At 31.3% G+C, this 57671-nt stretch carries 56 protein-coding genes and 1 tRNA gene (2 of these 57 only partly in view); 23 read left to right on the top strand and 34 right to left on the bottom strand.

The features are described from left to right. Positions 1-924, bottom strand: the 5' portion of a protein-coding gene (gene topA / locus ACYU7A_RS02400; RefSeq protein WP_460574003.1) for a type I DNA topoisomerase. The gene continues 1578 nt to the left of window position 1, outside the view; the window shows 924 of its 2502 coding nt (coding positions 1-924); its start codon is at positions 922-924; the stop codon falls past the left edge of the window. A 366-nt stretch (positions 925-1290) separates the two neighbouring features. On the opposite strand from topA, the gene miaB reads away from it, so the two are divergent. The 8 genes from miaB (at position 1291) to groL (ending at position 8634) form a co-directional block, all read left to right on the top strand. After that, entirely contained in the window at positions 1291-2739 is a 1449-nt protein-coding gene (gene miaB / locus ACYU7A_RS02395) for a tRNA (N6-isopentenyl adenosine(37)-C2)-methylthiotransferase MiaB (protein ID WP_460574001.1), read from the top strand. 198 nt (positions 2740-2937) lie between these two features. Next, entirely contained in the window at positions 2938-3279 is a 342-nt protein-coding gene (locus ACYU7A_RS02390) for a YcxB family protein (protein WP_460573999.1), read from the top strand. 90 nt (positions 3280-3369) lie between these two features. Next, the gene (locus ACYU7A_RS02385) at positions 3370-4629 is read left to right on the top strand and encodes a sigma-54 interaction domain-containing protein (RefSeq protein ID WP_298302427.1); all 1260 of its coding nucleotides are present in this window, start codon (positions 3370-3372) and stop codon (positions 4627-4629) included. A 64-nt stretch (positions 4630-4693) separates the two neighbouring features. Then, on the top strand, positions 4694-5197 hold the full coding sequence (locus ACYU7A_RS02380; RefSeq protein WP_460573997.1) for an LptE family protein: 504 nt from the start codon (positions 4694-4696) through the stop codon (positions 5195-5197). Between the two features lie 21 nt (positions 5198-5218). Next, positions 5219-6034, top strand: coding sequence for a tetratricopeptide repeat protein (locus ACYU7A_RS02375; protein WP_460573995.1), 816 nt, complete (start codon positions 5219-5221; stop codon positions 6032-6034). Between the two features lie 3 nt (positions 6035-6037). Beyond that, positions 6038-6412, top strand: a complete 375-nt coding sequence (gene secG, locus ACYU7A_RS02370) for a preprotein translocase subunit SecG (RefSeq protein ID WP_298302419.1) — start codon at positions 6038-6040, stop codon at positions 6410-6412. 257 nt (positions 6413-6669) lie between these two features. Beyond that, a complete protein-coding gene (locus ACYU7A_RS02365; RefSeq protein WP_344815414.1) occupies positions 6670-6945 on the top strand; it encodes a co-chaperone GroES in 276 nt (91 codons plus the stop codon). 57 nt (positions 6946-7002) lie between these two features. After that, on the top strand, positions 7003-8634 hold the full coding sequence (groL, locus tag ACYU7A_RS02360) for a chaperonin GroEL (protein ID WP_460573992.1): 1632 nt from the start codon (positions 7003-7005) through the stop codon (positions 8632-8634). A gap of 103 nt (positions 8635-8737) precedes the next feature. Here the strand turns inward: groL and ACYU7A_RS02355 are convergent, their stop codons facing one another. The 9 genes from ACYU7A_RS02355 to xrtF all read right to left on the bottom strand — a co-directional run bounded on the left by ACYU7A_RS02355 (position 8738) and on the right by xrtF (position 16431). Continuing rightward, entirely contained in the window at positions 8738-9406 is a 669-nt protein-coding gene (locus ACYU7A_RS02355; RefSeq protein WP_460573990.1) for a DedA family protein, read from the bottom strand. A gap of 103 nt (positions 9407-9509) precedes the next feature. After that, positions 9510-10253: a DUF2490 domain-containing protein gene (locus ACYU7A_RS02350; RefSeq protein ID WP_460573988.1), complete on the bottom strand. Its 744-nt coding sequence runs from the start codon at positions 10251-10253 to the stop codon at positions 9510-9512. Between the two features lie 54 nt (positions 10254-10307). Further along, positions 10308-10649, bottom strand: coding sequence for a heavy-metal-associated domain-containing protein (locus tag ACYU7A_RS02345; RefSeq protein ID WP_460573986.1), 342 nt, complete (start codon positions 10647-10649; stop codon positions 10308-10310). A 19-nt stretch (positions 10650-10668) separates the two neighbouring features. Next, positions 10669-12651, bottom strand: a complete 1983-nt coding sequence (locus ACYU7A_RS02340; protein WP_460574035.1) for a TonB-dependent receptor plug domain-containing protein — start codon at positions 12649-12651, stop codon at positions 10669-10671. 103 nt (positions 12652-12754) lie between these two features. Continuing rightward, positions 12755-13174 carry an HYC_CC_PP family protein gene (locus ACYU7A_RS02335; protein ID WP_460573984.1) on the bottom strand — a complete coding sequence of 140 codons (420 nt, stop codon included), beginning with the start codon at positions 13172-13174 and terminating at the stop codon, positions 12755-12757. Positions 13175-13226: 52 nt separating this feature from the next. Next, on the bottom strand, positions 13227-14582 hold the full coding sequence (locus ACYU7A_RS02330) for an MBL fold metallo-hydrolase RNA specificity domain-containing protein (RefSeq protein WP_460573982.1): 1356 nt from the start codon (positions 14580-14582) through the stop codon (positions 13227-13229). A gap of 2 nt (positions 14583-14584) precedes the next feature. Continuing rightward, entirely contained in the window at positions 14585-15415 is an 831-nt protein-coding gene (locus ACYU7A_RS02325; RefSeq protein ID WP_460573980.1) for an ATP cone domain-containing protein, read from the bottom strand. A gap of 40 nt (positions 15416-15455) precedes the next feature. Beyond that, positions 15456-15899, bottom strand: coding sequence for an exosortase F system-associated membrane protein (locus tag ACYU7A_RS02320; protein WP_298302395.1), 444 nt, complete (start codon positions 15897-15899; stop codon positions 15456-15458). Further along, positions 15874-16431 (bottom strand): exosortase family protein XrtF, encoded by a 558-nt coding sequence (gene xrtF / locus ACYU7A_RS02315; protein WP_460573978.1) that lies wholly within the window; start codon positions 16429-16431, stop codon positions 15874-15876. Before xrtF ends, ACYU7A_RS02320 begins: the two co-directional genes overlap by 26 nt. 71 nt (positions 16432-16502) lie before the next feature. Between xrtF and ACYU7A_RS02310 the strand changes: the two genes are divergently transcribed. The 8 genes from ACYU7A_RS02310 (at position 16503) to ACYU7A_RS02275 (ending at position 26958) form a co-directional block, all read left to right on the top strand. Further along, entirely contained in the window at positions 16503-16958 is a 456-nt protein-coding gene (locus ACYU7A_RS02310) for a GAF domain-containing protein (RefSeq protein ID WP_460573976.1), read from the top strand. A gap of 102 nt (positions 16959-17060) precedes the next feature. After that, complete coding sequence (gene rpsO, locus ACYU7A_RS02305; RefSeq protein WP_133533524.1) at positions 17061-17330, top strand: 30S ribosomal protein S15; 270 nt, start codon at positions 17061-17063, stop codon at positions 17328-17330. A 154-nt stretch (positions 17331-17484) separates the two neighbouring features. After that, complete coding sequence (locus ACYU7A_RS02300) at positions 17485-19635, top strand: polyribonucleotide nucleotidyltransferase (protein WP_460573973.1); 2151 nt, start codon at positions 17485-17487, stop codon at positions 19633-19635. 83 nt (positions 19636-19718) lie between these two features. Next, positions 19719-20378 (top strand): hypothetical protein, encoded by a 660-nt coding sequence (locus ACYU7A_RS02295; RefSeq protein ID WP_460573971.1) that lies wholly within the window; start codon positions 19719-19721, stop codon positions 20376-20378. 154 nt (positions 20379-20532) lie between these two features. Further along, a complete protein-coding gene (locus tag ACYU7A_RS02290) occupies positions 20533-21267 on the top strand; it encodes a hypothetical protein (protein ID WP_460573969.1) in 735 nt (244 codons plus the stop codon). A gap of 8 nt (positions 21268-21275) precedes the next feature. Beyond that, positions 21276-24044, top strand: coding sequence for a TonB-dependent receptor (locus tag ACYU7A_RS02285; protein ID WP_460573967.1), 2769 nt, complete (start codon positions 21276-21278; stop codon positions 24042-24044). Positions 24045-24049: 5 nt separating this feature from the next. Further along, positions 24050-25267 (top strand): DUF4249 domain-containing protein, encoded by a 1218-nt coding sequence (locus ACYU7A_RS02280; protein WP_460573965.1) that lies wholly within the window; start codon positions 24050-24052, stop codon positions 25265-25267. Continuing rightward, positions 25255-26958: a hypothetical protein gene (locus ACYU7A_RS02275; RefSeq protein WP_460573963.1), complete on the top strand. Its 1704-nt coding sequence runs from the start codon at positions 25255-25257 to the stop codon at positions 26956-26958. Before ACYU7A_RS02280 ends, ACYU7A_RS02275 begins: the two co-directional genes overlap by 13 nt. Before the next feature lie 70 nt (positions 26959-27028). Here ACYU7A_RS02275 and ACYU7A_RS02270 read toward each other — a convergent pair whose 3' ends face one another. Together ACYU7A_RS02270 and ACYU7A_RS02265 are read right to left on the bottom strand one after the other, a co-directional pair. After that, complete coding sequence (locus ACYU7A_RS02270; protein ID WP_460573961.1) at positions 27029-27643, bottom strand: hypothetical protein; 615 nt, start codon at positions 27641-27643, stop codon at positions 27029-27031. After that, positions 27636-28241, bottom strand: coding sequence for a hypothetical protein (locus ACYU7A_RS02265; protein ID WP_460573959.1), 606 nt, complete (start codon positions 28239-28241; stop codon positions 27636-27638). Before ACYU7A_RS02265 ends, ACYU7A_RS02270 begins: the two co-directional genes overlap by 8 nt. Positions 28242-28343: 102 nt before the next feature. Here ACYU7A_RS02265 and ACYU7A_RS02260 point away from each other — a divergent pair, with 102 nt between their 5' ends. The 3 genes from ACYU7A_RS02260 to rpe all read left to right on the top strand — a co-directional run bounded on the left by ACYU7A_RS02260 (position 28344) and on the right by rpe (position 31206). Continuing rightward, positions 28344-29306, top strand: coding sequence for a hypothetical protein (locus ACYU7A_RS02260; protein ID WP_460573957.1), 963 nt, complete (start codon positions 28344-28346; stop codon positions 29304-29306). An 82-nt stretch (positions 29307-29388) separates the two neighbouring features. Continuing rightward, entirely contained in the window at positions 29389-30252 is an 864-nt protein-coding gene (locus ACYU7A_RS02255; protein ID WP_007804760.1) for a sigma-70 family RNA polymerase sigma factor, read from the top strand. Positions 30253-30543: 291 nt separating this feature from the next. After that, positions 30544-31206 carry a ribulose-phosphate 3-epimerase gene (rpe, locus tag ACYU7A_RS02250; RefSeq protein ID WP_460573955.1) on the top strand — a complete coding sequence of 221 codons (663 nt, stop codon included), beginning with the start codon at positions 30544-30546 and terminating at the stop codon, positions 31204-31206. A 55-nt stretch (positions 31207-31261) separates the two neighbouring features. Here rpe and ACYU7A_RS02245 read toward each other — a convergent pair whose 3' ends face one another. Continuing rightward, entirely contained in the window at positions 31262-32989 is a 1728-nt protein-coding gene (locus ACYU7A_RS02245; RefSeq protein WP_460573953.1) for a T9SS type A sorting domain-containing protein, read from the bottom strand. Positions 32990-33081: 92 nt separating this feature from the next. Further along, positions 33082-33501 carry a CBS domain-containing protein gene (locus ACYU7A_RS02240; protein ID WP_460573951.1) on the bottom strand — a complete coding sequence of 140 codons (420 nt, stop codon included), beginning with the start codon at positions 33499-33501 and terminating at the stop codon, positions 33082-33084. A 112-nt stretch (positions 33502-33613) separates the two neighbouring features. Here ACYU7A_RS02240 and ACYU7A_RS02235 point away from each other — a divergent pair, with 112 nt between their 5' ends. Next, positions 33614-34558 (top strand): tRNA dihydrouridine synthase, encoded by a 945-nt coding sequence (locus tag ACYU7A_RS02235; protein ID WP_460573949.1) that lies wholly within the window; start codon positions 33614-33616, stop codon positions 34556-34558. Between the two features lie 66 nt (positions 34559-34624). On the opposite strand, the gene ACYU7A_RS02230 is transcribed toward ACYU7A_RS02235, so the two are convergent. From ACYU7A_RS02230 to mraZ, 18 genes are all read right to left on the bottom strand, one after another. Further along, positions 34625-35500, bottom strand: a complete 876-nt coding sequence (locus tag ACYU7A_RS02230) for a hypothetical protein (protein ID WP_460573947.1) — start codon at positions 35498-35500, stop codon at positions 34625-34627. A gap of 119 nt (positions 35501-35619) precedes the next feature. After that, positions 35620-36417, bottom strand: a complete 798-nt coding sequence (locus ACYU7A_RS02225) for a zinc-dependent peptidase (protein WP_460573945.1) — start codon at positions 36415-36417, stop codon at positions 35620-35622. A gap of 16 nt (positions 36418-36433) precedes the next feature. Next, positions 36434-36507: transfer RNA gene (locus tag ACYU7A_RS02220), tRNA-Arg, on the bottom strand. 71 nt (positions 36508-36578) lie between these two features. Next, positions 36579-37028 (bottom strand): GatB/YqeY domain-containing protein, encoded by a 450-nt coding sequence (locus tag ACYU7A_RS02215; RefSeq protein WP_344815435.1) that lies wholly within the window; start codon positions 37026-37028, stop codon positions 36579-36581. Between the two features lie 261 nt (positions 37029-37289). Then, entirely contained in the window at positions 37290-39233 is a 1944-nt protein-coding gene (gene ftsZ, locus ACYU7A_RS02210) for a cell division protein FtsZ (protein ID WP_460573942.1), read from the bottom strand. A 90-nt stretch (positions 39234-39323) separates the two neighbouring features. Then, positions 39324-40709, bottom strand: coding sequence for a cell division protein FtsA (ftsA, locus tag ACYU7A_RS02205; protein ID WP_344815437.1), 1386 nt, complete (start codon positions 40707-40709; stop codon positions 39324-39326). A gap of 66 nt (positions 40710-40775) precedes the next feature. Next, complete coding sequence (locus ACYU7A_RS02200; RefSeq protein WP_460573940.1) at positions 40776-41498, bottom strand: cell division protein FtsQ/DivIB; 723 nt, start codon at positions 41496-41498, stop codon at positions 40776-40778. A gap of 79 nt (positions 41499-41577) precedes the next feature. Beyond that, on the bottom strand, positions 41578-42921 hold the full coding sequence (murC, locus tag ACYU7A_RS02195) for a UDP-N-acetylmuramate--L-alanine ligase (RefSeq protein WP_460573938.1): 1344 nt from the start codon (positions 42919-42921) through the stop codon (positions 41578-41580). A gap of 88 nt (positions 42922-43009) precedes the next feature. After that, on the bottom strand, positions 43010-44101 hold the full coding sequence (murG, locus tag ACYU7A_RS02190; RefSeq protein WP_460573936.1) for an undecaprenyldiphospho-muramoylpentapeptide beta-N-acetylglucosaminyltransferase: 1092 nt from the start codon (positions 44099-44101) through the stop codon (positions 43010-43012). A 2-nt stretch (positions 44102-44103) separates the two neighbouring features. Further along, positions 44104-45501, bottom strand: a complete 1398-nt coding sequence (locus tag ACYU7A_RS02185) for an FtsW/RodA/SpoVE family cell cycle protein (protein ID WP_460573934.1) — start codon at positions 45499-45501, stop codon at positions 44104-44106. A gap of 58 nt (positions 45502-45559) precedes the next feature. Next, positions 45560-45922: a four helix bundle protein gene (locus ACYU7A_RS02180; RefSeq protein ID WP_298392751.1), complete on the bottom strand. Its 363-nt coding sequence runs from the start codon at positions 45920-45922 to the stop codon at positions 45560-45562. A 29-nt stretch (positions 45923-45951) separates the two neighbouring features. Beyond that, complete coding sequence (murD, locus tag ACYU7A_RS02175) at positions 45952-47286, bottom strand: UDP-N-acetylmuramoyl-L-alanine--D-glutamate ligase (RefSeq protein WP_460573932.1); 1335 nt, start codon at positions 47284-47286, stop codon at positions 45952-45954. Further along, positions 47286-48512: a phospho-N-acetylmuramoyl-pentapeptide-transferase gene (gene mraY / locus ACYU7A_RS02170; protein ID WP_460573930.1), complete on the bottom strand. Its 1227-nt coding sequence runs from the start codon at positions 48510-48512 to the stop codon at positions 47286-47288. The genes murD and mraY overlap by 1 nt, the downstream gene beginning before the upstream one ends. A gap of 19 nt (positions 48513-48531) precedes the next feature. Then, complete coding sequence (locus ACYU7A_RS02165) at positions 48532-49995, bottom strand: UDP-N-acetylmuramoyl-L-alanyl-D-glutamate--2,6-diaminopimelate ligase (RefSeq protein ID WP_460573928.1); 1464 nt, start codon at positions 49993-49995, stop codon at positions 48532-48534. Next, positions 49992-51998, bottom strand: coding sequence for a penicillin-binding protein (locus ACYU7A_RS02160; protein WP_460573926.1), 2007 nt, complete (start codon positions 51996-51998; stop codon positions 49992-49994). The genes ACYU7A_RS02165 and ACYU7A_RS02160 overlap by 4 nt, the downstream gene beginning before the upstream one ends. Further along, positions 51989-52336: an FtsL-like putative cell division protein gene (locus tag ACYU7A_RS02155; RefSeq protein ID WP_298120636.1), complete on the bottom strand. Its 348-nt coding sequence runs from the start codon at positions 52334-52336 to the stop codon at positions 51989-51991. Before ACYU7A_RS02155 ends, ACYU7A_RS02160 begins: the two co-directional genes overlap by 10 nt. A gap of 69 nt (positions 52337-52405) precedes the next feature. After that, complete coding sequence (gene rsmH / locus ACYU7A_RS02150) at positions 52406-53314, bottom strand: 16S rRNA (cytosine(1402)-N(4))-methyltransferase RsmH (protein ID WP_460573924.1); 909 nt, start codon at positions 53312-53314, stop codon at positions 52406-52408. Beyond that, positions 53289-53762 (bottom strand): division/cell wall cluster transcriptional repressor MraZ, encoded by a 474-nt coding sequence (gene mraZ, locus ACYU7A_RS02145; protein ID WP_344815447.1) that lies wholly within the window; start codon positions 53760-53762, stop codon positions 53289-53291. The genes rsmH and mraZ overlap by 26 nt, the downstream gene beginning before the upstream one ends. A gap of 403 nt (positions 53763-54165) precedes the next feature. Here mraZ and ACYU7A_RS02140 point away from each other — a divergent pair, with 403 nt between their 5' ends. Then, positions 54166-54930, top strand: a complete 765-nt coding sequence (locus ACYU7A_RS02140) for an alpha/beta fold hydrolase (RefSeq protein WP_344815448.1) — start codon at positions 54166-54168, stop codon at positions 54928-54930. Between the two features lie 35 nt (positions 54931-54965). Then, positions 54966-55586, top strand: coding sequence for a ribosome biogenesis GTP-binding protein YihA/YsxC (gene yihA, locus ACYU7A_RS02135; RefSeq protein ID WP_344815449.1), 621 nt, complete (start codon positions 54966-54968; stop codon positions 55584-55586). Positions 55587-55624: 38 nt separating this feature from the next. Here the strand turns inward: yihA and gldC are convergent, their stop codons facing one another. Beyond that, on the bottom strand, positions 55625-55960 hold the full coding sequence (gene gldC / locus ACYU7A_RS02130; protein WP_298304690.1) for a gliding motility protein GldC: 336 nt from the start codon (positions 55958-55960) through the stop codon (positions 55625-55627). Beyond that, complete coding sequence (gene gldB / locus ACYU7A_RS02125; RefSeq protein WP_460573920.1) at positions 55953-56921, bottom strand: gliding motility lipoprotein GldB; 969 nt, start codon at positions 56919-56921, stop codon at positions 55953-55955. The genes gldC and gldB overlap by 8 nt, the downstream gene beginning before the upstream one ends. Before the next feature lie 58 nt (positions 56922-56979). Between gldB and nadE the strand changes: the two genes are divergently transcribed. Further along, on the top strand, positions 56980-57671 hold the 5' portion of the coding sequence (gene nadE, locus ACYU7A_RS02120; protein WP_460573918.1) for an NAD(+) synthase. The gene runs 115 nt beyond the window's last position; only the first 692 of its 807 coding nucleotides appear in the window; it begins with the start codon at positions 56980-56982; its stop codon lies beyond the right edge, outside the window.

Below are 57671 nucleotides of genomic sequence, written 5' to 3'. Positions count from 1 at the left end.
GTAAGATTTTATGATTTCGGCTTGAGCAGCATCCATAGCATCTTTAGAAAGATTGACACTATCTGTTCTCATATAAGTAATAAGTCCAGCTTCGTATAAACGCTGAGCTAATTGCATTGTGATTCCAACTGGAAGATATAATTTACGTGCTGCTTCCTGTTGTAAAGTTGAAGTAGTAAATGGTCCTGTTGGAGATTTTTTAGTAGGTTTTGTTTCCAAATCGCCTACTTTATAATTGGAACCGATGTTTTTGCTTAAAAAATCTTCGGCTTCTTTTTTAGTGTTAAAATTCTTTGGAAGTTTTGCTTTAAATGCTCTTCCGGCTTCGTTTACAAATTCTGCCACTACAGAATAACTTGCAACTGGTTTGAAATTTTGAATTTCTCTTTCGCGTTCTACAATTAATCTCACAGAAACTGATTGAACTCTTCCAGCAGATAATCCACCTTTAATTTTACGCCATAAAACTGGTGATAATTCGTAACCTACTAATCTATCTAAAACTCTACGAGCTTGTTGAGCGTTTACTAGATTGTAATCAATTTCTCTAGGATTATCAATGGCTTTTAGAATGGCATTTTTGGTAATCTCATGAAAAACAATTCTTTTTGTTTTGTTTTTATCTAATTTTAATTCTTCTGATAAATGCCAAGAAATTGCTTCTCCTTCTCGGTCCTCATCGGAAGCTAACCAAACCATATCGGCATTTTTAGCTAAACCTCTAAGCTTTGTAACAAGTGCTTTTTTATCAGCTGAAACTTCGTACTTTGGCTTGAATCCGTTTTCGACATCTACTCCTATTTCTTTGGAAGGCAAGTCGGCAATGTGACCATAACTTGATTCTACTTGGTAGTCTGCTCCAAGAAATTTCTCGATGGTTTTTGCCTTTGCTGGTGACTCTACTATAACTAAATTCTTTGCCATTATGTATTTTGTTTGTTCGGCAAAAGTATAGGTTTTTTTTAAATTTTTAGTTTTTGTAATCATTTTTAAAAATTACAAGCATTAAAATGGAATTAAATTTAGCCCTGATTACCTCACAAAATGTTTGATTTTTAACGAAGTTCAGTGAATGTTTCACATTTGGAATGGATATCCTTTTCATTTGTTGCCTGAGGCAAACTCGAAGGCAACAAATGAAAAGATTGCAATGAAATGCGGAATATGGATTGCTGAAAATTCCCAAACCAATCGCTCCTTAATAAAAGAATGTTAAACATTATCTGCCATCTTGTCAGATTTTGTAATTTAGTATTATCTTTGTAGTCCGATTCAATCGAAGATTATTTTATGGAAAAAGAAATTGATGAAAAAGCACAAGGACAAAGTTTAGTTCTTGAGAATAAACCCGAAAACACAAAGAAACTTTATATTGAAAGTTATGGTTGCGCTATGAATTTTTCTGACAGTGAAATTGTAGCTTCTATTCTTACTAATGAAGGTTATAATACTACTCAAATATTAGAAGAAGCCGATTTGGTTTTGGTTAATACTTGTTCTATTCGTGATAAAGCCGAACAAACGGTAAGAAAACGTTTAGAAAAATACAATGCAGTAAAACGTGACATTAATCCGAAAATGAAAGTCGGCGTTTTAGGTTGTATGGCTGAACGATTGAAAGAGCAATTTCTAGAACAAGAGAAAATTGTTGATATGGTTGTTGGTCCAGATGCTTACAAAGATTTACCAAATTTACTTGCCGAAATTGAAGATGGTCGTGACGCCATAAATGTAATTTTGTCTAAAGAAGAAACTTATGGTGACATTTCGCCTGTGAGATTGAATTCTAATGGCGTTTCTGCATTTGTATCTATTACTCGTGGTTGCGATAATATGTGTACGTTTTGCGTTGTGCCATTTACTCGCGGTCGTGAAAGAAGTCGTGAACCTCAAAGTATTATGACAGAAATTCAGCAACTTTGGGATACTGGTTATAAAGAAATTACGCTTTTGGGCCAGAATGTGGACAGTTACCTTTGGTATGGTGGCGGATTGAAAAAAGATTTTGATAAAGCAACCGAAATGCAACAAGCTACAGCAGTCAAATTTGAACAGTTGTTAGAAATGGTGGCTATTGGTTTTCCTAAAATGCGTATTCGTTTTTCGACTTCCAATCCTCAAGATATGCACGAAGAAGTGCTGCACATCATTGCAAAATATCCAAATATTTGTAAACATATTCATTTACCTGTACAATCTGGAAGTAATAGAATATTGAAAGAAATGAATCGACTTCACACTCGTGAAGAATACATGAAATTGATAGACAATATAAAATCAATTATTCCGAATGTTTGTATTACACAAGATATGATTGCTGGTTTTCCAACAGAAACTGAGGAAGATCATCAAGATACGTTATCATTAATGGAATATGTAAAATACAGTTTTGGATACATGTATTCGTATTCAGAACGTCCTGGAACTTTGGCTGGTAGAAAATTAGAAGATGATGTTGCTGAAGAAACTAAAGCTAGAAGATTACAAGAAATAGTTGATGCTCAAAGAATTCACAGCGCTTTTAGAACACAAGAGTTTTTAGGTCAAACCGTAGAAGTTTTGGTTGAAAAAACCTCTAAAAAATCGGAGAATGATTTATCTGGAAGAAATTCACAAAGCATTACAGTTGTTTTTCCGAAAGAGAATTATAAAGTAGGCGATTTTGTTAATGTAAAAATAACTAAATGCACAAGCGGAACATTGATTGGTGAAGCCGTTGGTTATAGTGAAATGAATTAAAATAAAAGTTTAGGAGTTTAAAGTTGTTGAACTATGGATAAAGAAATTGTTATAAAACCAAATTTTGTTTTTAAAGATTACTTCAAAGTTTATTTGTATTTATTTTTCTGTAAAAAAATATTTAAAGCTATTTTGGTTTTTTATGTTATTCTAGTTTTAATATTTATTTTCCAATTTGGAATAAGCAACTTTAATTTAATGGAATTATTTTCTGCATCCTATCTCTTTCTATTGCTTTTCCCTATTGCATTAATATTTGCAATATATAGATTTACAAAAAAAACGCTCTCTAACATAAAACTAAAAGAAAACATAAACATTAAATTCAACAGTGAAAGTTTTGAAGATATTGGAGAAACATTCAATATGAAATATTTTTGGAAAGACATTTTCAAAATTGTTGAAAAAAGAGATTGGTTTTTAATTTATATAACTAATGATGTGGCGAAAGTGATTAGAAAAGCCGACTTAAAAGACAATCAATACAACGAATTAAAGGAACTTTTTGGTTCATTAAATATAAAAAAGAGTTTGAAATAAAAAATTAGGAGATTTTTCCTTTGTCAAAATGACAAAATTGCAAAGTAACTTTTAAACCAATAAACATTTAAACTCTTAAACCTTTTTCAAATGGAAACAGTACAATCTATAAAACAACGATTTGAAATTATTGGAAATGATCCAAAGCTCAATCGTGCGGTAGAAAAAGCCATTCAGGTTGCTCCTACAGATATTTCGGTGTTGGTAGTTGGAGAAAGTGGCGTTGGAAAAGAAAGCATTCCAAAGATTATCCATTCGCTTTCACATAGAAAACATGGAAAATACATCGCTGTAAACTGTGGAGCAATCCCAGAAGGAACTATTGACAGTGAACTTTTTGGACACGAAAAAGGATCGTTTACTGGTGCAACAGGAACGCGTGAAGGCTATTTTGAAGTTGCTGATGGCGGAACCATTTTCCTTGATGAAGTTGGTGAATTACCTTTAACCACTCAAGTTCGTTTGTTACGTGTCTTAGAAAATGGTGAATTTATAAAAGTAGGTTCATCACAAGTTCAAAAAACGAATGTTAGAATTGTAGCTGCGACTAACGTTAATATGTTTGACGCTATCGAAAAAGGAAAATTTCGTGAAGATTTATATTATCGTTTGAGCACTGTTGAAATTGGACTTCCACCATTGCGTGAACGAAAAGACGATATTCATTTGTTGTTTAGAAAATTTGCTTCTGACTTTGCTCACAAATACAAAATGCCAGCCATAAAACTAGATGATGATGCAGTAAAATATTTACTGAATTATCGTTGGGGTGGCAATATTCGTCAGTTGCGAAATTCAGCAGAACAGATATCGGTTTTAGAGACTAAAAGAGATATTTCGCTTCAAACATTGATGTCTTATTTACCTCAAGAAGGAAGTCAATTACCAAGTGTTATTGGTGGAAAAAAAGCTGAAAATGATTTTTCTACCGAAAGAGATATTTTGTACAAAGTGCTTTTTGATATGAAAAGTGATTTGAATGATTTGAAAAAATTGACTTTAGAATTGATGAAAAACGGAGCAAAAGTGCAAGACATCAATCCAAATTTGATTCAGAAAGTATATGGAAAATCTGATGAAGAAACGTTTTTTGAAGATCAACCGCGAAATACAATAATTCCAAAAGCAGAAGAAGTTGAGCAAGAAGAATTTGAAGATGACGAAGATGACAATAACTATTTATTTGCAGAAACTGTTGAAGAAGAAGAAATTTTGAAATTGGAACAAAAAGAAATTGAGCTCATCAAAAAATCTTTAGAAAAAAACAAAGGAAAAAGAAAAGCTGCAGCTGATGAATTGGGGATTTCTGAACGAACTTTATATAGAAAAATCAAACAATATGATTTGTAATTCATTATAATAGGATTAACAATTATTGAAATAAAAAAATATATCTTTGGCTTTTTAAATTCTGATGAATAAACTAAAATACATAGTATTCCTTCTTGTTGCACTAACTTTAAATAGTTGTGGACCCTACAATTTCACTGGTACTGGGCCAATTGATGCAAAAACTGTTCAAGTAAACTATTTTCAGAATAATGCTCCATTAATTGAACCAGGAATTGAAAGAACTTTTACTATCAAATTACAAGAAATATTACAAAACCAAACTAACTTAAATCTTACTAATACTGGTGGTGATTTACTTTATGAAGGTGAAATTACTCAATATAATATTACACCAATGACAGCTACTGCCGATCAAAAGGCAGCACAAAGTAGACTTTCAATTACAGTTAATGTCAGGTTTGTAAATAAAAACAAAGAAGCTGATAATTTTGAAAAGACTTTTTCATTTTTTGTTGATTTTGATGCTTCTGAAAATCCAACAGGTGCAAAATTGAATACTTATTTAGATGAAATTTTCACTAGAATTACTCAAGATGTATTTAATGAATCTCTTGCAAAATGGTAAAAAATAGTACGAAGTAAAGAAATGAACTTAACTGACTATACATACTTAATCAACAAACCCGACGCCATTAATGAGCGTCACAATGGTGCTTTGGAAAAAATTATTGAGGAATTTCCTTATTTTCAAAGTGCTCGAGTTTTGCGATTAAAACATTTGTACAATCAAGACAGTTTTAAATATAATTATGCCTTAAAGGTAGCAGCAGCATTTACTACAGATAGATCTATTTTGTTTGATTTTATAACATCAGACAATTTTGTAACAGTTCAAAATGGTTTATATGACCAAAAAGTTGCCGAATTATTAAATATTGATGTAGTTGGCAGTGAAATTGTTGAATATTCAAGCACAGCTGAATCTGTAAATTCTTTAGAGCAATCTATATTATCATCTATAGCTAAAGCATCTCCTGAAGAGGAAAATATTAAAGAAAAATTAGAGATTGGAAAACCTTTAGAATTCACAAAAGAAGAAAAACATTCGTTTCAAGAATGGTTACAACTTTCAAGATTGAAACCAATTGAAAGAAAAGAAACACCAACAGAAGCAGAAATTGTTAGGAAGAAAAAATTGGAAATGATAGATAAATTTATTGAATCAAATCCAAAAATACCACCTGTAAATAAAGAAAGTAATTCAGTAATAACAATACCTGTTACAGAGGATAAATCCTATTTAATGACCGAAACTTTGGCAAAAGTTTACTTAGAGCAAAAAAAATATCAGAAAGCAATTCAAGCTTATGAAATATTAATTTTGAAATATCCAGAAAAAAGTAGTTTCTTTGCAGACCGAATTTCGGATATTAAGAATTTACAACAAAACAATAATAGTTAAGCAATGAGCACATTTTCAATTTTTTTAGTATTAATAACAATCGTTTGTTTCTTATTAATCATAGTAATCATGGTACAAAACCCTAAAGGTGGTGGTTTATCTTCAGCTATTGGAGGTTCACAACAATTAGGTGGTGTACAAAAAACAACAGACTTTTTAGACAAAAGTACATGGGTATTAGCAGGATCGTTAATCACATTAGTTTTATTATCTAGTTTAAGTTTCACAGGAACTTTAAGCGATAACAAAAGTTTAATTGAACCAGCTGCTCCACAAACAGAAGCTCCTAAAACTGACAAAGCAGAAACTCCAGCCGCTAGCACTACTACAACTGCTACAAAACCTGAAGCTACACCTGCAACTCCAGTGAAAAAATAAGAAATACAGTATTATAAAAAAATCCCGTCTCGTACCAAAAACGAAGTCGGGATTTTTTTTGCTTAAACTTTACTGAGGATTATTATTTACAGTTTTCATATGATTAAATTTTTAAGTTTAAACCACAATAAAATCATCTTACAATCTGTCAACTTTCATTACCTTCGCTGAAAAATTGTCAGTTTTTAACCAATGGCACAATTTCTGACTATAAAATAGCAATCTTAAAATTTTAATTAATACAAAATATACGAATTATGGCATTAAACATTAAACCGCTTTCAGACCGCGTAATCGTGGAACCAGCTGCTGCCGAAACACAAACAGCTTCTGGAATCATTATTCCTGATACTGCTAAAGAAAAACCTCAAAAAGGAACTGTTGTTGCAGTTGGAAACGGAAAAAAAGACGAGCCAATGACTGTAAAAGTTGGTGATACTGTTCTTTACGGCAAATACGCAGGAACCGATTTAAAACTTGATGGAAAAGATTATCTAATCATGAGAGAAGATGATATTCTTGCAATAATTTAAAAGTAAGAAGAACGAAGTTAGAAATACAAAGTATTAAGTTTTTAAAAATAAAATAAAATGGCAAAAGATATAAAATTCGATATTGAAGCACGTGACGGTTTAAAACGTGGTGTCGATGCATTGGCAAATGCAGTAAAAGTAACACTTGGACCAAAAGGAAGAAATGTAATTATTTCAAAATCATTTGGTGGACCAACAGTAACTAAAGATGGTGTTTCTGTAGCAAAAGAAGTTGAGTTAAAAGACCCTTTAGAAAATATGGGTGCTCAAATGGTTAAAGAAGTAGCTTCAAAAACTAACGATTTAGCTGGAGATGGAACAACAACTGCAACCGTTTTAGCACAAGCAATTGTAAAAGAAGGATTGAAAAACGTTGCGGCTGGAGCAAATCCAATGGATTTAAAACGTGGAATTGATAAAGCAGTTGAAGCGATAGTAAAAGATTTAGGAAAACAAGCTCAAGAAGTTGGTTCTTCTTCTGAAAAAATTAAACAAGTTGCCTCTATTTCTGCAAATAATGATGAAGTAATTGGAGATTTAATTGCAACTGCTTTTGGGAAAGTTGGAAAAGAAGGTGTTATTACTGTTGAAGAAGCAAAAGGAACAGAAACTTATGTTGATGTGGTTGAAGGAATGCAGTTTGACAGAGGTTATTTATCTCCATATTTTGTAACCAATCCAGAGAAAATGAATGTAGAATTAGAAAATCCTTACATTCTTTTATACGATAAAAAAGTATCTTCTCTTAAAGAATTACTTCCTGTATTAGAACCAGTTGCTCAATCTGGAAAACCATTATTAATTATTGCTGAAGATGTTGATGGAGAAGCTTTATCAACTTTGGTAGTAAACAAATTGCGTGGTGCCTTAAAAATTGCTGCGGTAAAAGCGCCAGGTTTTGGTGATAGAAGAAAAGCAATGCTTGAAGATATTGCAATCTTAACTGGTGGAACTGTAATTGCAGAAGAAAGTGGTTACACACTTGAAAATGCAACATTAGAAATGCTAGGAACAGCCGAAAAAATTGCAATTGATAAAGACAATACAACGATTGTAAATGGTGCTGGAAATGCTGATTTAATTAAAAATAGAGTCAACCAAATCAAAGGTCAGATGGAAACTACAACTTCTGATTATGATAGAGAAAAATTGCAAGAACGTTTGGCTAAATTAGCTGGTGGAGTTGCAGTTCTTTATGTTGGAGCTGCTTCTGAAGTTGAAATGAAAGAGAAAAAAGACAGAGTTGATGATGCTTTACACGCTACTCGTGCTGCTGTAGAAGAAGGTATTGTTGCTGGTGGAGGTGTTGCTTTATTAAGAGCAAAAGCATCTTTAGCATCAATTAAAGCTGATAATGCTGATGAAGCTACTGGAATTCAAATTGTTTTCCGCGCGGTTGAATCGCCATTGAGAACTATTGTTGAAAATGCTGGACTTGAAGGTTCTGTAGTAGTAGCAAAAGTTTCTGAAGGAAAAGGTGATTTTGGTTACAATGCCAAAACTGATGAATACGTAGATATGCTAAAAGCTGGAATTATTGATCCTAAAAAAGTAACTCGTGTAGCTCTTGAAAACGCTGCTTCTGTTGCTGGAATGATTCTTACTACTGAATGTGCATTAATCGACATCAAAGAAGAAAACGCTGGTGGTGGAATGCCAATGGGCGGAGGAATGCCAGGAATGATGTAATTTATAAGTGCGAAATACAAAGTACAAAATACGAAGTACGAAGTAATAAAAATAAAAAATCCGTCTTGTTGAAGAACTTGACGGATTTTTTTATTTGATAAATTTAATTTCTCTTTTTCAAAAATTTCATTAAAACAGGAATTGTTGTTACTAAAACTATCCCAATTACAATATATTCTATGTAATGTTTTAAGTCAATATTAAATTGTGTTAAGAATAACTCATATAAATAGTGACCTGCAAAAATCATAGTGAACGACCAAAGAATTGAACCCAAAATATTGTAAAACATGAACTTCTTCTTTTCCATTTCTACAATTCCAGCTACTACAGGAGCAAACGTTCTTACAACAGGTAAAAATCTTGCAAAAACAATTGCTTTTGTTCCGTACTTATCAAAAAAATCTTTTGATTGAAACAAATATTTTTTCTTAAAAAAGAAACTATCTTCTCTTTTAAACAAATAACTCCCACTCTTCTTTCCAAACCAATAACCTACCATGTTTCCTACAATTCCCATTACTGAAACTAAAGCTGCTAAAAAAGAAACATCCAGAAAATCACTTCCAGTTGATAATTCTTTCATCAACAACTGACTGTAAATTCCACATAAGAAAAGCAAACTGTCTCCAGGCAAAAAGAATCCTGCTAATAGTCCGGTTTCGGCAAATACTATAAATAAAACAACGTAAAGTCCAATTTTAATTCCACCAAATTCTAATAGAATATAAAATTCTGGGTTAAGTAGTTGTTTCCAATCAAAATCATTCATAAATATGATAAATAAGTTAGTTTAGTTTGAGCACGTGAAAGTAACGATTATTTATTTATAAGGCAATCTTATTCGCTTTTTTGACTTAAATATAACATAATCCTCATTCTTTATAGAGAATTAAGTTTTGAAGTAATGTTAAAGAAAAAGTATGATTCATAATGTCATTGTTGGTATTTGGATTGATAAAATGATTCATATAAGCAACTTCAAATTGGATACTCTTTTTGTAGTTTATCCCAAATCCTATTAGAAATCTATTTTGATCCAAAAATTTATTATTTACTTTATTAGTTCCAAGATTAAGAAAAACTTCATCTTGAACAACTAAATAAAGTTCTTCATTGCCCGATTTAAAGTCCATGATATGAAAAAGATTCCTATTTAAATATCGCAATCTATTTTGATAGTTAGTTTCCGATTTTCTAACAGAACCATCTACAAGAGCCAACTTATCTACAAACCGCTGTTCAAGACGAAATCGATTTGTGTTTATATTTTGCTTCCATTTATGATTATATTGAAATTGCTCCCATATTCTATCTTCATTGAAATAATCATTCAAATTTGAATTTAAAGTATTAATCAACCCATAACCTATGGTAAACTTTGCTCTTTCATTTAGATTGTAAAAACCGCCTAATCGAAATAAATTTTGATTACTCCTATTTAACTCATCATCCAATCTAAATTGCGCTTCAATATGATAACCCCATTTTTTAGAAACATTATATTGACCAACATAAGCAAACCAATTTGCTTGATTGTGTGTCACGTCTTGTGCAAAAATGACAGATGAGAAAACAACTAATAATAAAACACTAAATCTTGATTTGTTCTTTTTCATTGCATAAAAATACAAAATAAAAACTCTCTAATTTCTTAGAGAATTTTTTATAATCTATTTTCTTTCATAATGACAACACCCATGAAGACTTTCATAATCCTTATCAGCAGCTTTTACTTCATCGGTATCGTGACCAACACTAGCAATCGCTTTTTTAATATCTAAAATTGAACATTTTTCTTCATTAATTATTAAATGCAATGTATTATCATCTAAATGATAATCGGCACTTTTAACACCTTTTACAGAAAATGCTGCCTTCTCAATTATTTTTTTGCACATATCGCAATTCCCTCCTACCTCAATATCGTATTTGGCATTTTTATTTTTTTTGTCTTGAGCTTGTGTTGAAAGTGTTACAAATAGTAGCATCATTCCAATTAATATGTTTTTCATAATTTAATATTTTTTATAATTATTTTATTTTAAATCTTAATCCTGCATAATACATTTGTCCAAAAATTGGAGCATACACTATAGATGTGTCAAAATGCGTTCCAAAAGGATTATGCTCACCTAATATTGCATTTTGTTGTCGGTAATTTCCAATATTTTCACCTCCAATATAAACTTCAAAAACACTTGAAAATGTTCTTGTAATTTGTGTATTCATAACAGAAAATGATGGTGAAAACTCTGGTAATCTATCATCAACTGGATTTGTAGCTGTTGTTGGAAGTTGCTGTTTTCCTAGCCAATTCCAAGTAAAATCGATTTTCCATTGCTTTCCTTTTTCCCTGATGTGAGTTTCATATTCTAAATTACCAAAAAACCTATGCTTTGCCTGAAGTGGTCTTTGAAAACTACCAGACAAATAATCGGTAGAGATGTCATAATACTTATAAGCAGTTCTCAAATTGAAATGTTTAATAATCTCATAATTAAAATCAATTTGCAAACTATTAGCATAAGAAGCACCTTTTAAATTGTAGAATAATACTTGTTGCGGACTTTGCATCACATCAACTATAGCTTGATTTTGAAAATCGGTTCTATAGAAATCCAAAGTCATATCGGCACTTTTACCAAATAATGTGAAGTTTTGAGTAAAACTTATTCCGTAATTCCATGCTATTTCAGGATTTAACCCGTAGATTTTTCCATTGGTATCTAAAACAGAAAAAACTCTTGAACTTCCAAATAATTGCTGATTTTCCGCATAAATATTTGCAGCACGTTTACCTCTTCCTGCAGAAAATCTGAAAACAGATTTTTCCCATGGATTATATCTAACGTGAAGTCTTGGTGTAAAAAAAGCTCCTAACCTATTGTGATAATCAAATCGTCCTCCTAAAATATAGCTAAACTTATTGTTGTTATCAAAAGTATATTCGAAGAAAGCACCAACGGAATTATCAATTCGACTCACATCAGATAAGTTCACAAATTCAGAATATTTGTCATAAGTAAAATTCAAACCAGTTGAAAACTTATGCATGGTATTATCAATAATCGAATTTAAAATTAAATTAGAATAATAGCTTTGTTGCTTTATGTTGTATTGATTTAATCCGAAATAAGATTGTTGATTGTGATTGCTAAACGCATTTTGGAAACCAATGCTTTGATAAGGCATATCTTTAAAAACATAACCAATTTTTGAAGTGAAATCAAAACGTTCTGTATTAATTTCTGAACCCCAATGATTGGTTGTGAATTTATCTTTTTTGGGATCGAAATCTAAATCGCCAGTCTGTTTTTCATCTTTCATAAATTTGAAATTAATAAATGAAACCCAACCAGTCTCTGGATTTGTATATTGCCAACGATTCACCAAGTTAATTTGTTTTCCTAATGGATTATCTAAAAAATGGTCATGATTCATATCGTTTTTGGCAACTCTTGCATTTCCATGAATGTAGAAACTTGTAGCCCATTTATCAGTAATCTTTCTGTTGAAATGTGTATTCAATTCGAATCTAGAATCTGTTGAACCATAAGCATTAAGATAAAAAGGAATATCTTTCATTGGCTTAATAAGTTCTGTGTTAATCTGTCCTGAAATACTTTCGTATCCGTTGACAACACTTCCGGCGCCTTTTGTAATTTGAATACTTTCTACCCAAGTTCCTGGCGTAAATGACAAACCATAAGCTTGAGAAGCACCTCTTAATGAAAGAATGTTTTCCTCTGTAATCATTAAATATGGTGAAGTTAAACCTAACATTTTTATCTGTTTGGTTCCTGTCAAAGCATCAGAAAAATTCACATCAATTGATGGATTTGTTTCAAAGCTTTCTGCCAAATTACAACAAGCTGCTTTAAGTAATTCTTTACTTGTAACTACAGAAGTATTGGCTGTTTTGGTAAGTGATTTTTTTATTCCTTTTTGCTTGATATCAATTTTTACTTCGTCTAATTTTTCTTGTGAAAATGTAGCAGCAAAAACAAACAACATTAGGAATAATGTTATTTTTTTCATTGTTTAAAATTTAATCTATGTTCATTTAAAGTTTTGATTTCCTATAATAAAATAAGAAACCTAATGAATTTAGATTAAATCAAGCGTAAAAAGTGTATTGACAATAGAGTTGATACAATGGCGGCGCATTTGCATCACAGTAATAAGTAAGATATTGAGATTTTATACTACTTTCAACTGAGTCAAAATAAATTTGTTTGAAAGAAGTTTCATAAAAAAACATATCAAAATCAAAAGAAATTGATTTGAAAGCAAATTTTTCAGAGTTGTCTTTAAGATTTAATTCTTTATCAGAACAACACTTTTTATGCGTAACTTCTTTTTTTGCGCAACAAGATTTTTCCTCTACTACAGGCATCTCGCAAACTTCCTCATCAGAAAACACAGAAGATATTGCCGCTATTTTCTCGCCACAATAATGCACATTAAAAGCCAATCCCGAATTGGAAATTAACAGGAAGAAAGCTAAAAGTAACGCTATGTGCTTTTTAATTTGCATGGTACAAAGTTAATCAATAGTAAATAATTATCTGTAAAAGTTTGTTAAAAGTTTACAATTCAAACTCTTGTCCCATTAATGGAATAGAACAATTAAAGCCAAATCGCTCCTTAATTTTAATTCTAAGTTCATCTGCTGGCTGATTTTCTCCATGAACTAAAAATACTTTTACTGGTTTACTATGCAATTCTGAAAGCCAATTCAATAAACCCTGTTGATCGGCATGGGCTGACAAACCTTCAATTTCAACAATATTTGCTTTTACATCATAATATTTTCCTCGAATTTTTATATCAGTAGCTCCATCTAATAATTTTCTTCCACGCGTTCCTTCTGCTTGATATCCAACAATAATTATTGTTGTTTCTGCTAAACTAACATATCGTTCTAAATAACTTAAAACTCTTCCTCCTGTTATCATTCCACTTGCAGCGATAACAACTTTTGGTTGTTTATCATAAATCATGTTTATTGTTTCTTGATAATCCGAGTTCATAAAAAACATTTTACACATTGCAACACAATCTTCATCAGATAGTTTGTGCCACTTTTTATTGTTTTCAAAAACATCCAAAACGCTAATTCCCATTGGAGTATCTATAATATAAGGAATATTTGGAACTCTATCTTCCTCTTTTAATTGCCAAAGTAAGTACATAATAGTTTGAGCACGTTCTACAGCAAAACTCGGAATTATTACTGTTCCTCCTTTAGAATATGTATTATTTATATATGCTTCGAGTAGTAACTTTACATCTTCTTCTGGATGAATTCTATTACCATAAGTACTCTCTAAAAAAATATAATCTGCTTTTTGTGGTTTAGTTGGTGCATACATTAACACATCATCATCACGACCAATATCTCCAGAAAAAACTAAGGTTTTGCCTTCTAAGATTAAAGTAATTGAACAAGCACCAAGGATATGTCCTGCATTAGTAAAAACAGCAGAAATTTCAGCATCTAAACTAATCGTTTCATTTTCTTTTATAATTCTAAAATATGGAAAAACACTTTCTGCATCATCAATATTATATAAAGGTTCAGCAATTTCGTGTTTTGAATATTTACCTTCATTAGCTCTATTTGCTTCTTCCTCTTGAATTTTAGCACTATCTAATAAAATTAATTTTGCAATATCTTTAGTTGGACTCGTGCAATAAATTTTACCATTAAATCCTTGATTAACCAATCGTGGTAACCAACCACAATGGTCTAAATGACCATGGGTCAACAACACAAAATCTATTGTTGATGGTAAAATAGGAAGTGGTTCCCAATTGAGTTCTCGCAATGGTTTTATTCCTTGAAATTGACCACAATCTACTAAAATTCTAACTCCATTGCTTTCTATTAATGTTTTAGAACCTGTTACAGTTCCAGCACCACCTAAGAATGTTACTTTCATAATTATAAATATTTACATAATTCTGTGACTTCTTTTAAAACATTTTTTATTCTATTAGTACTTAATCCTATTCGCTCTAAACTTTCAGAATTATTAATTAAATCTATTGCCAAAATAATCCCCAAAATCAACAACTTGTCTTTTTCTACTAATGAAAGAGTTGTCAAACAAGTTATAGGATATAGTTTTTTGTTATCGATTTTTGATCGTAAATTATCGTTTTTGGGGAAATCCCAACTCAACATGTTTATTCCCGTACAATTTCCGAAAGTAATTGCATCTGCGCTAAATCTATTGTTGGTAACTAGCCAACATTTTGAAATTTTATCATTATTTGTAAAAATAGAATGTTTTCTATCTTTCAAATCATTAAATCTAGATAAAATATACATTGGAACTTTTACATCAGAAATCGCATCCCTTCCAGCATGAAACTTACATTCAATCATGCTGATTTCATCATTTTTTTTAACAATAACATCTATTTCATGGGAAACGCATTTTCCTTGAAGAGTTTGATTTGTAATGGTTTTATAATCTTCAAATGCAAAAAGTCTAGCAACATACTTTTCAAAGAAAAATCCAGCTGGACCAAGCATTTGTATTGCGGGTCTTAAATTATACTGAGCTGCATGAGAATTAGACGCTTTCTTAAGCAATCCAAAAGCCATTTTGTAGATTTGTTTGGTTGGAATTCCATCATAAATCTGGCCTTTTATTTCGTTTAAAATAACATTAACAATCGAAGAATCTGCACCTGATTTTAATAAAGATTTTTTAAGTTTATCAGGTTCAAAATCAACGACATCTCCAGAATGTTTTATTACTTTCATTGTTTATTATTTACCTACATAAAGATACAAAAAATAACAACTACTTCATTTTTTTCTGATAATAAAAAGCTGGGATAAAGAGCATTATAAAAATAGGTTGTATAATAAATCTTCTAATGTAAAAAAGATTCATTTTGTTAGTTTCTCCAAATTTTAATAGAACAAAAAAGAAACTCACCATTAAAATGATTCCCAAAATAGAATACAGAAAAATGGAAAACTTAATGATTTTTGCATCATTAAAAATCAATCGAAGTAATCCCAAGGAAATAATGGAGTTTAAATAAAATCTAAATCCTAAACTAAAAAATAATTTTATTACATCAATTTTAGGCAATGGTAGATTATTATAATTCAATTTAAAATAATCTAAAAATGGATCATAAAAAATTGTGTCTTCAAATGCTCTAATGGCAATTAGAAGAATAATTAAAAACAAAACAGCCGACAACTTCAGCTTATTTTTCAATAGATTTTGTAGCATAAGAAGAATATTTATTAACCCAAATCACCCAAAGTAAAAAAACAATTCCGTAAATAAATAGCGGAAAGATTACACCATGAAGAATATGCTCATACTCCGGAAAGTGAAATATTGCCATACAAAGCAATGCAATTCGCAACACATTAAATAGGTGAATTATTATTGTTCCCATTATTACAAAAACTAATGTTTGCTTTAATCTTCCAGTAAATGCAATTACAAAACTTATAAATAAAATTACAACACTCACAGCATTACAACCTTCGATAATTCTTGCAACCCATTTATCGTGATAAAAAAGTTTTACACTTGCTTCTTTCAAATTGGGCATGGTATAGGAATTATCATCAAAAACTGAAAGCATCATTTGAGATTGCTTAGCAACCATTTGTGTGATTTTATCTACCTCAAAATTCTTCTCATCAAATTGATTTAAATAACTTTGATACAATAGCGTCAACACCAAATAGGAGAGCAAAAACTTAGTTAAGAAAACTAAAAATGGTTTAAACTGAATAATGTATTCTTTCAAAATATAATTTTTAACAAATTTTAGGTAAAAGTAAGAAATTGCATTGGTTACTTTTGCAAAAAAAATAGAATATGAAATTTGATGAATTAAAACCAGAAGTGATTAGCATTCTGTCAAGTGAAAATGCTGATAGAGATGAAAAGCTTAAAAATCTTTGCCAATTTTTATCAGATAATGTTGATTACTATAATTGGGTTGGATTTTACTTTGCCAATCACGAGAACAAAACTTTACATCTTGGACCTTATGTTGGTGCCGAAACAGATCATACTGTAATTCCATTCGGAAAAGGAATATGTGGTCAAGTAGCAGAATCGAATGCAAATTTTGTAGTTCCAGATGTTGCAGCTCAAGATAATTATATTGCTTGTAGCTTTACAGTTAAGTCTGAAATTGTAGTGCCGTTGTTTGTAAACGGAATCAATATTGGACAAATAGACATTGATAGTCATGTGATTGACCCATTTACAGAAAAAGACGAACGTTTTTTAGAATTTGTAAATCAAGAAGTTTCAAAATTATTCTAATCTATACTTTTTTATTTGCCTAATCAAAAAAGAAGATTATCTTTGCACACGAATTAGGAAAATCCTTTTTCATACATAATAATCATTTAATATAATATTGGAATGTATTTAAGTAAAGAAACAAAAGCTGAAATCTTCGCTAAACACGGAGGAAAAGCTGAAAACACTGGATCTGCTGAAGGGCAAATCGCATTGTTCACATTTAGAATCTCTCACTTAACTGAGCACTTGAAAAAAAATCGTCACGATTACAACACTGAGCGTTCGTTAGTTCTTTTAGTAGGTAAAAGAAGAAGTCTTCTTGACTACTTGAAGAAAAAAGATATCAACAGATATCGTGAGATTATTAAAGAATTAGGTATTAGAAAATAATACATATCTTAAAGAGGTGCTTGCGCGCCTCTTTTTGTTTTATAAATTATAAGAATATAAATAAGAAAAGTTTCGGTTTTTCATTGGGTTACAGACAACTACTACACAACAACTACAACACAACTAACCTAATAGTTTAAACGAATTAAATTTTATGATTCCAAAAGTAACCCAAGAAACAATCGATTTAGGTGATGGAAGATCTATCACAATCGAAACAGGTAAATTAGCAAAACAAGCCGATGGTTCGGTTGTTGTAAGATGTGGCGACTGTATGCTTTTAGCTACAGCTGTATCAGCAAGAACTTCAAACCCAGCAGTTGACTTTTTACCTCTTACGGTAGATTACCGTGAAAAATTTGCAGCAGCTGGTCGCTTTCCAGGTGGTTTTTTCAAAAGAGAAGCTCGTCCAAGTGACAATGAAGTATTAACAATGCGTCTTGTTGACCGTGTTTTACGTCCGCTTTTCCCAGACGATTATCATGCTGAAACACAAGTCATGATTCAATTAATGTCGCACGATGAAAATGTTATGCCAGATGCATTAGCGGGTTTAGCAGCATCAGCAGCATTAGCAGTTTCAGACATTCCTTTTTACAATTTAATTTCTGAAGTACGTGTTGCACGTGTAGATGGTAAATTTGTAATCAACCCAAGTAGAACTCAATTAGAATTATCTGACATCGACATGATGATTGGTGCTTCTTTAGATTCTGTTGCTATGGTTGAAGGAGAAATGAAAGAAATCTCTGAAGCAGAAATGGTTGAAGCAATTAAATTTGCTCACGAAGCTATCAAAGTTCAAATTCACGCTCAATTGCGTTTACAAGAAGCATTTGGTAAAAAAGAAACTCGTACTTACGAAGGTGAAAAAGAAAATGAAGAAATCTACAAAAAAGTAAAAGCAGCAGCATATGATAAAATTTATGCTATTGCAAAAGTAGGTTCGGCTAAACACGAAAGAAGTGCTGCATTCGCTGAAGTAAAAGAAGAAGTAAAAGCTTTATTTACAGAAGAAGAATTAGCTGCTGACGCAGATTTAGTATCTAAATATTTCTATAAAACTAATAAAGAAGCGGTTCGTAACGTAATTCTTGAATTAGGAATTCGTCTCGACGGAAGAAAAACTACAGAAATCAGACCAATTTGGTGTGAAACTGATTATTTACCTTCTGTTCACGGTTCTTCATTATTTACACGTGGTGAAACTCAAGCTTTGGCAACAGTTACTTTAGGAACATCTAGAGAAGCTAACCAAATTGATTCGCCATCAGAACAAGGAGAAGAAAAATTCTACTTACATTATAATTTCCCACCATTTTCAACTGGAGAAGCTAAACCTTTAAGAGGAACTTCAAGAAGAGAAGTTGGTCACGGAAACTTAGCACAACGTGCTTTAAAAAACATGATTCCTGCAGATTGTCCTTATACAATTAGAATTGTATCTGAAGTTTTAGAATCTAACGGTTCGTCTTCTATGGCTACAGTTTGTGCTGGAACAATGGCTTTGATGGACGCTGGAGTTCAAATGGTAAAACCAGTTTCTGGAATTGCTATGGGATTAATTACAGATGGTCAAAATTTTGCAGTTCTTTCAGATATCTTAGGTGATGAAGATCACTTAGGAGATATGGACTTTAAAGTAACTGGAACTAAAGACGGAATCACTGCTTGTCAAATGGATATCAAAATTGAAGGATTGAGATACGACATTATGGAACAAGCTTTAGGTCAAGCACGTGATGGACGTATGCATATTTTAGGAAAAATCACTGAAACTATTGCTACACCAAGAGCTGATGTTAAAAAACATGCTCCAAAAATCATCACAAGAACAATTCCTGGAAACTTTATTGGTGCTTTAATTGGACCTGGTGGAAAAGTAATTCAAGAATTACAAAAAGCTACTGGTTGTACAATCGTTATCAACGAAGTTGACGAACAAGGTGTTGTTGAAATCCTTGGAACAGATCCAGATGGAATTGCAGCAGTTTTAGCTAAAATTGACTCAATTATCTTCAAACCAGCAATGGGTGAAGCTTATGAAGTGAAAGTAATTAAAATGTTAGATTTTGGTGCTGTTGTAGAATACACTGCTGCTCCAGGAAACGAAGTTTTATTACACGTATCTGAACTAGCTTGGGAAAGAACTGAGAATGTTGCCGATGTTGTAAATATGGGCGATGTGTTTATGGTGAAATATTTGGGTGTTGATCCTAAAACTAGAAAAGAAAAAGTTTCTAGAAAAGCACTTTTACCAAGACCTCCAAGAGAAGAAAATAAAATTACTCCAAAAGCGGAATAATTTACATTTATACAAATTTAAAACCCCAATTCATTTAGTTGAGTTGGGGTTTTTAAAAATATCTACAGTAATTATTACAAAATATGAGAAAAATCAAAAGTTTAATAGTTCTAGTTTTAATACTTATATCAGGCACTATTAATTGTCAAACTGTCGAGATTGGCACTAAGATTGGAACAACTTCATCAAGCATAGATGATTCTGATTTCTTTAATGACAAACCATCATTAGGAAAAAAGTTGTGGAGCATTAACTATGGCTTTCACACTATTTACTATTTTAAAAACCCAAAAGAGACAAAAACTGGAGCAATCGTTTTTGAATTTAACAATAGGAAACTTGGAGTTAGAAGCGAATCAAGCAATGCAACATATGAGATAGATTCAAAATCTATTGAAGTTGTTTATAGAATGTGTGCTAAACCAAATAAGGTTGGTAGATTTTTTCTAGATGTTGGGTTAGGTGTTAATTTTCTAAAAGAAAGCAATATCTATAAAGGTTCCGTTGAACCTACCATAGCTTTTGAAAAATTATCACAACCACTATTGATTAAAAATAAAGACTACAAATTAGTTTTAGGATTTGGTCACGATTTCATAATTAACAAGAAACTTGTAACCTACTTTCAATTGGATGCATGTGGAGGTTTCACCAATATCAATAAAAATGCAGGAAGTTATATAAACACGTACTTTTCGTTAAATACAGGCTTAAGATATACATTAGAGTTTAATAATAAATAACTTTTTTATTAAACCTTTTAACCCCAATTCATTTAGTTGAATTGGGGTTTTTGCATTTTCAAAAAAATATTTTAGTGTTAAAATTCAAATACAACATTAAAAATCTAAATTTTCTAAATACTTTTACGTAAGAACATTCTTAAAATTATATTATATGTCTTCAAGAAGATTTAATCAACTTAAATTTAGTTTTTACACCATGTTGTCTCTTGTAGCTTATACAACACAAGGTCAAAACGACGCATCAACTTCTATACATGATTGGTACGATTCTAAAGTTGGTAAAGAAAATTTAGACATTAATAATGGCAAAATACTTTTAAACTACGATAAAATTCTAAAAAACAACGACCGGTTTTATTTTCAAAATTACACTTTAGGTTCTATTGTTTATGACAACCAACTTTATAATAACGTCTTATTAAATTATGACATCAATAATGATGATATAATAATAAAACCAAATGGTGAAAATGACAAAATGCCAATTGTGTTGAATAAATCTAAAGTAAACTCCTTCAACGTCAATGGTAAAAACTACATCAATCTTGGTTATAACAAAATCTCAAATGATGAAGTAATTTCTGGGTTTTATGAAGAAGTATTACTAAATAATAAAGTTAATTTTTACGTAAAACATAAAAAAGACAGAAGACAAATAATCAATGATAATCTGGTTTTTGATGATTTTACTAAAATTACTTCCTATATAATTTTATATAAAAATCAATATTACAAAATCACAAACAAAAAAAGTTTGACAACAATTTTTCCAGAATTAAAGAAAAACATCAACGAATATTATTCTAATAATAGTTCGTTTGAAAAGTCAAATAAAACTAAATTTTTAGAAGACCTATTTAAATATATAAACACAATCATCAAGTAACTTTTTGCATGAGAAAAATAATATTCGCCTTTATGCTGTTTTTTCAACTTATGGTTTTCTCCCAAGAAAATGGTAAGAAATATTCGTTTGAGTTTAATTCCGTTGATTTAAAAACTGCAATTGAATCCATTGAAAAAGAAAGTAATTTCAAGTTTTTCTTTCAAAAGGAATGGCTTGACAACAACAAACAACAAATTACAGGAAGCTATAAAAATATAACTATTGACGAACTTTTAAATCAAATATTTAACCCAACTGAAATCAATTTTTTCATTGATAAGAATAAAATCATTCTCTCTAAAAATAACATTATTAGAGACAAACTTCCTGATGACTTTTTTGGAAAATCAATTGCAAATGAAATAGAAAACAGTGTCAACAAACCTGTATTTTATAAAGACAATGACACCTTAACTAACAAACCTAAGAAAAATGATTTTGTAACAGTAATAGGAAAAGAATCTAAAAAATCGGACAAAAAAACTTGCACTTTAACTGGCTACTTAAAAGATTCTAAAACTGGTCAAGCTTTGTCTAATGTTTTTATAAAAGTTCAAAATAAAAAAATAAGCACCACAACTGATGCTGATGGATTTTATAAATTAGAAGTTCCAGTTGGTATAAATTACATTGAAACAGATTTAGTTAGTCATAACAAAATTGTCAAAAAAATAATTTTATATAATGATGGTACGATGAATATAAAACTTGATGAAAAATTCAATGTTTTAGATGAAGTAGTAATCAATGCCAAAAAAAGTGAGAACGTTAAATCAGCAATTTCTGGCGTAACAAGTATCGATATTGAAGGAATTAAAAACATTCCATTAGTTCTGGGAGAAAGAGATATTTTCAAAGTAGCCACTATTCTTCCTGGTGTTAAACAAACTGGCGAAGGTTCTGCAGGATATAATGTTCGTGGCGGAAAGGAAGATCAAAATCTAATTTTACTAGACAATGCTTTAATCTATAATCCAGCACATTTTTTTGGTTTCTTTTCTTCAGTAAGTCCCTACACAACTAAAAAAGCAAACATTTATAAAGGAAGTATTCCTGCTGAATTTGGAGGAAGATTATCGTCAGTATTTGACGTCACTTCAAAAAATGGAAATCCAACAAAGTTTTCTGGCGAAGGTGGAATTGGTCCTGTAACAAGTAATTTAGCTTTGAGTACACCAATTATAAAAGATAAATCAAGCATTTTAGTTGGAGGAAGAGCTACTTATTCTGGATGGATTTTGCGTTCTTTAAAAGAAGAGTCATTAAAAAATAGTCAAGCTTCCTTTTATGATGGTATTGTGAAATACAATCATAAGTTTAATGCAAAAAACAATTTCGAATCAACATTCTATTACAGTCATGATGCTTTCAGTATTTCATCTGATTCTTTATTTAAATACAGTAATCGATTGGTGTCATTAAAATATGAACACACTTTTAATGACAAACACAAAGGAGCTTTGTTATTTACCAATAGTGAATACAGATTTTTTATTGATTATCAAGGAAATAATATTCTAACTGCTTTTGATTTTGGGTACAAAATAAACGAAAGTAATGTTATGGCTAAAATGAACTATACTTTAAATGATAAGCATAAAATTAATTATGGAATTTCTTCAAAAGTGTATGGCGTAAATCCAGGTTTTTTAGATCCAAAAAGTAATGATTCGCAAATTGTTCCTGTCAACATTAACAAAGAACGAGGAATTGAATCGGCTGCATATATATCGGATAGTTATAAAATTAGTCAGAAATTATTAATTGATTTTGGATTTCGATATTCTACGTTTTCAGCTTTGGGTGCCTCCTCCCAAAGAATTTATCAAGAAGGAGTGCCATTAAATGAAGGAACTGTCACTGAGATTAAAGAATTCAAAAAAAATGAAATAATTAAAACTTATGGTGGTTTAGAACCTAGAATTGCAGCAAGATATATTATTGCAGATAATCTATCTTTAAAAGGAGGTTATGACAAAACCTATCAATACATTCATTTACTTTCTAACAATACGACACAATCTCCAACAGACACATGGAAGTTGTCAGATTTGAATGTAAAACCACAAGTTGCAGAACAATTTTCTTTAGGATTATATAAAAATATTCCTGCAAAGGACATTGAAATAAGTTTAGAAGGATATTATAAAAAATCTGAAAATTTCCTTGATTATAAAGTCGCAGCACAACTATTGCTAAACGAAAATATTGAGACTCAACTATTACAAGGTAAAGGAAAAGCTTATGGAATAGAATTTCTTTTAAAGAAAAATAGTGGACGATTAAACGGATGGATAGGATATACTTATTCAAGAACCTTTGTAAAACTTGACAGTGAGTTTAATGATGAAAAAGTTAATGGTGGAAATTATTTTCCAGCCAATTTTGACAAGCCTCATGATGTTAGTGTAGTTTTGAATTACAGATTTACAAAAAGATATAGTTTTTCAAGTAACTTCATTTATCAAACTGGTAGACCAATAACATATCCAATAGGAAAATACACTTATGGAAATTCTGAATTCACCTTGTATAGTGATAGAAACCAATTTAGAATTCCAGATTATTACAGATTAGATATTGGATTTAATGTTGAAGGAACTCATAAATTAAAAAAATTAGCTCATGGTTTTTGGAATATTTCAATTTATAATGTTTTAGGTAGAAACAATCCTTATTCAGTGTTTTTTGTAACTGAAAAAGGCCAAGTTAAAGCTTACAAAACATCTATTTTCGCAATTCCAGTACCAACTATTACTTATAACTTTAAATTTTAAAAATTATGAAAAATTATGTAAATAAAATTTTCATTCTTATTTTATCAGCTACGTTTTTTGTAAGTTGTACTGAACCTTATGCACTTCAAACTAACAACTATGAAGAAGCTTTAGTAATAGAAGCTACAATAACTAACGAACTGAAATACCAAGAAGTTAAAATTACTAAAACCTATAAATTGGAAGAAAATTTTCCAACAACAGTGTCGGATGCTGTTGTTATTTTGAAAGACAATTTAGGTAATACTTATGACTTTGCCGAACAAGGAAATAAATATGTTTCTGTAAATGAATTTAAAGCCGAACCAAACAGACAATATCAGTTAAAAATAATCACTGACAATGGAAGAAGTTATGTTTCAACAACTGAAGTTCTAACACATGAAACAAGTATTCAAAGCATTGTGCCTACAGCAACTAATGTAAATGGAGTAAGAGGTGCAGAAATGATTGTAAATAGTTTTGATCCAACTAACAGTTCAAAATATTACAGGTTTGAATACGAAGAAACACACAAAATAATTGCGCCTAGATGGTTACCTGTAAAAGCGGTTGTTACTCCAACACCATCACCAGGTGTTATAGATTTAGTTCCAAGAACTGAAGAAGCTCAATTTTGTTTTACAACAAAAAAATCAGACAAAATAATTTTGACAAGTACTAATGATTTATCTGAAGATAGGGTTATTTTTCCAGTAAGATTTATTAAAGATAGTGACTATACAATTGCAAATAGATATAGTATTCTAGTTAAACAATATGTGCAAAACTTAGCTTCACATACCTTCTATAAAACATTGAAAGAGTTATCTGGTTCTGATGGAATTTTATCACAAAACCAACCTGGATTTTTCTTTGGTAATATAAAAAGTGTTGAAAATCCTGATGAAAAAGTGATTGGCTATTTTGAAGTTTCATCTGTTTCGACACAAAGAATCTTTTTTAATTTTGAAGATGTTTTCCCAAATCAACTACAACCAAAATATCCTTACAAGTGCAATCCAGATCCTCTACTGGGTAATGATGATCCAGAGGTCTTTTTAAAATATTGCTTTTCACCATTTGACTTTACTTGCGCTGGATATACTGTTTTGAGTGTTTTAAGCTCTGGTAATATGGTATATTTCAATTTTAGTAATAATATTTATGAATTATACCCTACTCCATGCGGAGATTGCACTTCATTTTCATCTAACATAAGACCTACATTTTGGATAGACTAAAAAAAATATTAATAGTACTCTTTATAATAACTAGTTCAAATATTTGGGCTCAGAAAGATGTGCCTACAATTTCAACAAGCGAAACTGTTTACTTGCATCTAAACGCTACTTCTTTTGTCTCTGGAGAAACTTTATTTTACAAATTATATTGTTTAAATCCAGAAGATTACAAACAAAGCAAAATAAGTAAAGTAGCTTATTTAGAACTTATTGGAGCAAACAATCAAGTACTTTTTAAGCATAAGTTATTTTTAACTACTGGAATTGCTCAAGGTGATTTTTTTATTCCATCTACAATAAAAACTGGAACTTACAAGCTTTTAGCTTACACCAAATGGATGCAAAACAAATTAGAATCAAAATCATTTGAATCTGAAATTACAATTATAAATCCATTTCAATCTGATTCTGAAAATAAAATAAGTTCTAAAAATAGCATTTTAAAAGAATCACCGGAAGTTTCCAATTCTGGATTAACTGTAGGTTTGGATAAGAAAAAATTTACAACTAGAGAATCGATAAACTTGAAACTTTCGATTCAAAATGAGTTACTGAAAAAAGGAAGCTATTCATTATCTGTTAGAAAAGTTCAGGATTTACCTGCTATTTCAAAAATCAACCCAACTGATTTTAAAAATTCAGATGCTGACCAAAAAATAATTCTTGACGAAAATAACTATATTCTACCAGAATTAAGAGGTGAAATTATAAGTGGAAAAATTTCAAGTAAAGACAATTTAAACTCCATTAGCAATATTTCGGTTTCGCTTTCAATTCCAGGAAAATCTTTTACTACCAAATTAGTTAAAACTAAAGCTGATGGTAAATTTTATTTTTCTATTGACAAAGCTTATTTTGATTCAAACATAATTATTCAAATAGCCGATAAATCAAAAGATGAGTTCACTATATATGTTGATGATTCATTTACTTTGAATAAATCAAATTTGAAATTTGAAAATGATTACACCTTATCGTCCGATTTAAAATCAGTTATTGAAGAACATTCCATTGCTAGTCAAATAGAGAATACCTATTACACAAAAAAAGCAGATACACTGGCCAAAATCAATTATCCTACTCTATTTTACGAACCTTTTGTAAATGAATATATCTTAGATAATTACAATCGTTTTCCAACTATTAAAGAAACCATTATTGAGGTAGTAAAAGAGGTGAACTACAATAAAAATGATGGTAAATATTCTTTGCGATTAAATGATTATGACCCTTACACAGATGTTGAGGAATCTCCATTAGTGTTAATCGATGGATTAGTTGTTCAAGATATTAATGAACTATTCGAATACAAAGCATCAGATATTTATAAAATTTGCACTATCAATAGTGGTTATGCTTATGGTAATAAGTTGTTTAGTGGTTTAATTAGTTTCATCACGAAAAAACAAGATTTTGAAAGTAAACTCAAAGGCAACTTTATTATAAAAAGAACAATAGATTTACCAGTATTAAAGAAAAATTATTTCAAACCAAATTATGCTGATAAATCAAGCTTAGACAGAATACCAGATTACAGATATCAGTTACTTTGGTTACCAGAATTAGATATAAACACATCAAATATATCATTTTATACTTCTGATAAAAATGGAACATTTGAAATTGTAATTGAAGGTTTTTCAGACGAAGGTATTCCTGTGTATTTGAAAGAATATTTTGATGTTGAATAACTATTTTTTATAATATAGAAAACCCCAATTCATTTAGTTGACTTGGGGTTTTGTTTTTTTGATTACAATATTAAAAATTCCAACTTCCAGACAAACCAAAATTTAGAGATGATGATCCAAAATCACTTTCTGCTTTAGAATTAAAAAGTGTGTAGGGAGAATAGTGATAACAACAATGCAAACCAAAACCATAAATCACAGTTTTAAATCCTTGCGAGAAACAAATTGTATTTAGAGCAGGTTTTAAATCTATGTTTTTAAATTCTTCGGTTTCTGGCTTACTATAATGCAGATATTTCCAACCTAAACCTGTATTAGATTCTATATGAAAATTTTTACCTTTAGATTGTACAATAAATCTGGCATATCTCAAACCTAATAAAAAACTAGACTTGCTCCCATCCAAAGAAATAATCTCATCATTAACTTTATAATCTATTGCTCTTCCATTAATAATACCACTTAGCTCAGCACCAAAATCTATAAACTGTCGTTTAGCAATTTTTGTTCTCATATAAAACGCAGTATTAATCGAACTTTCATACTTGTCTGATAACTGTCCTAAAGGCTTTCCATAGCTTACCTCAATTATATTTCTTTTATACAAATCAATTTTAGGAAAAACAATCGTGTCTTGAGCATTCATCTTAAATGCTATCAAAACTAAAAACATCATTTTATTCATTATTTATAAGTTTAAATTTATAATCTTTATTAGAAGAACTACCAGCGCCAAATAGTAACAACATGCCTTCGTTTACATTATGATTTTCAAAAATTATTTCGTCTTCTTTTGATAAATAAACTGAATATTTTGACATTTCTTTTCTAATAAAAAGAATTGGAAATGTGATTGTTTCATAGTTTGTATAAAAAACAAACTTTCGCTTTGAATATTTTCCAAAAAACTTTAAAACATAGTCTTTGTTATTTTTATCACTGAATTTTAAATACAATTCGTTATCGATAATTTGAACTTGAATTGGTTTTGTATAATCTACATTGTCATTATTTGTAAACTCTTTTGTTAAACTTCTAGTAAAGATCCTATTATCATATTGTACATTAACAGTATCCAACTTGTCATAAAATTTAGCAGAAAATGTCTTAGAAATATGGTGGTAATCATCTTTATTTACCTCATTTTGAACACTACAAGAAGAAATTAGAAACAGTAATAAAAATTTCGATTTCCTTCTTAAATAAACATTAATAATCTTTGAATATCTTTTTAAATCCATCCTATTGAAAGATTCTAAACTTTTTTTCATTGTTTTTTTCATAATAATAGTTTTAAAATTACAGTTCAAAATTATTGTGATTAATACAAGTGTATTGGCGATATTTAATAAATAAAATTTATATATTTGTGATTATCGCAAACTATGACGAATCAAGAACTACTTTTAAAAGAAATTAGAAAGCAACTTTCAAGTTCAGCTTCCTTAAATGATGAAATTTCTGCTATTCTAAATAGTAGTTATGATGCCGCACACCGAAGAGTTTCGGGCAAGAGTAAATTTTCTATTGATGAAACATTGCTATTGGCAAATCATTTTAACATTTCGCTAGACAAATTGTTTTTAAAAAACGATAAAGTAATTGTTGAAAAAACCATAGAAATAACTTCACTAAAAGACATGCTTTCCTATTTTAAAAAATCGGCTGAGCGCATTGAACAATTAGCAACTAACGAAAACGCAACTTTATATTATTCAGCTAAAGATATTCCGCTATTTTATTTTATGGAAGGAACTATAATGTCAAAATTTAAAGCCTACGTTTGGTTGACGTTGTTAAATCCGAATCAATCTAACGTATCTTTTGAGAACTTTGTTATCGACGAATCGTTTATGGAACATACTCAAAAGTTGAAAAAAATATATGAAAAAGTTACTGTAAAAGAAGTTTGGAACGATACAACAATCAATAGTAGTTTGCAGCAAATATTATATTTTTACGAATCTGGCTTGCTGAATTTTAAAAGTGCAACAGCATTGTATTTAGATTTAAAACGGATTTTGAATTTGATAAAAGACAAATCAAACAAATTCAATTCGAATTATTCTATATACTACAATGAGTTGATTTTGCTCAACAACAATATGTTAATTGAAACTGAAGAAAAGCTCACGATGTTTATTCCTTATACATTGTTAGGTTATTTTATTACAGATAATAAAGAAAGTTGTAAAAATGTACACCAGTTTTTTAATCAGCAAATTCTAAATTCTAAAGCATTGAACCAATCTGGAATTAAGGAACAAAATTTGTTTTTTAATCGTGCCAACCGAAAAATTGATTATTACATCGAGCAATTAAACAATCAGGTTGATTTACTTTTTTAAAAATAATTAATGATTTTGTAACTTTTTTGTAACTCATAACGTATAACTACCTGAACACTTTAAAGTAAAGGAAAAAAAATACATGAGACAACTTAAAATCACCAAGCAGGTAACTAATCGTGAAACTGCTTCTTTAGACAAATACTTACAAGAAATTGGTAAAGTTGACCTTATTACTGCTGACGAAGAAGTTGAGTTAGCACAACGTATCAAAGCTGGTGACCAACGTGCTTTAGAAAAATTGACTAAAGCTAACTTACGTTTTGTGGTTTCTGTTGCTAAGCAATACCAAAATCAAGGACTAACTCTTCCTGATTTAATTAATGAAGGAAATTTAGGTTTGATTAAAGCAGCACAACGTTTTGATGAAACTCGTGGTTTCAAATTCATTTCTTATGCGGTTTGGTGGATTCGTCAATCAATTCTTCAAGCGCTTGCAGAACAATCTCGTATCGTTCGTTTGCCATTAAATAAAATTGGTTCTATCAATAAAATCAACAAAATGTATGCTTTATTAGAGCAATCTAACGAAAGACCACCTTCTGCTGAAGAAATTGCAAAAGAACTTGATATGACAGTAAATGATGTAAAAGAGTCAATGAAAAACTCTGGTCGTCATTTATCAATGGATGCACCTCTTGTTGAAGGAGAAGATTCTAACCTATACGACGTTTTACGTTCTGGTGAATCTCCAAATCCTGATAGAGAATTAATTCACGAATCATTACGTACAGAAATTGAGCGTTCGTTAGAAACTTTAACTCCAAGAGAAGCAGACGTAGTTCGTTTGTATTTTGGATTAGGCGATCAACATCCAATGACTTTAGAAGAAATTGGAGAAACTTTTGACTTAACTCGTGAGCGTGTGCGTCAAATTAAAGAAAAAGCAATCCGTAGATTAAAACATACATCAAGAAGTAAAATCTTGAAAACATATTTAGGTTAACACTTCGATATTTCGACAAGCTCAATATAAACCGAGCTCAGTGTAACACTATAAACGCAACAACAGTTTCAAAACTGTTCGTTTTTTGATTGATGATTGAAACTCCGGCTGATTACCGGAGTTTTGCTTTTTAATCTGAACTCGTTTCAGATTCTATTGAACTCGTTTCAGATTCTATTGAACTCGTTTCAGATTCTCAACAAAGTAGTTTCAGATTCTTTAAATATAATTTACCTTTGCAAGTACAAAAGATTCTGAAATAAATTCAGAATAAACAACACAAACTACAAAATGAAGAACACACTTATTGCACCATCAGTTCTTGCTGCTGATTTTGCCAACTTACAACGCGACATCGAAATGATTAATAATAGTGAAGCCGATTGGTTTCATATTGATATTATGGATGGTGTTTTTGTTCCGAATATTTCTTTTGGAATGCCAGTTTTGGAAGCTATTTCTAAACATGCTAAAAAAACAATCGATGTTCACTTAATGATTGTCGATCCTGACAGATATATTAAAACTTTCGCTGATTTAGGTTCGAATATACTTACTGTTCATTATGAAGCTTGCACGCATTTACACAGAACATTACAAGCTATAAAATCCGAAGGAATGAAAGCTGGAGTTGCTCTAAATCCTCATACCAATGTAAGTTTACTTGAAGATGTGATTAAAGACATTGACATGGTTTGCATAATGAGTGTAAATCCTGGTTTTGGTGGACAATCATTCATTGAAAACACCTATAAAAAAGTAAGACAACTAAAAGAGATTATAACTAGAAACAATGCCTCAACTATCATTGAAATTGATGGTGGAGTAACTAGTAAAAATGCTGTTCAATTAGTCGAAGCTGGCGCAGATGTTCTAGTCGCAGGAAATTTTGTTTTTAAAGCCGAAAACCCTACTGAAACTATAAGCGCTTTGAAAAAGTTAACTAAAGTGTAGCAGATTATTTTCTGTAAAAAAATACCACTAAGTTAATTTAGTGGTATTTTTTTGCTTAATATTTAGCTATTTTAAAGTTACTATTTTTATTTCCTGATTGCACTTTTACAAAATAATTTGCTGTATTTAGTGATGTTAAATCAATTTCAATTTCAGAACCAACTGTTTTTTTATTTAAAACAATTTGTCCTAAAAAATTATATACACTTACTTCATTAATAACTTCATCACTCTTTATTTTGAGAATATTAGAAACCGGATTAGGTGCAAATACCAATCCACTCAATTCAAACTCAGCATTAGCCAAAACAATTTGTGCTGTTACTGGAAGTCTAGTTGTACTTTCATAACCTCCAATTTTTTGAGAAGCAAAATAGGTTGTGCCATCTACTAAAAGAGTATTTGTTGGCAATGGTAATGAAACTGCATTTTTATTAGCTCCAGAATACCACTGAATATTTTGACCAGTAACTTGCATATTTGCTAAAGTTGCTCCTTGATTAAATGATTGAATAGCATTTCCAGTCGGTGGTGGCGTTGGTGTTAGATTGACATTAACATTGGTAATATTAATTGGATTACAACTATAATTAACACCTCCTTCAATATCATAAACCGTAATCGTATGAGTTCCAAGAGTTACATTTGAAAACACATTACTGCTTTGTTGTGGTCCACTATCTAATTGATATTCGTAAGAACCATACCCTTCAACTTCTACTGTAATAACTTGATTTCCTGAATTGTTTACAATGGAGTAACCTATTCCAATTGGAGATGCTGGTCCTGATTGAACAATACTGAATGGTGCAGAAACTCCATTACAACTTAAAATCGAATTACTAATCATTACAACAGAATATTCACTCGAACCTGAATCTGGTAATGGTGAGCTAATTGTATAAGTTGAACCTACTCCAACAGGAACTCCATCATTATACCACTGATACGAATAAGATGTTGGTGGATTTTGAATCAAGTAACTAGTTGTATTTACTGCCGTTAACGTTTGTGACGTTAATAAATTATTAGTAGCATAATCTACACAAATAACATTAGAATTTGCTAAAATAATTGGTTGTGGTAATTGCTCAACAGTTGTGTTAAAGCTACTTATAGTATAACATCCTGTAACAGGATTAGTAACTCTAATCCAGATGTTATGTGTGTATGTTTGGTAGAGTCCTAGATTTGAAATAGGATTTGTATTACTTTGAGCATTTGCCAAAGTATCATAAAAAGTTACTATGCTTGATGCGTTCCCACCTACTATAGATGGAATTAATGAACTCAATGAAAACGAATAAAAACCATCATTAACACCATCAGTATCACAAGTTGAAAAATTCGGTGGTGTAATAAGTGTAGGCAAGGGATTTACAATTAACTGAAAATTACCAACTTCAAACTGTGAAGTACTATTATTTTGAACTCGAGCATATATAGTTTGTGAATTAGATAAATTTATATATGAACTTGTATTAGAGATTGGATTAGCACCTGTAACTGCATCTGTAGCCGTAATATGATAACTAACAGAATAATTGGAAGCTGCAGTTGATTGAGATACTAAAATAATTGGAGTTTGAGTATTAAGATTAAAAAATGCAATTCCATCGTTATTGTCATCACATTCGTGTAAATTAGGTAATGGCGGAATAACTGGGTCATTCACTTTTTCTTCATACGATGAAAACCAAATAACTTTGTTTTCAACCCCATTGGCATTTGAAAATTGACCACTAAACACTAACAACAAAACCAGATAATATTTAATTTTCATAATTTTAGATTTATAGTTACCAAAAATAGAAAATTTTTTAAAGAAAATGACTTCAATATAAATATTAAATGCTCCAATTGGAGCATTTATTTTTAGTATTGGTCTATTAAATACTTTATTAAATCGGTTGTGGTTACTATTCCTACCAAAAGTTCATCGAGAACTACTGGCAAAGCATGAAACTCTCTTTTAGACAATATTTCTGCTACTTCTTTTATTGTGGTGTCTGGAGAAACTTTTACTAAATTTCTTGCCATAACCTGTTCTACAGAAAACATATTGTAAACGGTTACATCAACTTCTAATTCATCATCATCAATAGCATCTGCAAAGGAAATTCGCAATAAATCGGTGTAACTTAACATTCCAACAATATGATTTCCGCTAACAACAGGAATATGTCTGATATGATGTTTCTTGAATAAACTTTCTGCTTTGGTTAAATCATCTGATAGATTTAACTTTATTACATTTGATGTCATTATAGTTGACACTGGTACATTTTTTTTCATGACATTTAACTTTAAAATAATTGATTAAAGTTACCACTTGATACAAAATATAAACATGACAAAAATCAGATAGTTGATAAAAGATTATTAAGTTTGCACAACATCAAATTTCATGAGTTATACCTTATTATCTTCACCCTTACAAGGATTTACCGACTTTCGTTTTAGAAACGCCCAAAACAAGTATTTTGGCGGAATTGACACTTTCTATTCGCCTTACATTCGCTTGAACGGAAAACTAGTTATTAAGTCATCTTATGAGCGTGATTTACTTCCTGAAAACAATAACACGCTAGAATGCATTCCGCAAGTAATAACTAACGATGCTGACGAATTTTTATTTGTAGCAAAATATGTTCAGGAATTAGGCTATAAAGAATTAAATTGGAATTTAGGTTGTCCTTATCCGATGGTGACAAAATGTGGAATGGGTTCGGGATTAATAAAAGAATCCGAAAAAATTGATGCTATTCTAAATAAAGTTCATTCCGAATCTGACATTATTGTTTCTATGAAAATGCGATTGGGTTATGATACTACAGATGAAATTCTAGATGTTTTACCAATTCTTGATAAATATCCAATTAAAAATATTGCCATTCACGCTCGTATTGGAAAACAACTTTACAAAGGTGGCGTTCATTTAGAAGCTTTTCAAAAATGTATTGACACTACCAAACACAAATTATATTACAATGGCGATATTACTTCGGTAGCAAAGTTTAGAGAAATGCAAGAATTATTTCCTACAATTGACCATTGGATGATTGGAAGAGGATTGATTTCTGATCCTTTTTTGCCAAGTATGATTAAAGAAAACACTTTAGAATATCCTAAAAACAAAATGGAATTATTCTGTGATTTTCATGAAACACTCTATCAAGGTTATAGCGAATCGTTATCTGGTGCGACTCATATTTTATTGAAAATGCACCATTTGTGGGAATACTTTTCAACCACTTTTGACAATCCTCATAAGGTTGAAAAAAATATTAGAAAAGCAAAAAGCATTCGAAATTATGAAGAAACCGTTAAAGCTGTTTTTAAAAATGGTTGATTTTAAATGCAATAATTTTATGGCGTTTTAGCTCATGTCAAACTTTAACTCCAAGATGATTTGGTCTTATTTTCTAGTTTTTAAATCAGAAATAATGTATTGATATAAATCACCTCCACCATTTTTTTTATCAATTTCATCTGCTATAAATAAGGTGTTATTGTCCTTAAAGCAAATGGCTTCTTTTTGAGAAAAATTATCAAGTTGATAGGATGTTACTTTTCCTTCAAGGAAATTGTCACCATTAAAATTTTCGAAAACCCAAACGGTATCATGACCTAAAATGGCTACTTTTTTATGGTCTTGACTTATTGCAGCACTTGTAATTACGCAAGAATCATAATCGCTGCACGTTTTAAATTTTCCAAGTAAAACAGCTTGATGATTTCCAGGGATATTTGGAATTTTATACAGAAAAGTTGTTCCGTCAAAGTTTTTACTTCTGTTTTTTGTTACCAAATAAAAGTGATTGTCCATTTCGAAAAAACCTTCGCAATCATAAAATAATTCCTTTTTATTGGGCGGAAAGTCGGTTTGTTCAGGATAATTAAATGTGATGGAATAATCTGATGCTACTTCAGATTTCCCAAGGTTTTCATTATTTATTTTAAAAATTGACAAGTCTTTTCGGTCGTTATCATTATTTCCAAAATCTCCGACATATAAATTTCCTTTGCCGTCAGAAGTAATATCTTCCCAATCGTTGTTTACAGCGTTAGTTATTGTAATTGTTTGTAAAGCTTCTCCATTTTGGTCAATTCCGTATATTTTATTAGGATTTCCGCTATCTTGGATTGCCCAAATTAAATCAGAATTAGGCACTGTTTTTATTCCCGAAACTTCCTTAATTTTTTTAGGAAATGAGAATAACAAGGCTTCTTTTTTAGTTGCAGTTGTACATGAAACAAAAGCCAAAAGCAATAAATAATTTACTATTTTCATATATGTAAAAGTTGTTTTTTAGCGGTCATATATGTTATCGCTTTTTATTTATTGGTGTTTGCTTATGCAAACTTGTGTTAATGAGCGATTTCATATGTTTAAATTTTAATTTAATAAAGCTAGTGCTTATGATTCAACATTTTGCTTACATTTTCGAAAAGTTTTGGAAATTCTTGTTTGAATAAATGAGGTGATTCAAAATAATGTTCGATAATTACAGCTAAAAATTCAAACGGATTGGTGTAAGCATAAATCCTGAAATAATCAGAATTGATTAATCGTTCTCTGTTTACAGGATGGTCAACTTCTCTTCGAATTCGATCATACATTCTTGAAAAAATTATGGCACTTGTGTCTTGACTGTTCATACCGTGAAGATGAAGAACGTGAGCAAATTCATGGATTCCGAGATTTAAATTATCGTTTTTAATTTCGTAACCTGCTTTGAAATCTTCCCATGAGAAAACAATAGCCTTCATTCGCGGATTGTATTCTCCTTTGTGATAAGCATCATTAATTTCTGAGTAATAAACCGATGGATAAACGATTACTTTGTCAATATTGGTGTACAAATAATTCCTCAAACCAAAGGTTAACATTACAGACGTCGAGGCAATCAAAACCTGAACTTCATCAGTTATTATAAAATCTTCTTTACCTATGAATTCGTATCGTTCGATGAAAGTTGCAACTCGATGTTCGAAGTATTTTTTCTTTTTATCTGAGAGTGAATTGTAATAATCAAATTGCTTGTTTAAAACATAGGATTGATTAGCATCTAATGTTTTTACAGTTGGATAAAAATGAATGTAAAATGGTTTATTGAAAAGCACACCATATTTTTCCTCGATTACTGAGTAAACAACAAAGAAAAAAAATGCTGCTACTCCAGCAAAAAGAAGGTATAATATAATCAAATGATTTGGTTGTTAGTGACCTCGGCAGGGTTCGAACCTGCAACCATCAGAGCCGAAATCTGATATTCTATCCAGTTGAACTACGAAGCCAATTTAGTGAAAAGTGATTAGTGAAAAGTGAATAGCTAATTACTAATCACTTTTTACTAATTACTTATAAATTAAACTAATAATTTTTTAACTATAGCTGAAATCGTTTTTCCTTCTGCTTGTCCGCCGATTTGTGCTGAGGCTAATCCCATTACTTTTCCCATTGATGCGATTCCTGACGCTCCAGTTTCTGCAATGATTTTAGAAACGATTGCTTCTACTTCAGCTTCTGAAAGTTGTGCTGGCAAGAATTGTTCGATTACAGTAATTTGCGCTAATTCTGGTTCAGCTAAATCAGGACGATTTTGCGTTTTATAAATTTCGGCGCTATCTTTTCTCATTTTTACAAGTTTCTGTAAAATTTTGATTTCGTCAGCTTCAGAAATTTCTTCTTTTGAACCTGTTGCAGTTTGTGCTAACAATAATTCTGATTTGATAGCTCTTAATGCTTCCAATGCCACGGTATCTTTAGAACGCATGGCATCTTTCATTACGTCCATTATTTTTGATTGTAAACTCATAGTTTATTTATGATTTAAGATTAACGATTTTAGAATTTTGATTTTATTTAAATGGTTTGCTAATTAGCCCTGATTGAAGAGAAAATACTTGCTTTTTTTGCAAGTATTGTAACGTAAAGCAGGAAAATGGATTACAAAAATGCGCAAACCATTCGCTACTGAAATTCTTCAGCATGCATCCAAAAAGCCACACAAAGGTAAAAAAAATAACCCGAAATTTCAATTGAACTTTCGGGCTACCCATTTTTAATTAACTTATGATTAATCTACATTATCGTGTAAGAATGAATTGTTAGAACGTAACTGAATATCGTCGTTACTATCGGTTCCTAATGACATTCTTGAATTGTTGTTTAGGTTTTGATTTTCTGTTAAATCTACCCCTAATCTTTTGTATGCTGGTTCTCTTTCAAGTTCGTCAACTCTAGATGGATTGTTGTGAAACTTGTAATTGAATTCTTTTAATTTACGTCTTCTTTCGTCGGCACGAAGTTTTAAAGTTTCTTCGATAGTCATTTCCATTGGAGAAATATCATCTGAATGTGTAGCGTAAGTAGGTTTTGCTGGCTCAGCTACTTTCATTGTGAAATTTAATGACTCTTCAATTGGTTCTTCCAACTTAGCAGCTGGTTTAGAACTCAACAAATCGTTTTCAATTTCCATATATTCTTCAAGAGAATATTTGATAACTCCGTTTTGATTTACTTCAGTTACTGGAACAAATTCTACGTGCTCATTAACTTTAATATCTTTAGTTTCGGCAGTTAAATCGAATATAATTCTATCTTCTTCAATTGTATTTTCAACTGGTTTAGCAATTGGCAAATCGAAAGAGAATGTAATTTGCTCTTCTTCTTTAGCTACAACTTGTGGCTCAACAACTTTAATTTCGTTTACAGCAGGAGTTGTAAAAGTAAAATCAATATCTTTTATAGGAGAAACGATTTCGAAAGTTACATCTAAATTACGTATGAAGTCATTCATCGCAATTAGTTCGTTTTCGTTAACTTTTGCTACAACAGGTTCTGGTTTTACTTCATCTTCGATTAATTCGAAAACAATTTTTTCTTCTTTAACTTCGGCAGTTACTTCAATTGGAGTCTCTACCTTCGGTTGAAAAAAATCAACTGGCTTTTGAGTTAAGTCATGAACTAACTTTTGCTCATCTTCTAGTGAATGAATGATTTTTTTAACTTCTGTATTTACGATTTCGTTTTGTTGTTCTACGTTGAAACCTGTTGCAATAATTGTAACTGCAATAGCATCACCATGAGCTTCATCTTCACCAACACCCATAATAATATTGGCGTTGTGACCTGCTTCTGCTTGAATGTGGTCGTTGATTTCTCCAATTTCGTCAATAGTAATTTCATTAGTACCCGAAACGATAAGCAACAATACGTTTTTAGCACCTGAAATTTTATTGTCATTCAATAATGGAGAATCTAAAGCAGAAATAATAGCATCTTTAGCTCTATTTTCACCACTTGCAATCGCAGAACCCATAATAGCTGTTCCACTGTTTGCCAATACCGTTTTAGCATCTTTTAAATCGATATTTTGTGTGTAGTGATGTGTAATTACTTCAGCAATTCCGCGTGATGCAGTTGCTAAAACTTCGTCAGCTTTAGAGAAACCAGCTTTGAAACCAAGATTTCCGTATACTTCTCTTAATTTATTATTATTGATAACAATTAATGAATCTACTTGCTTTCTTAATCTTTCAACACCTGCTAATGCTTGGTCTTGACGTACCTTTCCTTCAAATTGAAAAGGAATTGTAACAATACCAACCGTTAGTATGTCTCTTTCTTTTGCTAATTGAGCAATTACTGGAGCTGCACCTGTTCCTGTTCCTCCACCCATTCCTGCGGTGATGAAAACCATTTTAGTGTTGCTATCCAACATTTTTTCGATATCATCGATACTTTCGATTGCTGATTGTTGTCCAACATCTGGATTTGCTCCTGCTCCTAAACCTTCTGTTAAGTTTACACCTAACTGAATTTTATTTGGCACAGGACTGTTTTGTAATGCCTGAGAATCAGTATTACAAACGATGAAATCTACACCTTTGATTCCTTGTTTGAACATGTGGTTGATTGCGTTGCTTCCACCGCCACCAACTCCGATAACTTTAATAACATTTGATTGATTTTTTGGTAAATCAAATGAGATGCTTCCAAATTCTGAGTTGCTTATCATACTATTTTGGTTTTGTTTGATTTTATTCTGTATTCTAGTTTTGTTTTTCTATTTAAATCTAATATCTGATATTTTAAATCTAATATTAAATTACTCTGCGTTGTCTAAGAAATCTTTGATTTTATCAACATACTTATCAAAAAATGATTTTCTGATTTTTCCTTCTGTTGTTTCCACTTCTTTTTCAACTTTATTTTCAATTTGTTCTTCTTGTTGTTGCGTTACCTCTTGCACTTCTTCAACAACTGGTCTAGCAATTGGTCTTGGCTGCGGAATAGCTTGACTTACTTCTAATTTGTAAGCACTTTGCGTATTGTTAGCTACACTATTCATTACTAATCCAACCGCTGTTGCAAACAATGGACTTGAAATATCTTCGCTAGAATTTCCTGCCAAATGTTCGTTAGGATAACCAATTCTAGTGTCCATACCTGTGATGTATTCCACTAATTGTTTGATGTGTTGCAATTGTGCTCCACCACCTGTAAGAACGATTCCTGCAATCAATTTCTTTCTTGGATCTTCGTGACCGTAAACTTTGATTTCTGTAAAAACTTGCTCTATAATTTCAACCACACGTGCGTGAATGATTTTAGATAAGTTTTTCAAAGAAATTTCTTTTGGTTCTCTACCACGTAATCCTGGAATTGAAACAATTTCGTTGTCTTTATTTTCTCCTGGCCAAGCCGAACCAAATTTTACTTTCAGTAATTCTGCTTGCTTTTCAATGATTGAACAACCTTCTTTAATATCTTCTGTAATCACATTTCCTCCGAAAGGAATTACAGCTGTGTGACGAATGATTCCGTCTTTAAAAATGGCTAAATCTGTTGTCCCACCACCAATATCAATTAAAGCAACACCTGCTTCTTTTTCTTCTTGACTTAAAACCGCATCAGCTGAAGCTAAAGGTTCCAACGTTAATCCTGACAATTCAATTCCTGAACTTTGGATACATCTTCCTACATTTCTGATAGAAGCTGCTTGTCCAACAACAACGTGAAAACTTGCTTCCAATCGTCCACCATACATACCAATTGGTTCTTTGATTTCAGATTGTCCGTCGATTTTAAATTCTTGTGGTAACACGTGAATAATTTCTTCACCTGGCAACATTGCTAATTTATTCACTTGATCAATTAGCAATTGAATGTCTTTACCGCTAATTACTTCTTCTGGATTACTTCTACTGATATAATCCGTGTGTTGAATACTACGAATGTGTTGTCCGGCAATACCAACAACGCAATCATTGATTTTGTATCCTGAGTTTTCTTCCGCTTCTAAAACTGCTTGTTGGATGGATTGAATGGTTTGTGTAATATTATTTACAACACCACGAGCCACGCCTAAACTTTTGGCTTTTCCAAGACCTAAAATTTCAAGTTTGCCGTATTCATTTTTCTTACCAATCATCGCTACGATTTTCGTAGTTCCAATGTCTAAACCAACTGCAATGTTTTCTCTGTTCTCCATATTGTCAACTAATTTGCTCGATACAATATTTATTCTATCTCTACTTTCTTGATTTTCTTCTAGAAGTTATTTTGTGCAAACAACTTGATGTGTAAATCTCAAATTTATTTTCTTGTAATTATTTAGCATCGTATCTGAAACTGCTTTCTGAAAAAATGCTTTATAATTTTTAAATTTCTTTTCTTCATTCATCATTTTGCCAAACTCGATTTTAAAATCATAGTTCCTGTTGGTCATCATTAAGCTCGCATCAGGCAAAACTTGCACACCAATGATATTTTTTTTCAAAAATTCATCGTTGTAAATCATCTTCAAAACTTCGGATAATTTCTTCTTGTTTTTGTTGTCAATAACCCCCGAAATTAGCGGTACTCTAGCTGTACTTATTTCAGAAAGTGGCATTCTATTTCCCTCATAATCAATATAGAACGAACCTTCCTCACTAAACACTCTTGCTATGGGTGTTTTTTGTTTCACCACCGCCTTTAGAACACCATCAACACTTACAAAAACTTCTGATTTTTCAACCATAGGATGTTTGTTGATAGAATTTTCCAATTTGTTCAAATTTAAGTCCGATTTTTCAATGGTTTTTACATCTGAACTATTTTCTATTAACAATTTATTAACCGATTCTTGTTTAACAAAATTGTTATTATCTCCAACAAAAATCACTTCTGATTTCTTTAATTTACGATGTGAATTTCTATTTGACGTAAACGAATACAGAAAAACTACCAATGCAAACATTAGTATTAATCGGATATTGTTCCATTTTAGAAATTTCATAATTGTTTTAATTTTTTAATATTTCTTTTTTTGTTTTTTTATTCTATTTTTATTTTTTTCATCGGACTAAAGTCCGAAGCTATTTAGCTAAAGCGGTTTTTATTGATGGTACTAATTCGCCTATATCTCCTGCTCCTATCGTTACAATTATCTTCGCATCACTTTCTAAAATCGTACCAATTAGCGACTCTTTTGAAACTAATTTTTTATTTTCATTAGTCATTTTAGACATTAACCAAGAAGTTGTAATTCCTTCCATTGGTAATTCTCTTGCTGGATAAATATCTAACAAAAGAACTTCGTCAAATTGTGATAAACTTTTAGCAAAATCGTCTGCGAAATCTTTTGTTCTACTAAACAAGTGAGGTTGAAAAATGGCCAAAACTTTTTGATTTGGATACAATTCTCTCACTGCTTGATGCACCGCATTAATTTCTGTTGGATGATGTGCATAATCATCTATATAAACGCGATTTTCTGATTTTATTTGATACGAAAATCTTCGTTGTACACCTTTAAATGTAGCTAAAGCATTAGCAATGGACACGGTTGGGGTTCCATAAGTTTTGGCCATTGCTAAAGCCATTAGCGCATTCATTAAATTATGATGTCCTGGTAAACCAAAAGCAATATCTTTTATTATTTCTGTTGGTGTTTGAACGTCAAAAACATAAGCACTATTTTCTATACGAATATTAAACGCTTTAAACGTTGCTTCTTCATTAATTGCTATGGTCAAACCTTCTAAATCCAATCCTTTTGGAACAAATATTTTGGTTTTATCTTGAACTTTATTTGCAAATTCTCTAAACGATTCTTCGATTGCAGAAGCATCTCCATAAATATCTAAATGATCCGCATCCATTGAGGTTACGCAAGCAATATTAGGATGTAAATGCAAGAACGATCGGTCAAACTCATCGGCTTCAACCACGGTTATTGTTTTTCCACTACCGATTAAATTAGAATGATAATTTTCTACAATTCCACCAAGGAATGCTGTAACATCTGCTCCACTTTCATACATAATATGACCTAGAATACTTGATGTAGTTGTTTTTCCGTGTGTACCTGCCACTGCAAAACAGAACGTATCTTTTGTAATCAAGCCAAGAACTTCGGCTCTTTTTTTAATTACATAATCTCTTTCTACAAAATAATTCCATTCTGAATGAGAAACTGGAACTGCTGGCGTAACAATTACTAAGGTATTTTCGACAAAATAATCCGAAGGAATTGCAGCAATTGAATCTTCAAAATGAATGTTCATTCCGCCAGCAATCAATTCGTCGGTTAACATCGTTGGCGTTTTATCGTAACCCGAAACATTTTTCCCAATGTTTTGGAAATAGCGAGCCAAAGCACTCATTCCGATGCCTCCAATTCCGATGAAATAGACGTTATGTATTTGATTTAGATTCATATTAAATTTCAATTTCAAAATTCAACTTCAAAAATCAATCTCAAAATTCAAAATGTACAATTGATTTTTGAAATTGCTATTGACATTGCTATTGTATTAGTTTTACTATTTGTTCAACTATATCTTTTGTTGCGTTTGGCTTGGCTAATTTCTTCATGTTTTCGCTTAGACTTTTTTGCAAATTCTCATCGTGAATTAGTTTGTTGAAAACTGATTCGAATTTTTCGTCTAACTCATTTTCTTTAATTAGTAAAGCACCATTTTTATCTACAATTGCTTTCGCATTTTTGGTTTGATGATCTTCGGCTACATTTGGTGATGGAATAAAAATTGTTGGTTTTCCTACCAAACATAATTCTGAAACTGATGAAGCACCAGCTCTAGAAATCACGAAATCTGCTGCAGCATAAATCAAATCCATTCTATCAATAAACGAAACTACTTGAACATTCTCTATCTCAGAAAAATGTTTGTAATCTGCCATATATAAATTACCACATTGCCAAAATATTTGCAAGTTATTGTTTCGTAAAAAATCAAGTTCTTTTGCAATTAATTGATTGATTCTTCTTGCGCCTAAACTTCCGCCAATGATTAGTAATGTCTTTTTGCTTTCATCCAAATTGAAATAAGACAACGCTTCACTTCTTTTTGAATCAATATCTAAAATATCTTGACGAACAGGATTACCTGTAAATACAATTTTATCTTTTGGAAAAAATCGTTCTAAATTTTCATAAGCAACACAAATGGCATTAGCTTTTTTACTCAATAATTTATTGGTAATTCCAGGATAGGAATTTTGCTCTTGTATTACTGTTGGAATATTCAAACTGTTGGCAACTTGCAATAATGGTCCGCTTGCAAATCCGCCTGTTCCGATGACAACATCTGGTTTGAACTTTTTAATTATTTTTCGAGATTTCCATAAACTATTAACTAATTTTAATGGAAACATGGCATTCTGTAACGTCAACTTTCTTTGCAAACCTGCAATCCAAAGTCCTTCAATAGCATAACCTGATTGAGGCACTTTTTGCATTTCCATTTTATCTTGCGCGCCTACAAAAAGGAACTCCGCATCTGGAAAACGCGATTTTAATTCGTTGGCAATAGCAATTGCAGGATAGATATGTCCACCTGTTCCGCCACCACTTAATATGAATTTTAATTTTTTCATTTTTATCTTATTGCCTTAAAAGGCAGTTCAATTTTTTTTTTTCGCATTCCTTTTATGGCTAGCATTGGATTTTCTTCAATTGAAAAATCTTCCTCCATTATTTTGCCTTTGATAGATGCTTTCATTTGGTTAACCTTTTCTTGATTTTCATCAACTTCCTCTTCTACTCCATTCAATTCTCTATCAATAATTCTTTGTAAAACTTCGTCTCTTTTTTTCTTCTCTTCAAGTTCTTTCTCGGCTTCTTCTAGTTCTTTTGCAATTTCTTCTTCTTTTTTGGTAACGCTTAGAATAATTCCGAGAGCGATACAAGTCATCCAAACAGAACTTCCTCCTGAACTAATTAATGGTAAAGTTTGTCCTGTAACTGGCAACAACTCGACTGCAACTGCCATATTGATTAATGCTTGAAATATTATTGGAAAACCGAGTCCGACGACGACTAATTTTCCGAAAAGCGAATTGGCTTTATGCGATGCTACAACAAATCGGAACAACAATAAAAGGTAAATTGAAATAATTGTAAAAGCACCAAATAGTCCAAACTCTTCCACAATAATGGCGAAAATAAAATCAGAAGAAGATTGTGGTAAGAAATTCTTTTGAACACTTTTCCCTGGTCCAAGTCCGTAAATTTCACCTGAAGCTATTGCGATTTTCGCTTTTTCAATTTGATAATCATCTTCATCTGGTTTGTCGCTTGTAAAATTATCAATACGACTAATCCAAGTATCCACACGATTTGGGAAAGCATCTGGAAATTTTTTAGCAATTAGTATAAAAAACAATCCGCAAAGCAATCCTGTTCCTAGAATAATTCCGATATATTTTAATGGGTATTTACCAATAAAAGTTAGCATAATAACCATTGAAAAAATCAATGCTGCTGTAGAAAAGTTCGCAGGAAAAATCAATCCGACAGTTACAAATACTGGCAACCAAAGTTCTAGAAGCGATTGTTTAAAATCGGGTGCAACTTCTCTTTTTTTGGATAAATACCTTGCTACAAAAATATACAACACAATTGCTGCAAATGTTGATGTTTGAAAAGATATTCCAATGAATGGAATTTGAATCCAACGACTGGCATTTGCGCCGTCAATTACGGTTCCTTTTACCAAAGTATAGACTAATAAAACCCAAACAATTGGCAAAGCAATTCGTGAAATCCCTCTAAAATAATGATAAGGAATTTTATGAACTTGATAAATTATTACAAATCCAATTGTGATGTGAATGGCATGCTTTAGCAAATAGGTCAAGGCATTTCCTGAGCCATGTCGCATGTAAGCCAAATTACTACTCGCACTAAAAACAGGCATAAAAGAGAACAACGCCAAAAGAGCAACAAATGCCCAAATGACTTTATCTCCGTGTAGTCTGCTTATTAGTTGTTTCATTTTAATATTAGATATTTGATATTAGATTTTAGATATTCTTTACGTTGATATTTATCTTTTATTTATTATTTAATCTGTTATTTACAGTTTTGAGAGTTGAAACAAAAATTGCAACTAATTCATTAGCTTCTTTTTGCAAAACATCCAATTCTGTTTTATTAATCCATTTCATTTCTTCAATTATTTCTAGCCAAAATTGAGTTTCATCTGCTTCTTCTAAAACAATATTTAACTTCGCAACAAATTCTTTATCACTTCTTGCTCGACAAACTGCTCTGTAATTTGCTCCAACAGAAGTTGCACTTTTAGCAATTTGATTAATAACAACTCTTGTTGACATTGAGTTTGGCATTTTTTCAATTAGATTTAGAATAGATAATGAAAATTGCTTTGTTCTATTTTTAAGCTGATCGTTTGTCATATCTAATATTTAAAATCTAATATCTAATATTAAAGATTCCTTACTTCTCTTTTAAATTGGTTTCCTCTGTCTTCATAGTTTTGAAATAAATCGAAACTTGCGCAAGCTGGTGATAGTAAAACAGTGTCACCTTTTTCTGCGATGTGTCTTGCTGTATTTACTGCATCTCTCATATTATCCACTTCAACCATCATATCTACAACATTTCCGAAAGCGTCAATTATTTTCTTGTTATCAACACCAAGACAGATAATTGCTTTTACTTTTTCGTGAACTAACGGCATTAATTCGGCATAATCGTTTCCTTTGTCTACGCCTCCAACAATCCAAACTGTTGGTGTTGTCATGCTATCTAAAGCGAAGAACGTTGCGTTTACATTGGTAGCTTTACTATCGTTAATGTATTGCACATTGTGAATTTTCAACACTTTTTCTAAACGATGTTCAACACCTTGAAAGTTTGACAAACTCTCGCGAATGGTTTGTTTTCTGATGCGTAAAATATTCGCTACAGAAGTTGCTGCCATTGCATTTTTCATGTTGTGTTTTCCTTCAAGTGCGATGTTTGCCGTTTCCATTAAAAACTCTTCTTGGTTGATGTTGATTTCCATAGTGTTGTTGTTTAAAAATGCTCCGTTTTCAATTGATTTTGATATTGAAAATGGAATTAATTGTGCTTTTACTTTGTTATTTTTTAACCAATTTCCGATAGCTTCATCATCTGCATCATAAATGAGATAATCCTCTTCGGTTTGATTCATTGTTATTCTAAATTTCGATGCGATGTAATTTTCATATTTATAATCGTATCGATCTAAATGGTCTGGACTTATGTTTGTAATTATGGCAATATGTGGCTTATAATTTATGATTCCGTCTAACTGAAAACTGCTTAATTCTAACACATAAGAATCATAATTTTCTTCGGCTACTTGCCATGCAAAGCTTTTTCCAATATTTCCACCTAATCCTACATTCAATCCTCCTTCTTTTAGCAAATGATAAGTCAACATTGTTGTAGTTGTTTTACCATTACTTCCAGTAATTCCGATGGTCATTGCTTTTGTGAAATTATTAGCAAATTCAATTTCAGAAATCACTGGAATTCCCTTTTCGATAAGCTTTTTTACAATTGGAGCTTTTTCTGGAATTCCTGGACTTTTCATTACTACATCAGCATTTAGAATTTTATCTTCTGTATGCTGTTCGTCTTCCCATTGTATTTCATATTGATTAAGAACGTCTCTATAATTGTCTTTAATTTTTCCGAAATCAGATACAAAAACGTCGTATCCTTCTTTCTTTCCTAGAATTGCTGTTCCAACTCCACTTTCTCCTCCTCCAAGAATTACTAATCGCTTCATTATCTCAATTTCAATGTTACAATTGCTACAATCGCTAACAAGATGGTTACAATCCAAAAACGAGTTACAATCTTACTTTCATGATATCCTTTTTTCTGATAATGATGGTGCAATGGCGACATCAAGAAAACTCTTCTTCCTTCGCCAAATCGTTTTTTCGTATATTTGAAATAAGTGACTTGAATAATCACCGAGGCGCTTTCGGCAAAGAAAATGGCACATAAAACAGGAAGTAGCATTTCTTTTCTAACCGAAATTGCTAAAACCGCTATAATTCCGCCAATAGTTAAACTTCCTGTATCACCCATAAAAACTGATGCTGGATAAGAATTATACCAAAGAAATCCGATTAAAGCTCCAACGAAAGAAGCTATAAAAATGGTCATCTCACCTGAGTTTGGAATGTACATCACATTCAAGTAATTAGACAAAATGATATTACCCGAAATAAAAGTGAAAATACCGAGTGCAAGAACGGATATTGCTGATGTTCCTGCGGCTAAACCATCAATTCCATCGGTAAGGTTAGCTCCATTTGAAACTGCTGTAATGATGAAAATTACAATTGGAATGAATACCAACCAAGCCCAATTTTGATAATCGTCTGTAAATGGTTTTAGGATTTGAGCATAATCCAATTCGTTATTTTTTGTAAACGGAATTGTAGTTGTTGTTGCTTTAATTTCCTTTGCTGGTTGCGAAATTGTATTTCCTGTTTGGTTGAACGTAATTGGTGTAGATGACTTTTCACGGACAGTAACTGCTGGACTAAAATACAATACCGAACCTACTATAATTCCTAAACCAACTTGACCTATAACTTTAAAAATCCCTTTTAAACCTTGTTTGTCTTTTTTAAAGATTTTAATATAATCGTCAATAAAACCAATAGTTCCCATCCAAAGTGTGGTCACAATTAGAAGAATGATGTAAATATTATTCAACTTAGTCAATAACAATACAGGAATCAACGTTGCAAAAATGATGATTAATCCACCCATTGTTGGCGTACCTGCTTTTTGCGTTTGACCTTCTAAACCTAACTCACGAACCGTTTCACCAACTTGTTGATTTCTCAAAAAAGTAATGATTTTTTTTCCGTAAATAGTTGATAGTGTTAATGATAAAATTAACGCTATAGCCGAACGAAAGGTGATATATTGAAACACTCCTGTTCCGGGTATGTCAAGTGTTTTGTCTAAATATTCAAATAAGTAGTATAACATATTGGTTAGGTATATTGGGTTATTTGTTCATTTGTTCTAAAAATTCTTTAACAATTTTCATATCATCAAAATCATGGCGAACACCTTGAATTTCTTGATAGGTTTCGTGACCTTTTCCTGCAATTAGAATGATATCATTGGCGTTTGCTAATTGACATGCGGTTTTTATGGCATTTTTTCTATCTTCAATAGAAAGTGATTTTTTGAAGTTTTGTGGTTCAACACCTGCTTCCATTTCGGCGATAATCGTTGACGGATTTTCAGTTCGTGGATTGTCAGAAGTGATGATAACTTTATCGCTCATTTGTGTTGCGATGTTTGCCATTATTGGTCTTTTTGTTTTATCTCTATCACCACCGCAACCTACAACGGTTATTAATTGCTCATTTTTTGTGCGAATATCATTGATGGTTTTCAAGACATTTTCTAAAGCATCTGGCGTATGTGCATAATCTACAATGGCTGTAATTTTATCATTTGAAACAATAAACTGAAAACGACCTGAAACGCTTTCTAATTCGGATAGTAATCTCAAAACTTCAAGACTTTCTAATCCTAATTCAACAGCCGTTCCATAAATTGCGAGTAAATTATAGGCGTTAAATGTTCCGATAAGTTTTACCCAAACCTCATTTTCATTAATTTTAAGCAACAATCCTGAAAGTTGATTTTCTAAAATTTGAGCTTTATAATTAGCATAAGATTTTAAGGCATAAGTCAATTTTCTAGCATTTGTATTTTGAAGCATCACGGCTCCATTTTTGTCATCAACATTGGTCAATGCGAAAGCAGATTTTGGCAAATGATCAAAAAATGATTTTTTAACATCACGATATTCTGCAAAAGTTGGATGATAATCTAAATGATCGTGCGATAAATTGGTAAAAACGCCACCTTCAAAATGCAATCCTTCTGTACGTTTTTGATGAACACCATGTGAACTCACTTCCATAAAACAATAGTCGCAACCGATTTCAATCATTTCATTTAAAAAATAATTGATGGTTAAAGAATCTGGTGTTGTATGTGTTGCTTTATGTTCAACATCATTCACCATAATTTTTACCGTAGAAAGCAAACCAACTTTGTAACCTGCTTTTTTGAATAATTGATACAGAAGTGAAGCAATAGTCGTTTTACCATTGGTTCCTGTGATTCCAACTAAACGTAATTTTGAGGATGGATTATCATAATAATTGGAAGCCATAAAAGCCAAAGCCGAATTAGTATCTTTTACTTGAATGTAAGTAATTCCTGTGATGATCACTTCTGGTAATATGTCACAAACAACTACAACCGCACCAAGATTAATTGCTTTTTCGATAAAGTCGTGACCATTAGAAACTGTTCCACGGATGGCTACAAAAACGTCATTCTCTTGAATTTTTCTCGAATCGAATTCGATTTTATTCACAGCGATTTCCGTTGACCCTTTTACAGCTTCAATAGCAACTTTATATAATATGTCTTTTAAAACGATCACGATAATTCTAGTGTTATAATTGTATTTTTGATAATAGGTTGTCCGGCTTGAATCGATTGATTCTTCACTTTTCCAATTCCTTTTACTTTTACTTTAATTCCTAAATTTTCCAAAAGAGCTACTGCATCCATTCCTGGCATTCCTTTTAGATTAGGTATTGTATTTTTTACATTTTGTGCTTTTATAAAATACTCTTGATATTTAGTTTCCTGTTTGGCTACTTTTTTATCAAGATTTTTTATTTCATTTGTTGATGGTGCGTCGGTAAAAATCTTTTGTGCGATTCTCTTGAAAACTGGTCCAGCAACGTCTGCACCATAATAATTATTCATAGAAGTATTGGGTTTATGAACTACTACAATGCAAGAATACTTTGGCTGATCTGCTGGAAAATAACCTACAAATGATGAAATATAATATTTATCACTTCCACCATTAGTTCCATAACCAGCCGCAGCAGTTCCAGTTTTTCCTGCCATTGAAAAATCTTTAGAATACAATTTTGCAGCCGTTCCTCTTTTTACGACATTGGCTAAAAGCGCTTTTAATTTTTTGATGGTAGCATCAGAACAAATCTTCGGATTGATAATTTGTTTATCGTATTTCTTGATGGTTTTATTCCATTCTTTAATTTCAGAAACGAATTGTGGCTTTACCATTACTCCGTTATTTGCAATAGCATTGTATAATGTCAAAGTCTGTAAAGGCGTCACTGCAACGTTATATCCAAAAGCCATCCAAGGCAATGTATTAGGATTCCAACTATCATCTGATGGCTGATGAACGATTGGTTTCCCTTCACCTTGAAATGGTAATCCAAGAGGTTTATTTAATCCTAAATTATTGATTCTGTTTACGAATTGCTCTGGATTATTTTTATAATTCTCTACAACAGCTTGAACCAAAATGGTATTGGAGGAAACTTCAAAACCTTTTCCAAGAGAAATTTTTCCGTAACCACCTTCATGAGAATCACGCACTTTTTTTCCTCTATAAATAATCGTTCCACCGTTACTATCATAAACCTTAGAAGTATCAACTTTGTTATCATCTAAAAGCGCAATCATATCAACCAATTTGAACGTAGAACCTGGTTCGTGAGATTCAGCTACAGCATAATTTATAGTTTCATAATAATTACCTGAAACTTCGTCTCTTCCTAAATTAGAAATCGCTTTAACTTGACCTGTTTTGGTTTCCATTACAACAACGCAACCGTGTTCAGCGCCATATTCTTCTAATTGTTTTAGCAAAGCATGATGAGCAATATCTTGAATATAAACATCAATAGTAGAAATTACATCGTACCCATCTTGTGGATCAACTTCATTTTGGTCACGAATAGGTTTCCATTGTCCTTTGGCAATTTTTTGCTTTAAAACTTTTCCGTCTTTTCCGTTTAAATACTTACCAAAAGCTCCTTCTATTCCGACTCTTTTTTGAATACCATTTTCATCGATTCTATCGTAACCGATTGTTCTTTCGGCAATTTTACCGATTGGATGTTCACGAACTGTTTTTTGCTCCACGATAATTCCACCTTTGTATGCACCTTTGTTGAAAAGTGGAAATTTTTTAATTTTTGAATATTCCGTATAACTTAAATCTTCTGCAATTAGAGTGTATCTGCTTTTATTTGCTCGAGCTTTTCTCAATAATGATTGATAATGAGAAGTTGGTTTTCCTAATAATTTTGACAAACTCATTGCTAAAGAATCGGCTTTGCTTTCGAAATCTTCTGATTTTGGAGCAACAGCATCAAAACGAATAGTATAATTAGGAATTGAAGTCGCCAATAAACTACCATCTGATGAATAAATATTTCCTTTATTCGCTGGAATTACAAAAGTTTTTACTGTTCTATCTTTGGCTAATTTTCTGTAATAGTCACCTTCTACCCACTGTATATTAGTAAGTTTTATGGTTATCGCCAACGCCATCAAAAAGATGATGAACGCCATCAGATAAATTCTGTAAGAGATATTTTTATCTTCTACTGCCATATTTTTTTAAAAAAACTTTTCTCTTCTGGTTGTTTAACTTTTATTTTTTGTGGTGGAACCTGAGACGGAAATATATTTCTAGCTTCCATCTTTTTTGAAACCGTAGATTCCATTTTTAATTTCATTAATTCCGAACGCCTGTCAACAAATTCGGAACGCAATTCTTTTACTTCATTTGTTAAATCAGCGATTTTGAATATTTTTTGTTCAAATCGGTGTGTGTTAGCAATCATGATTATGGCTAAAACAATTAAAAACACAATGAAACGCCAATTTTTAGTAGCGTCTTCATTGACAAGAAATCTTGCTTTTAATATGTTGTAAATTCCAATTTTCATTTTCTCAGTTGTCTGTTTTCAGTTTTCAGTTTTCAGTTACTTTGCAGTCTGAATTCTGACATCTGAATACTATTTCTTTTCTGCTATTCTTAGCTTTGCGCTTCTTGCGCGATTGTTGATTTTTATTTCTTCTTCGGTTGGAACAATTAATTTTCCTATTAATTTGAATGGAACTGAAAAATTTCCGAAGAAATCTCGTTCTGGTTCGCCTTCAAACATTCCGTTTTTCATGAATCTTTTTACCAATCTATCTTCAAGAGAATGATATGAAATCACGCTTAATCTTCCTTCGGGTTTTAAAACATCAAGAGATTGTTCTAAAAATTCTTTCAAAGCATCCATTTCTTGATTCACCTCAATTCTAATTGCTTGATAGATTTGAGCCAAAATTTTATTTTTAAATTGTTCTGGCAAAAAACGTTGCAAAATCAATTTCAATTCATCTGTTGTATCAATTGATTTTATTTCTCTTGCCTCAATAATTGTTCTTGCTAAAGCTGGAGCAATTTTTAACTCACCATAATCAAGAAAAACTCTTTTCAAGTTGACATCATCGTACTCATTAATTACCTTGTAAGCATCCAAATCGTTTTTCTTACTCATTCTCATATCCAAGTCGGCATCAAATCGAGTTGAAAAACCTCTTTCTGGAACATCAAATTGATGCGATGAAACTCCCAAATCAGCTAAAATTCCATCTACTTGCTTGATTCCATGAAATCTTAAAAAACGTTTGATGTATCTAAAATTTTCTTGAATCAATGTGAATCTTTCATCTGGTAATGCGTTTTCCCAAGCATCTTCATCTTGATCAAACGCAAACAATTTTCCGTTTGAACCAAGGCGACTCAAAATTTCTCTTGAATGTCCACCACCACCAAAAGTGACATCTACATAAACACCATCTGGAATACAATTTAAACCGTCAACTGTTTCTTTTAATAATACTGGATTATGATATTCCATTGTCGTCGTCATTTACATTTCCCATTACATCTTCTGCCAAATCAGCAAAATCTCCAACAGAATCATCTATAGCTTTTTCGTATAAATCTTTATCCCAAATCTCAACAATATTTACTGTTGAAGACAATACAATATCTTTAGTAATTTGAGCAAAATTGGTTAAATCTTTAGGAACTAGAAGACGTCCTAAAGCATCGATTTCAACCACTTTTACTCCGGCTTGAAAACGACGAATGAAGTCGTTATTTTTCTTTACAAATCGGTTGAGTTTGTTCACTTTTTGCATCATTAAATTCCACTCTGCCATTGGATAAAGTTCCAAACATGGCTGAAAAACAGAACGTTTCAAGACAAAACCGTCTTGAAGCGAAGCAGCAAGTTGTTTCTTCAAAGGTGCAGGCAAAAGCAGCCTTCCTTTGACGTCAACTTTACATTCGTATGTCCCGATTAATGAGTTCAACTAATTAGTTTTTAATGATAATGAGCAAAAATATAAAATAATTCTCCACATTTTACCACATAACTCCACTTTGTTAATAAGTTTTACCACTTTTAGATTTTTGTTAATTACTTTAAAACCAAACCAACTTTGAATAATAATTAACAAAACATTTAGAATCGTTGATTTAACGCAATAAATTGACAGTCAAACAGATTTAGTTGCGAAATATTTAATAAAAAGTTAGTTTTATAAAATTTGAAAAGAACGTAAAATGATTTGTTGAAATGTTGATAATTGTAAAAATTCATGAATAGAGAAAGCATTAAGAAATTGACAAATTCATCCAAATAAAAGAGGATTAGTTTTGAATTAATATTTAAAAACTTATATTTGTAACAATTGAAAAAATGAGCCAAAGAATATGGATTTAAACGCAGTAAAAGACAAAAAATACAATTACATTGAAGTTGGAGAAGGAACTCCAATTGTTATTTTGCATGGCTTAATGGGTGGATTGAGTAACTTTGAAGGAGTTGCCAAACATTTTTCACAAAAAGGATATAAAATCGTTATTCCTGAATTACCACTTTACACACAAAATATTTTAAAAACCAACGTTAAAGCTTTTGCAAAATATGTGAAAGACTTCATCACTTACAAAGGTTTTGACCGAGTAATTCTTTTAGGAAATTCACTTGGTGGACACATTGCCTTATATCATACAAAAATGTATCCTGAAAAAGTTGCTGGCCTTGTAATTACAGGAAGTTCAGGGCTTTATGAAAGCGCAATGGGTGATAGTTACCCAAAAAGAGGTGATTATGAATACATTAAAAAGAAAGCAGAAGCTGTTTTTTATGATCCAAAAGTAGCAACAAAAGAAATGGTTGACGAAGTTTTTGGCGTTGTAAATGATAGAATTAAAGTAATAAAAACACTTACCATTGCTAAAAGTGCTATTCGTCATAATATGGCAAAAGATTTACCAAAAATGCATGTGAAAACCTGTTTGATTTGGGGTAAAAATGATGCTGTAACTCCTCCAGAAGTAGCTGAAGAATTCCATAAATTAATGCCAAATTCAGATTTATACTGGATTGATAAATGTGGACATGCAGCTATGATGGAACATCCAGACGAGTTCAATAGATTGCTTGAAATTTGGTTGACAAAAGAGCATTTGTAAGATTAAATGATTCTGATTGAATCAAAAAAAATATCATGAAAATTAATACCGCCGAATTTATAATTAGTAATTCAGATGTGAGTAAATGTCCTTTAGAACGTTTGCCTGAATATGCTTTTATTGGTCGTTCTAATGTTGGAAAATCATCTTTGATTAACATGTTGACCAATCATAAAAATTTGGCAAAAACATCAGGAAAACCAGGAAAAACTCAGTTGATAAATCACTTTAAAATTAATTCTAATTGGTTTTTGGTTGATTTACCTGGATATGGTTATGCAAGAGTTTCTAAAAAAACAAAAGAAGTTTTTCAGGAATTTATTACCGATTATTTTGAACAAAGAGAACAATTGGTTTGCGCTTTTGTATTAATAGACATTCGACTTGAAGCACAAAAAATTGACTTAGAATTTATAGAATATTTAGGCGAAACAGAAGTTCCGTTTTGTATTATTTTTACTAAAGCAGACAAAATTAGTAAAGGAAAAGTCGCTGCTCATATTGCTGCTTATCGTAAAGAATTGCTAGCAAACAATTGGGAGGAAATGCCACAACATTTTGTAACCTCATCTACAGAAGGAACCGGAAAAGAAGAACTTTTACAATTTATTGATGGTGTAAATCAAGATGTTTTTAAAGAAATGAATGAGTTTTAAATAAACAAAAAATGGTTCGCAAATTGCGAACCATTTTTTTATCCTTTTAACTCTAATTTCTCAGCAAAATAATCAGTGAAATCTCTCATGGTTGATGCCATTTTTTCATCTTGTGTAGCTCTTTCAAAAGTATCAGCCATTGCTACTAGCGTTTGATGGAAAAAGATTTTCATCTCATCAACAGGCATGTCTTTTGTCCATAAATCAATTCGCAAAGTTTCTTTGGCGTTGCTATCCCAAATAGACAAAAGCATAGCTTTAGCTTCTTCAAGCTCTACGCCACCATCTTGTGCTGTCCATGTTAGTTTATCCGGAACACGATTTTCATCAAGTTCGACTACAAATTTTATTTCTGATGTGATTTTATTACTCATTCTTTTTTGGTTTGTATTTTGATAATTCGAAAATATCTTTTTCGCTCATTTTAATTAAATCTTGGACGGTTACCTTTGGATTGTTCTCCATAAAAGAGCGAACAATTTGCCATCCAACCCATTGTCCAATTCTACCTGGAGACTCGTTATCAATTTCTAAATAAAATTTAGAAAAAGGAGCTACATTTATAAAACGATTAGCCAATTTAGAATCGGTGCTGTATAACAACTTATCGTTTACAAAATATTCCCAAATATAACTTTCATTTTCTTTACTCCATTTTATTTGGTCTTCAGAATAGCCAATTCTTTCGGCATCTGAATATTCTGGAAGTAAAATATCTTTTAAATAAAGTTCTTTTCCAGAGCTTATCATCATTGAAAGCAAATCTTTATCTTTTGGATTAGGCAAAACGCCAAAAGCAAAACTAGAAACAATGTCTGGAAGCATTTGTCTTTGTTCGAAATTTTGTCTCAAGTACGCTGGAAACTCACCATAAAACTTATGGTCTTTTCCTAGGTATAATTCTAAAGCAATTACTAATTTATCATTTGCATAAATCGCTTTACTATTATTATCCATTTCAGAAATTACCGTGTAGATTGTTGGCGTTTTGATTGTTGGAAAATAATATTTGATATGTTTAAATAAATCTTCGATTTCAGATTGCTGCGTACCAAAATTTTTATATTTTTTCTCCACTTCTTGATACAATTCTCTCCATTGTGGATGTTGCATTTTATCAATCCAAACCGCATCTGGCGTGCCTTCAGGAAAAAAATCTGGGTATTCGGTTTTTATATCAGCCAAATTTTCAGGCTTTGCATCAAAGAAAGCCTGTTCGAAACGAACTACTTTCATTTCGACTGGAATTTCTTCAACAGCACTTTCGATTTTACTTTTTTTATCGCATGAGAAAAATAAAACTCCAATTAAGGTGATATAAATATATCTTTTCATTTTTTAATTTAATATTTTTGCAAATATACATTACGTATTCTTAATTCATCTCTAAACTATGCCTAAAAAAAGTACAATTCAGGTAGAAAAAGTAAACGAACACATTGTTAGTTGGTTAAAAACTTATGCTAATAACGCAAAAGTAAATGGTTTTGTTGTAGGGATTTCTGGTGGAGTTGATTCTGCGGTAACTTCTACGCTATGCGCGCAAACTGGCTTAACAACATTATGTATTGAAATGCCAATTCATCAAGCTGAAAATCAAGTTAGTAGAGGACGTGAACATATTGAGCAATTGATGAAACGATTTCCGAATGTGAGTCGTGCTGAAGCAAATTTAACTCCAATTTATGAGAGTTTTAAAACAGAAATGCCTGTTGGAGAAAGTGATACAAAATATCATTTATCTTTAGCCAATACTAGAGCAAGATTAAGAATGACAACTTTGTATTATTTTGCTGGAATCCATGGCTTATTGGTTGCTGGAACAGGAAATAAAGTAGAAGATTTTGGTGTTGGATTTTATACAAAATATGGCGATGGTGGCGTTGACTTGAGTCCGATAGCCGATTTGATGAAAAGTGATGTTTATGCACTTGGAAGCTATTTAGAAATTCCAAAATCTATACAAAATGCAGCTCCAACAGATGGTTTATTTGGTGATAATCGAACTGATGAAGACCAACTTGGCGCAAGTTATGACGAATTGGAATGGGCAATGCTTGAGGAAGAAAAAGGAAGCAAATCGGA

The organism is Flavobacterium koreense, assembly GCF_054776075.1.
The sequence above is the reverse complement of the archived record's forward strand: the minus strand, read 5'-3'. Positions and strand labels throughout refer to the sequence as shown.

Coding starts and splice junctions, on each gene's coding strand:
- ACYU7A_RS02365 (WP_344815414.1), top strand. CDS start 6,670: ATGGCATTAAACATTAAACCGCTTTCAGACCGCGTAATCGTGGAACCA.
- ftsZ (WP_460573942.1), bottom strand. CDS start 39,233: ATGATAAGCAACTCAGAATTTGGAAGCATCTCATTTGATTTACCAAAA.
- ACYU7A_RS02180 (WP_298392751.1), bottom strand. CDS start 45,922: ATGACAAACGATCAGCTTAAAAATAGAACAAAGCAATTTTCATTATCT.
- yihA (WP_344815449.1), top strand. CDS start 54,966: ATGAAAATTAATACCGCCGAATTTATAATTAGTAATTCAGATGTGAGT.
- ACYU7A_RS02330 (WP_460573982.1), bottom strand. CDS start 14,582: ATGAAAGTAACATTCTTAGGTGGTGCTGGAACTGTAACAGGTTCTAAA.
- murD (WP_460573932.1), bottom strand. CDS start 47,286: ATGAAGCGATTAGTAATTCTTGGAGGAGGAGAAAGTGGAGTTGGAACA.
- ACYU7A_RS02295 (WP_460573971.1), top strand. CDS start 19,719: ATGAGAAAAATCAAAAGTTTAATAGTTCTAGTTTTAATACTTATATCA.
- ACYU7A_RS02335 (WP_460573984.1), bottom strand. CDS start 13,174: ATGCAAATTAAAAAGCACATAGCGTTACTTTTAGCTTTCTTCCTGTTA.
- murC (WP_460573938.1), bottom strand. CDS start 42,921: ATGAATCTAAATCAAATACATAACGTCTATTTCATCGGAATTGGAGGC.
- ACYU7A_RS02385 (WP_298302427.1), top strand. CDS start 3,370: ATGGAAACAGTACAATCTATAAAACAACGATTTGAAATTATTGGAAAT.
- secG (WP_298302419.1), top strand. CDS start 6,038: ATGAGCACATTTTCAATTTTTTTAGTATTAATAACAATCGTTTGTTTC.
- ACYU7A_RS02230 (WP_460573947.1), bottom strand. CDS start 35,500: ATGAAAATAGTAAATTATTTATTGCTTTTGGCTTTTGTTTCATGTACA.
- ftsA (WP_344815437.1), bottom strand. CDS start 40,709: ATGGAGAACAGAGAAAACATTGCAGTTGGTTTAGACATTGGAACTACG.
- ACYU7A_RS02285 (WP_460573967.1), top strand. CDS start 21,276: ATGAGAAAAATAATATTCGCCTTTATGCTGTTTTTTCAACTTATGGTT.
- ACYU7A_RS02160 (WP_460573926.1), bottom strand. CDS start 51,998: ATGGCAGTAGAAGATAAAAATATCTCTTACAGAATTTATCTGATGGCG.
- ACYU7A_RS02345 (WP_460573986.1), bottom strand. CDS start 10,649: ATGAAAAACATATTAATTGGAATGATGCTACTATTTGTAACACTTTCA.
- ACYU7A_RS02355 (WP_460573990.1), bottom strand. CDS start 9,406: ATGAATGATTTTGATTGGAAACAACTACTTAACCCAGAATTTTATATT.
- ACYU7A_RS02325 (WP_460573980.1), bottom strand. CDS start 15,415: ATGAAAGTAATAAAACATTCTGGAGATGTCGTTGATTTTGAACCTGAT.
- ACYU7A_RS02375 (WP_460573995.1), top strand. CDS start 5,219: ATGAACTTAACTGACTATACATACTTAATCAACAAACCCGACGCCATT.
- gldB (WP_460573920.1), bottom strand. CDS start 56,921: ATGAAAAGATATATTTATATCACCTTAATTGGAGTTTTATTTTTCTCA.
- ACYU7A_RS02155 (WP_298120636.1), bottom strand. CDS start 52,336: ATGAAAATTGGAATTTACAACATATTAAAAGCAAGATTTCTTGTCAAT.
- ACYU7A_RS02290 (WP_460573969.1), top strand. CDS start 20,533: ATGTCTTCAAGAAGATTTAATCAACTTAAATTTAGTTTTTACACCATG.
- ACYU7A_RS02280 (WP_460573965.1), top strand. CDS start 24,050: ATGAAAAATTATGTAAATAAAATTTTCATTCTTATTTTATCAGCTACG.
- ACYU7A_RS02380 (WP_460573997.1), top strand. CDS start 4,694: ATGAATAAACTAAAATACATAGTATTCCTTCTTGTTGCACTAACTTTA.
- ACYU7A_RS02140 (WP_344815448.1), top strand. CDS start 54,166: ATGGATTTAAACGCAGTAAAAGACAAAAAATACAATTACATTGAAGTT.
- ACYU7A_RS02255 (WP_007804760.1), top strand. CDS start 29,389: ATGAGACAACTTAAAATCACCAAGCAGGTAACTAATCGTGAAACTGCT.
- mraY (WP_460573930.1), bottom strand. CDS start 48,512: ATGTTATACTACTTATTTGAATATTTAGACAAAACACTTGACATACCC.
- groL (WP_460573992.1), top strand. CDS start 7,003: ATGGCAAAAGATATAAAATTCGATATTGAAGCACGTGACGGTTTAAAA.
- rpe (WP_460573955.1), top strand. CDS start 30,544: ATGAAGAACACACTTATTGCACCATCAGTTCTTGCTGCTGATTTTGCC.
- ACYU7A_RS02320 (WP_298302395.1), bottom strand. CDS start 15,899: ATGCTACAAAATCTATTGAAAAATAAGCTGAAGTTGTCGGCTGTTTTG.
- ACYU7A_RS02260 (WP_460573957.1), top strand. CDS start 28,344: ATGACGAATCAAGAACTACTTTTAAAAGAAATTAGAAAGCAACTTTCA.
- ACYU7A_RS02270 (WP_460573961.1), bottom strand. CDS start 27,643: ATGAATAAAATGATGTTTTTAGTTTTGATAGCATTTAAGATGAATGCT.
- gldC (WP_298304690.1), bottom strand. CDS start 55,960: ATGAGTAATAAAATCACATCAGAAATAAAATTTGTAGTCGAACTTGAT.
- ACYU7A_RS02235 (WP_460573949.1), top strand. CDS start 33,614: ATGAGTTATACCTTATTATCTTCACCCTTACAAGGATTTACCGACTTT.
- ACYU7A_RS02185 (WP_460573934.1), bottom strand. CDS start 45,501: ATGAAACAACTAATAAGCAGACTACACGGAGATAAAGTCATTTGGGCA.
- ACYU7A_RS02245 (WP_460573953.1), bottom strand. CDS start 32,989: ATGAAAATTAAATATTATCTGGTTTTGTTGTTAGTGTTTAGTGGTCAA.
- rsmH (WP_460573924.1), bottom strand. CDS start 53,314: ATGACGACGACAATGGAATATCATAATCCAGTATTATTAAAAGAAACA.
- ACYU7A_RS02390 (WP_460573999.1), top strand. CDS start 2,938: ATGGAATTATTTTCTGCATCCTATCTCTTTCTATTGCTTTTCCCTATT.
- ACYU7A_RS02300 (WP_460573973.1), top strand. CDS start 17,485: ATGATTCCAAAAGTAACCCAAGAAACAATCGATTTAGGTGATGGAAGA.
- ACYU7A_RS02265 (WP_460573959.1), bottom strand. CDS start 28,241: ATGAAAAAAACAATGAAAAAAAGTTTAGAATCTTTCAATAGGATGGAT.
- ACYU7A_RS02350 (WP_460573988.1), bottom strand. CDS start 10,253: ATGAAAAAGAACAAATCAAGATTTAGTGTTTTATTATTAGTTGTTTTC.
- ACYU7A_RS02215 (WP_344815435.1), bottom strand. CDS start 37,028: ATGAGTTTACAATCAAAAATAATGGACGTAATGAAAGATGCCATGCGT.
- rpsO (WP_133533524.1), top strand. CDS start 17,061: ATGTATTTAAGTAAAGAAACAAAAGCTGAAATCTTCGCTAAACACGGA.
- ACYU7A_RS02340 (WP_460574035.1), bottom strand. CDS start 12,651: ATGTTGTTTGTTTTTGCTGCTACATTTTCACAAGAAAAATTAGACGAA.
- ACYU7A_RS02240 (WP_460573951.1), bottom strand. CDS start 33,501: ATGAAAAAAAATGTACCAGTGTCAACTATAATGACATCAAATGTAATA.
- ACYU7A_RS02200 (WP_460573940.1), bottom strand. CDS start 41,498: ATGAAATTTCTAAAATGGAACAATATCCGATTAATACTAATGTTTGCA.
- murG (WP_460573936.1), bottom strand. CDS start 44,101: ATGAAAAAATTAAAATTCATATTAAGTGGTGGCGGAACAGGTGGACAT.
- miaB (WP_460574001.1), top strand. CDS start 1,291: ATGGAAAAAGAAATTGATGAAAAAGCACAAGGACAAAGTTTAGTTCTT.
- ACYU7A_RS02310 (WP_460573976.1), top strand. CDS start 16,503: ATGAAATTTGATGAATTAAAACCAGAAGTGATTAGCATTCTGTCAAGT.